A 47,602-nucleotide genomic window follows, 5' to 3' on the forward strand; every position below is an offset into this window, starting at 1 on the left:
GTAGCCTTGTGCGTAGTCGATGCCCAGTTCGCGGATGAGGGCCAGGGTTGCCGCGTTTTCCACGTATTGGGCCACCGTTTTCAAGCCCATCACGTGGCTTACTTCATGGATGGCCTTGACCATGGCGCGGTTGATGGCACTGCCGGCAATGCCGCGCACGAAGATAGCGTCGATTTTCAGGTCATCGACGGGCAGCGCTTTCAGGTAGTCGAACGAGGAAAAACCGCTGCCAAAGTGGTCGAGCGAGAAGCGGCGAAGGAGTGTGTCAGGGCGCGCTCCTCCAGGCCCAGCAGGGCCGCCCGCCCTGGCCGACCAGATGACCGTGCTGTCGATGACCTGGCCAGCGACGATGCGTGTATCGCATATCGCCATGTGCGCCGCTTCCAGCGCCATTTGTCAATGTTTCTGCTGGTCGTTCATCGTCCGCTCCCGCTATGGATAGAGGGATAGACGCACCGCTGGAATTTAAGTTCCCGGCGCGTCAGCTGGCGTGGCGGCCGAGGCGCGGGCCACATCGCGCACATTTTTTTGCACGGCCACGGCAGAAAATAGGCTGAGCAGGAATGCCATGGCATAAAAGCCCTTTTCGCTGTTTTGCAGGCTGGCGTTCCACAAGCCGAGCGTGAGCAGCAGCAAGGCCAGTAGCACGGAAATCCAGCACAGGCCGAAATACAGGCCCGTCACGGCGATGCCCTCGCTACGGTCGCGCACGGATTTTTGCAGCGAGATGGCGGCGAACAGGCCATACATGAGGAGCGTAAAGTAATAGCCCTTTTCATTGAGGGCCATGCTGGCATTCCACAGGCCGGACAGGTAGGTGATGGCGCCGATCAGCAGTGCTGCCCAGGAGGCGCCGATAAAGGCGTTGCTGGGACGTTGGATGGGAGAAATCTGCATAGGGTCTCCTTGGGTAGGCAGGCGCCACCGGCATGGCCGGGGCGGCAGGCACGGATGCGCCTGCCGTTCCATCAGACCAGAAAGCTTATTTGCCTGGTTTGAGCCTGCGCAAGCAAGCCGACACGGCCGTGACGCCGGCCAGCACCAGGGCGCCGGCGATGACGCCGGCGACGGCGTTGATCAGGCTAGGCGTGATGGCGGCCAGCACGGGGCCGATACCGGCCATGGCACCGACCGCTTCTTCCGCGTGGTGCAGCAGGCTGCTGGCCCACGGCCAGCCGTGCGTCAAAATGCCGCCGCCCACCATAAACATGGCCAGCGTACCGACTACGGAGAGTAATTTCATCAGTTTTGGCGCCGCCGACACGAGCATGCTGCCAAAGCCGCGCACGCCGTTCATCAGCACGCCGTTACCCTTGCGCGCCGCCAGATAAAAGCCCGCGTCGTCGAGCTTGACGATGCCAGCCACCAGGCCATACACGCCCACCGTCATGATGATGGCGATGCCGACGACGACGGCGACCTGCTCGGCGAAGGTAGCAGCAGCCACCGTGCCCAGGGCAATGACGATGATTTCCGCCGACAAAATGAAGTCGGTGCGGATGGCACCCTTGATTTTGTCCTTTTCCAGCGCCACCAGGTCGGCTTGCGGGTCGCGCAGCGCCTGTGCCAGCTCGGCCTGGTGGCTGTCGTCCGGATGCAGGTATTTGTGGGCGATTTTTTCGAAACCCTCGAAGCACAGATACGCGCCGCCCAGCATCAACAGCGGCGTGATGGCCCATGGCGCAAACGCGCTGATGGCCAGCGCGGCGGGAACGAGAATGGCCTTGTTCTTCAGCGAACCGACGGCGACGGCCCAGACGACGGGCAGCTCGCGTTCGGCGCGCACGCCGGCCACCTGCTGTGCGTTCAGGGCCAGGTCGTCACCGAGCACGCCGGCCGTCTTCTTGGCCGCCACCTTGGTCATCAGGGAAACGTCGTCGAGGATGCTGGCGATATCGTCGAGCAAGGCCAGCAGGCTGGCGCCGGCCATCTCAGCGCGCTCCCGCAGGGGTGAAAGGAAGCGTTGAAGCGAGGAAAGTGTTGTTTTTCATGATGTTATTCTTGGTTGTACGGTAAGGGAAGGCGTAACGACGGTATAGATAAAGCGTGCCTGCGATCTTAACTCAGGCCGGGCCGGCAGGGCCGCACGGGCCGGGTTAAAATCGTCCTTCTTGAGCATTTTGGATACCGCATGCACTTCGCCACCTGGATCACCTTTGTCATCGCCGCCTCCATCATCGCCGTCTCGCCCGGCTCGGGCGCCGTGCTGTCGATGTCGCATGGCTTGTCGTACGGGGTGAAAAAGGCCAGCGCCACCATCCTTGGCCTGCAACTGGGGCTGCTGGTGGTGCTGGGCATCGCCGGCGCCGGCGTCGGTTCTCTGCTGCTGGCCTCCGAAGTGGCCTTCAACATCGTCAAGACGGTGGGCGCGCTGTACCTGATTTACCTGGGTCTGTCGCAGTGGCGCGCCCGGGTGGCTGTCACGGGCGAGCTGCATGCCGATGCTGTGGTGCCTTCGATGCGCCATCGTGTACTGACGGGTTTTCTGACCAACGTGACGAATCCGAAAGGCATTATCTTCATGGTAGCGGTCTTGCCGCAATTCATTAGCCCCACGGCGCCGCTGTTGCCGCAACTGCTGATCCTGGCCGTCACCATGTGCACGATCGACCTGATCGTCATGCATAGCTACGCCTTCCTGGCCGCGTCGATGCAGCGTTTTTTCCGCGATGCCAGCGCCGTTAAAAAGCAGAACCGCTTCTTTGGCGGCTTGCTGATGGCCGTCGGCGCCGCCTTGTTTTTCGTCAAGCGGGGTAGCCAGGCGGCATCCTGAGCCAAGGCAACATGCAAACCAAGATGCAAACATTTGTAAGCCCGCTTGCGATGCCCGCCTGATGCGGATGTAATCGCAGCATGTCCCCTTTGTAAGTCCTGCCTGGAGCGCTACCATGCGTCCTATCCTGTCTCTCCCCGTCTTGAAAACCGTGTGCGCCATGCTGCTGTCGTCGGCCTGCGCCGGCGCCTTGGCGCAGGACCCGCCTGCCCGCGTCGGCCGCATTTCCACTGTCGAAGGACAAGTGCTGGTGCGCGCCGGCGATGGCGAGGCGCAAAATGCCTTGTTGAACTGGCCTGTCACGACGGATCACCGGCTCAGCACCATGCGCGGCGCGCTGGCGGAATTTCGCGTGGGCGCGGCCGCCGTGCGCATCGATGGCGATTCCGAGCTGGAGGTGGGCGAACTCGATGACGAGCATTTCACATTACACCTCAGCTATGGCACAGTCAGCGTGCGCGTGCGCAATCCCGATGCGCTGCGCGGCTTCGAGCTGACCACTGCCCAGGCGCGCGTGATCCTCACTCAGCCCGGTTGGTTGCGCATCGATGCGGGGCGCCAGCCCGGCACCAGCGTCGTCAGCGTGCTCGAGGGCGCTGCCGATGTGGATGGCGCGTCGGGTAGCGTGACCTTGCGTGCAGGCAAGCGCGCCGAGCTGACGGACGAGCAATTGCGCACGGGCACCTTGCACAGGATAGCCTTCGACAATTGGCCCGAAGCCTTGCCCGCCGCCGTGCCGGCCTTGCGCTATGTCACGGACGATACCACCGGCTATGAAGAGCTGGACCGCTACGGCGCCTGGCAGGACGATGCGCAATACGGCCCCCTGTGGCTGCCCAGCGCGCTGCCGGCTGGCTGGGCGCCATACAGCGACGGGCGCTGGACCTGGATCGCGCCATGGGGCTGGACCTGGGTCGACAACGCGCCCTGGGGTTACGCGCCCTCGCATTACGGGCGCTGGGTGCTGCTGGGCCAGCGCTGGGGCTGGGCGCCGGGGCGCGAGCGCGGTCGCGTACCCTGGGCGCCGGCCCTGGTGGGCTGGGTCGGCGGTGGCCACGGACCGCAGCAAGGCCGGCGTCCTGACGTGGGCTGGTTTCCCCTGTCGCCGCACGAGCGCTATGTGCCCGGCTACCGCGCCAGCGCGGACTATGAACGCCGCATCAACCGCTACGCCGAGGGGCGCCGTTTCGTGGCCGGTGAACGCGAACGCCGTGAAGGCGTGAGCGTGTTGCCCGGTGACCGTTTTGGCCCGCAACGCACGCTCGATGTGCCGCGCCACAACCGCACCAGCATGCCGCCACCCGTGATGCAAAGTTTGCCCTTGGGCACGGCGCCTGCGCCGGCGGGCAACTGGCAGCGTCCTGCCGATGCGCCGCGCGGCGACAACGGATTGCGGCGCGACTTGGTCAACCGTCCAGGCCGCTTGCAGACGGACGATGGCCAGACGCACCTGGCGCCGAATCCCCTGCAGCCGAACCGGCCGCCCGTGCCGACCCAGCCACAACAGCCGCAACAGTCACCCATGCCGGCTCAGCCCATGATGCCGGCGATGCCGGTCTTGCCACCCGTGCAAGATCAGGTGGGTCGCCCCGGATGGCGTGGCGAGGAGCGGCCACAGCCGCGTCCCGACAGCAACCGTTGGGAACGCGGTGAACGCGCCGAGCGCGGCGGGCGCCGCGAAATGCTGCAGACAGCGCCACCGCCGGCCATGCCTGCACCGCCGCCGCTAGCCCAGCCGCGGCCCGCGCCGCCGCCGATGCCGATGCCGGCCCCCGCCGCGCGTCCGGTGCAGGAGGCGGGCGGTGGCGAACGCAGCGGACCGCCACGTGAACGCAGTAATGACAGGGGCAATGCGCACGGCGGTCCCGGCCGCAATGGCCGGATGCAGGAAGCGGAGCGTTGACAGAACTTGCCGCACTGCCTGTCGCGCCGTAGCGACGTTCAGGCCGACAAAGCGGCAGTTCGTCACATGTCCGAGGAAAAGCGGCACTGTTTTGTCTACAGTGAGGTCCTTGCAGCATAGCGCCATGCCTGACTGGCCGACAGCACCGATTTTTCCGACTATTTTGTCCAAACGAAATAGTTTTCGCCAGCTTACAAAGCTGGCTTTTTTTTTCCGCACCCGTGCCGCCATGGCCAGGGGCGCATACGCCCCCAAAGTTGGCTACAATACGCCTTTATGCAGCCGCCGCGTGCTAGGCGTGGCGCCGCCTGTTCTGAACGGCACTGATAGGATTTTCCATGCAAACCACTCCCCCCACCGAAGTTACGATTCCTCCCAGCGAATCGCTGATCGAATACCCGAGCGACTTCCCCATCAAGATCATGGGCCCGACGCATGTCGACTTCGCGCCGACCATGCTGGAATTGGTCATCAGCCACGACCCGACCTTCCACGCGGGTCGCATGGAAGAACGCCCATCGGGCAAGGGCAATTACACGGGCTTGACCGTCACCGTGCGTGCCATCAGTCGCGAGCAGCTCGACGCCCTGTACATGGCGCTGTCGGGCCACCCGATGGTCAAGATCGTCATGTAAGACCAGTGGTTGCCCTGGCGCGCTGGCATTGCGTCAGGCCAGCAACAAGCTGGCAGCCCCCGCCACATGGAGCAGCACCGCCGCGCCCAGCAGGCAATCGGCAGCTTGCTGCGCTTGCCGGCGTGCGCAGCTCAATGAAACGGTAGCCTCGCTTATAATCACGGCTTCGCCGCAGCGTCCGCAGGGCGCCGGCAGCTGATTACAGAATCTGTCATGACCACCACCCGAACCGAAGCGGCGCTGATCCGCGAGCTGGGCCGCGTCGAATACGAGCCGACCTTTGCCGCCATGCGCGCCTTTACCGACGCCCGCACGACGGACACGCGCGATGAACTGTGGATCGTCGAGCATCCGCCCGTGTTCACCCTGGGCCTGGCTGCCGACCGCGGCCATTTGCTGGCGGGCGCCGCGATTGAAGAAAATGCGATACCCGTGGTGCAGACGGACCGGGGCGGTGAAGTGACCTTCCACGGTCCCGGCCAGGTGGTGATTTACCTGCTGATGGACTTGCGCCGCAACAAGCCGGGCGGCAAGTTGTATGCGCGCCAGTTCGTGCATAAAATCGAGCAAGCCATCATCAATGTGCTGGCGGCGTATAATCTCGCAGGCGAGCGCATCGATGGCGCGCCCGGCATCTACATCGCCGGCGGACCAAGCAAGGGTGCGAAGATCGCCGCGCTGGGATTGAAAGTGCGCGGCAACGGCTGCACCTACCATGGCGTATCGCTCAACGTGGCGATGGATCTGGCGCCGTTTTCCTGGATTAACCCCTGCGGCTATTCCGGCCTGAAGACGGTGGACATGCGCAGCATGGGCGTGTTGGCGCCGCTGGCCGAGGTGCAGCGGGCTCTGGCCCATGAATTGACCGTATTACTCGATGTAAGCGAAGTAAACAGCGCCGCAGGCGCGCCTCAGGCAGCGGATGCCTGAGCAAACAAACCAACACGCCCGTCAAGGGCTTGCAGCCATGACTTCTGAGACCATTTCCAGCACCGCCCCCGCCGCGACCGCCGCTGCCGCGTACAACCCGAGCGAAAAGCAAAAAGGCGCCAGCAAGACGTCGCGCATCCCGATCAAGATCATTCCAATCGAGCAAGTCGAGCGCCTGAAAAAGCCGGACTGGATCCGCGTCAAGGCCGCCTCGGCATCGACCCGCTTCTATGAAATCAAGGATATCCTGCGTGAAAACAAACTGGTGACCGTGTGCGAAGAAGCCAGCTGCCCGAACATCGGCGAATGCTTCGGCAAGGGTACGGCTACCTTCATGATCATGGGCGACAAGTGCACGCGCCGCTGCCCGTTCTGCGACGTCGGCCATGGCCGCCCGGACCCGCTGGACAAGGAAGAGCCGGCCAACCTGTCGAAAACCATCGCCAAGCTGCGCCTGAACTACGTCGTCATCACTTCCGTCGACCGCGATGACTTGCGCGACGGCGGCGCTGGCCATTTCGTCGAGTGCATCCAGCAAACGCGCGCCCTGTCGCCAAACACCCGCATCGAAGTGCTGGTGCCCGACTTCCGCGGCCGCCTGGAAAAAGCGTTGAACCTGTTCAAGGATGGCTTGCCTGACGTCATGAACCACAACCTGGAAACGGCGCCGCGCCTGTACAAGGAAGCGCGTCCCGGTTCGGACTACATGCACTCGCTGAAACTGCTGAAGGATTTCAAGGCCATGTACCCGGACGTGAAAACCAAGTCCGGCATCATGGTGGGCCTGGGCGAGACGGACGAGGAAATCTTGCAAGTGATGCGCGACATGCGCGAGCACGATATCGACATGCTGACCATCGGCCAGTACCTGGCACCATCGAACAGCCACCTGCCCGTGCGCCGCTACGTGCACCCGGACGTATTCAAAATGTTCGAAGAAGAAGCCTATAAAATGGGTTTCACGCATGCTGCCGTGGGCGCCATGGTGCGCAGCTCCTACCATGCGGACGAACAGGCGCATAGCGCCGGCGTGGAGTCGGCGCTCAATTTCTAAGTCTCTTGCGCCAGAAAAAGCCGCCCGCTGCAAAGCCGGGCGGCTTTTTCTTGCCTGCTCTTGGCGCAGGCGCCGCATGCGTAGGCGGCGCGACCGCGTTGTCCTGCCGACAAATCCCTTTTCGCGCCTTCAACCTGACTGCGCGCCTATCGCTTAAAAGCTCGTCGACAGGCCGGCGTACAGACTGCGGCGGGCGCCGTATTGTGGCGCCCCCACGCCCACGCCGGAACCGTCGCGCAGCAGGTAGGATTTATCGAACACGTTGACCAGGGCCAGGCGTCCCTCCACCTTGCCGAGCGGCGTATTTTTCCAGGTGTGGGTGAGTGCCGTGTTGACGGTGAAGTAACTCGGCAAATGCCCGGAATTCGGTGCGCCACCGTCTGGGGTCATGCGCAGGCCGCTGCCGTAGAGAAAGTCAGCGCTCACTTGCGAATCACCGAAGTGATAATGGCCACCGCCGGACAGCGTGTATTTCTGGTCATGATCGAGGTAGACATAGTGCTTGCTGATGGCGTTCAACTCAGCGGCACCAAACAGCGCTTGCCCCGAATTGATGTTACGCCCTTGCGCCTTTTGCGTACTGGCGTTGAGGAACAGGCCCCAGTTTTTCTCGCTATAGATGGCGGACAACTCCAGGCCCTTGGCGTAGCCATCCGCATAATTGAATGGCGTCAAGATCAGCGCCTGGCCGAACTGGCCTTCGTCCAGCAGATTGTGGATCTTTTTATAGTACACGTCGGCCGTCACGGTCAGTTTTGAATTGACCTGGTGGCTGATGCCCACATCGTAGTAATGCGTGCGCTCGGCCTTGACGTTGTCCGACTGGCCGATTTCCGGCGCATTCGTCGTGTGCGCGTACAGGTCGATGCTGCCCTGGGCCGCCAATTCCTGCGGCGGTGGCGTGAAGTAGCGCGAATAGCCCGCGTGCAGGGCCGTGCCCGGCGCGATCTGGTAAGCCAGGTTGACGCGCGGGCTCCATTGCTGCTCGCTGGTGTAGGCCGCTACCTTGTCGTAACGGGCGCCGTAGTTCAGGGTCAAGGGCTTGCTGATACGCCATTCATCCTGCAGATAAAAACTCGCCAGGGTGCCGGTCTTGCCGCTGTTGTCGGCAATGGAGATGGGCGTGGTGGCGGTTTGCGCGCCGTCAATGGCGGGGAACACGGCCACCGTGTTGTCGCTCGTCGTCTTCTGCCGCGTGTAGGCCAGGCCCGCGCGCACGGTATGCTCGGGATGCAGTTTGTAGCTGATATCGAACTGGGCACCCGAGGCGCGGTTCGTGCGGCGCGAGTCCGAGGCTACGCCGTTGTAGATCAGGTCGCCGATGGCATCGGGCGTGAAGTGCAGTGCCGAATACTGGTGGAAAGCCGAGACCTGGTAATTGACGTCGCCCAGGCTCTTTTGCAGCGACAGCACGAGGAAGCGGTTAACTTCGTGCTGGTTTTCATGCAATTGCGATGATGGCAAGCTCGACGTGCCCGCCTGCGCATCGCTGTGCCCATCCAACGAGAAGGCGGGCGCCTGGTTGGGGTTATTCGGGATCTGGAAGCGGCCGTTATACGTGCCGAACATGGCGCCCAGGCGCGTGTTGTCATCGAGGAAATACGAGAGGCTACCGAACGATTTGTTTTGCCGCGTTTTGTCGTGCAGGGCGCTGCGTGTGTCTTGCGGGTTTTCCACGCCCAGGGAATTGCCCAGATAGCTGCCGGACAGGTAGTAATTAAACTTGCCTACGCTGCCGAAAAATTCAGCACTCGGTTCTACATGGTCGTAGCTGCCGAGCATGATACCGATGCGCCCGCCTGGCGTCAGGCCGCCCTCCTTCGTTTCAATATCGACGATGCCCGCCGTGCGCAGGCCGAACTGGGCCGGCAAGGCGCCCGTCATGAAATCGGTCTTGTCGATCAGGCGCGTGTCGATCGACTGGCCAAAGCCGCTGATGCTTTCCGGTAACTGTACGCCGTTGATGCGGTATTGCACGTTGGCATGGTCGTCGCGCACGTGCAGGGCGCCCGAGCCCTTCGAATCTTGCGATACGCCCGGCAGGCGCAGCAGCACTTCATTGAATGGCGTATTGTCGCCCTGGCCCAGCATGTCGATCATGTGGCTGTCGATGCTGTAGATGGTGGTGCCGACTTTCGGCGACAGCGCGATGCGCGCATTTTTCAAGTGGGCGGAGGTGACTTCCACCTTTTGCATCTCTTGTGGTGCGCCATCCGTTGCGGCGCTGGAGGTTTCGTTTGCCTCAGCGGCATGCGCGGAAAGGTTAAACAGGCTGGCAAGGGCGAGCGACAGTGCGCTCAGGCGTGGTGTGTGGTGCATGGCATACCTCGAAAATAGTCAACGCCAGGCGGCACGGCGCGCATGGGGACGCGGCGCTGCAGCCTGAAAAGGATAAAAAAGCGTACGAACTACAGTGAGGCGGCAGGCGGACCGCGCACGGGCGGCAGGATGCGTGTGGCGGCGGGGGCCAGGGTGGCTGGCGCGATGGCCAGCAAGCGGTAGGGCAGTAATTGGGCCGGTGGCGCGGTGATGGCCGGCGGCGCGGCGATATCGGCCACTTTGTCGATGGCCGTGGCGCACAGCGCGCACTCTTCCGCGTCGAGGCTCGTCTTGTGCAGGTGCGAGGCTGCCGTCGACAGCATGAACACGAGGGCAAGCGCACTGAACAGGGCCAGGCATAGCTGCCATGGTGCGCGCGCCAGGGCGGCGGCACCGTGATGGGCAGGCTTGCCATAAGGCTTGCGGGTGGGCTGGCGGGAAGGCATGGGGATATAGTAGCAAGAAAATTGCTGCGCTGTTGGCGCTTGTTGCGTGATTTGCGCCAGAGCGACCTGACAGGATGACGCGCAAGTCGCGCTGGGGCAGGCCGTAGTGCTGGCGCAAGCCGGCCGCGAAGCACGATGGCCAGCCCTGGACGCAGCTCTTCCAGGATGCTGCGGAAATGCCGCTATTCCAGCCAGCTGGCGGCGCAATTACCCGTGCTGTCACCTCTGCTGGTGCCGGATGGCTAGCTGTACGCTGGTAGCGTGGTGGCGCTGGCCGATACGGCTTCCGGCTATGGCTGTATCGGCAACCGGCCCGAGGGCGCGAACAATTTCACCACCATCGAGTTCAAATCGAACCACTTGGGCACGGCCTGCGAAGGCACGCTCACCTGCACGGCGAAAGTCGAGCCCAAGGGCCGCAACACGCAAGTGTGGGATGCCGTGGTGAAAAGCAAGGAAATGGGCAAGACCATCGCCCTGTTCCGTTGCACGCAGATGATTCTGTATCCCAAGTAACCGAAGGGCAAAATCCGGGGTCGTACCCTGCAGGGGAAATTTTCCCCAATGGGGGAAATTCCGATCCCGAAGGGAACGACCCCAGCCCTTGCTTGGGTTCGCTAGATTTTCACCCAGTTACCTTTATACAAAACCGGTCCCGTCGGTCCGTTCGGATTGGGCGACCCGCCTTTCGGTTCCAGGGTAACGGCCATCGTGGCTACGTCGTTGCCGATGCCTCGCTGCGGCAAGGCCAGTTTCATGTTGCCCTTATCGGCCAGCAGACCCAGCGAACGCGGGTTGCCGCTCTTCGGCACGGCCCACAGTTCCAGGTCGCGATCAGCAGGTACGGGCGCGTTGCCCAGCATGCGCACCTCGAGCCCGCCTTGGCGGCTGTTGGCCGTCAGCAGCAGGGCTGTTTGCGCTTTCTCGTCCGTCAGGCTGGCCACATAGCTGATCTGTGGTGTGTCCATGACGCGCGTGGCCACGACGATCACCAGCAGCGCGGCGATGGCGCTTGAGGCCATGCCGAGCGAACGCCAGAATGACAGCGAATCGCGCAACAATGACCAGCCGCCCTGGGGCGCCAGGTGCAAGCGCTGCTCGATCTGTTGCCAGACGCGCTTGGGCGGCGCCACGGACGTGGCAAACTCCGCCATCGGTTCCAGGCGCTGGCGCCATTCGGCCGTGATATTGCGCAAATCGGCGTCGTTGTGCAGCCAGCCTTCGAAACGCCGGCGCGCGCCGCCTTTCAGGGTGCCCAGCACGTATTCGGACGCCAGTTTCTGGCGCAAGCTGTCATTGCCGCGAATATTCATGTTGCCTCCCGTTTCGCCAGGCACGTGCGCAGCCGTTCCAGGCTGCGCCGTATCCAGGTCTTGACGGTGCCGATCGGCAGCGACATCTGCTGCGCCACTTCGCTGTGCGACAGGTCATGATAGAACGCCAGGGCGACTACTTGCCGATGCAGCCCGTCCAGGGCCGACATGCAAAACGCCAGCGCCTTGGCATCACTGCTCAGCTGCAGTGCTTCGATGGGCGTGGCCTGGGGGTCTTGGAGTGCATTCATGACTTCGCTATCAAACTGTTCGGCATCGATTTCCACGGTATCGTCGCTGCGCCGCAGCACATCGAACGCCTTGTTGCGCACGATGGTGGCCATCCAGGTCATCGGCGCCGCCAGATGGCTCTGGTAAGTGGCGGCATTGTTCCAGATGGCAACGAAACCCTCTTGCAAGGCTTCTTCGGCGAGCTCTTGCTTATGCAATATACGCAGCGCGAAGCCGAACAGTTTCGATGATGTGGCGTGATATAGTTGACGGAACGCCGTGGCGTCCTTGTTGCCACTGGCGAGTAGCCAGGTTTTCAGTTGTTGCGGGTCGAGCGATTGAGCGGCTAGGGACACGGCTGGCCTTCATAAGGTGAATGGGATCACGCGAGGGAAGGTTATAACATACGTGCAACAGCTGGCAACAAGGTTTTGCGGCCAGTGTCGCCAGTGTCGGATCAGCCGGCGATGGCGCTCTCGATTAATTTGTGCAATTCGGCGAATTCTGGCTTGCCCACGTAGCGCTTGAGGATCTTGCCCTGCTTGTCGAGCACGAAGGTGGTGGGTGTGAGGGCCACGTCGCCGTAAGCCTTGGCCGCCTCACCTGTCACGTCGAGCGCCACCTTGAAGGGCAACTGGCGCGTTTCGGCGAAATTAAGGACGTAGTTGGCCGGATCGTATTTCATGGCCACGGCCACCAATTCCAGTCCCTGCCCCTTGTACTTGTTGTAGGTGTCGACCATTTCCGGCATTTCTGCCACGCATGTGGTGCAGGAGGTAGCCCAGAAATTGACCATCACGACCTTGCCGCGCAGGCTGCTTGACGTAATTTTTTCGCCATGGATGCCGTGGAAGGTCACGTCCGGCGCGCTTTGTTTGTTGTTCAGAAACGCCACCGCAGCGACAGCCATCAATGCAATACAAAATAGCGCGGGCTTGCTCCAGGATTTGGCAGTCGATGTCGACATAGTTTTCACACCAGATAACGTAACGATGGGGCCATTATAGCCCCATCGTTTTGTGTACGGCCTGGCGGGCCTACTGTCCGACGGCGTTGTTGACGCGCCCCGGTATCGGATCGGGCTGCAATTGCTTCAGCTCCGCTTCCGAAATGTAGTCGAACAGCTTGACCACTTTCTGCACGCCACCTACGCCGCGCGTTACGTCGGCCGCGACCATGCCTTCGCGCTGGGTGACTCGGCCCATCAGGAAGACGCTGCCGTTTTCGGTGACGACCTTGAACGAGGCTGCCGAGATGGTTTTCATGTCCACCAGGCTGGCCTTGACCTTGGTGGTGATCAGCGCGTCGTTCGAGCGCGAGGTGTAGCTGGCCGGGCCGGCGATGATCAGTTCATTGGCCACCGATTCCACGCCTTCGATATTGCGCACTTCGCGCTCGACGGCATTTTTCATCGCCTCATCGCGCACTTCGCCTGTCAGCAGGACGCGGCGGTTGAAGCTGGTGACGTTCACATGGCCGGCATCGCCGACGATGGAGGGGATGCGCGATTCGCCTTTCAGGGCGATCGACTTGTCTTCGGTCTGGGCGCCAAGGGTACGGCGGTCTGCCGCAGCAACGCCACTCATCACTGCGCCGCCGACCATCAGTTCGATGCAGCCGGTGAGCGAGGTGAGCATGGCGCCGCACAGCAAAGCGGTAGCCAGTGGGCGTTGTACGCGTTTCCAGCCTGGGCCAGTAGCGAATTTAGTCATTCACGTCTCCTCCGAATAGGGCGACGTCGATGCCGTCGCAGATGCAGTGTATGGTGGTCAGGTGGACTTCCTGGATGCGCGCCGTGCGCTCGGCCGGCACGCAGATATGCACGTCGGCATCCGTCAGCATCTTGCCGATGGCGCCGCCGTCCTTGCCCGTCAGCGCCACGACGCGCATTTCGCGCTCGAGCGCCGCTTCTACTGCTGCCATCACGTTGGCCGAATTGCCCGACGTGGAGATGGCCAGCAAGATATCGCCGGCCTGGCCGAAGGCCTGCACTTGTTTCGAGAAAATCTCGCGGTAGCTGTAGTCATTGGCGATGGCCGTCAGGATCGAGGTATCGGTCGTCAGCGCCAGGGCCGGCAGCGGAAAGCGCTCGCGTTCGAAGCGTCCCACCAGCTCGGCCGCGAAATGCTGGCAGTCGGCGGCGGAACCGCCGTTGCCGCAGGCCAGGATCTTGTTGCCGTTTGACAATGCATAGAACATCAGGTCGATCGCCTGCGCAATGGGTTGCGCCAATACGGTAGCAGCCCGGATCTTGAGTTCGGCACTTTCGTGGAAGTGCGAGAGGATGCGTTGATTATTCATAGTCTGGCGATTATAGTGCAGGCGCGCGGCATGGCGGACAAGCACGGTTAAAAATGCTTACATATCGAGGATGTTCTTCAGCCAGCTGATGCGCCCGCCATCGATGGCGAGTGCGTCGAAGCGGCATGGCGGCACGATATTTTGCGTCAGCAGCCAGCTTTGCGCCGCCAGCACCATGCGCCGCTGCTTGCTTGACGTGATGCTGGCCAACGCGCCGCCAAAGGCGGCACTGCTGCGTAGCCGCACTTCCACGAAGACGACCGACGGGCCATCGCGCATGATCAGGTCCAGTTCGCCACCTTTGCACCGATAGTTGCGTGCAAGCAGCAACAAGCCTTGTCGCCGCAGATAGGCGAGCGCAGCGTCTTCCCCCTGCTGTCCCCGTGCCTGTGTATTTTGGAAAGGCAAGGGCAGCATGGCGTATCCTTATTGTGCCGGTGGCAAGGCGGCCGGCGTTGCCGCTGCGGCCGGTGGCCAGGTGCCCAGTACGCCCTGCTGGTAGCTGGCAGCTTGCTCCGTGCGTTCGAAGACGCTTTGCGCATTCTCGAAGCGTACGGCCAGGCGGCCAGTCACGCCATCGAGCGTGAACGGCGCGTTTGGACGCAGCGCCACTTCGCGCGCCACGCGGAAGGCATCGATGCCCAGCGCGTACAGGCGTTCCATGTCCGCCGTCAGGCGGGCGTCGCCTGGCTGCGGCGGCTGCGGATACTGCATCACTTGCGGATGGTTGCGCTGCACTTGCCATGGCAGGTCCAGCAGGCGCACGCCGTCGAGTTCCGTACCGCTGGCGCCGCGTCCGGTGCCGGGATTCAATGACGACGTGCCATACAGGGGCAAATCGCTGCCGATGGCCACGCGCAATTGGCGCGCCTGGTCAGCGTCGAGCGCGGCAAACAGCAGGCCAGGCGGTGTCGCGGCCAGGCGCGCGCGCAGCTGCACCAGCTCGGCATCGCTCAGGTAGCCATTCGTGGCCGTCAAGTCCATCGTTTCGATCTTGCCGCCCTGGCGCAGCCATTCCTGCTTGAAGGCGGCGCTGGTGCGGCGTTGCGAGGGCGAACCGGCCGACAGGATCAGCGCGCTGGCAGCCGGCTGTTCGCTGGCGGCCCAGGCGGCGACCTGGCGCGCTTCCGCTTCGATCGACAGGCCCATGATGAGCATTTTTTCCGGCAGGCGCGCCTCGCCGCGGTGGTCCGGGTGGTTCAGGGCGATCGTCGGCTTGCGCACCAGGTCGCTATTCGCCACCGCCGTGACGGCCGAGCGTGACAGGGGGCCGACGATGACGTCCTGTTCCTCTTGCGCTTGTGCAAACTTGTTCAGGACATCGCTGCTGCCATCGCCCGTGTCGATCACCGTCACTTCGAAGCCGCTGCGGTCGTGCGCATAGGCGGCCATGAAGCCGGCGCGCAGCAATTCGGCGGCCGGACCCAAGGAAGACGAGCGCAGCGGCAGCAGCAAGCCGATGTGGTGGACATTGCCATCGGCCGGTGCCGGCGCCGTGGCCGTCGGCATGTCGAGCGGCGTGCCGGTCGCCGGCTTGTTTTTGCTCGGCGCCAGCGGCGCAGCGTTGCCGTCATACGCGGTAATATCGGGTACGGCCACGGCAAACGTCACCGGTTCTGGCGCAGGCGGCTTGGGCGGCACGGGTGGTGGCAACGGCTTCGGTGGCGGCAGCGCCCTTGTGTTAGATTCAATAGGCGCGCACAATTGGCCGGGCGCGTCGCAAGGCGTGCTGCAAGCGCTCAGCATGCCGGTCGCGGCACAAACAAGCAGTAACTTCACACTATTAGCAAGCATTCAACCTCCAAAATGACCGTACAAGAAATCAGTTCCATCGCCAGCCTGCCCATCATGACAGAGGCGGCGCACCAGGTCTATCCTATCGCAACATTGTATATAGTGGCCACGCCGATCGGCAATGTGACCGATATCAGCTTGCGCGCGCTGCACTTGCTGAGCCTTGCCGACGCCGTTGCCTGTGAAGATACGCGCAATACGGCGCACCTGCTGACGCGCTTTGGCCTGAACAAGCCATTGATTGCGGCGCATCAACATAATGAGCGTGAAGTGGCGCAGACCCTGATCGCCCGCCTGCACGCCGGCGAGCGCATCGCCCTCGTCTCCGATGCGGGCACGCCCGCCGTTTCCGACCCGGGCGCGCGCATCGTCGACGCCGTGCGCGCAGCGGGTTTGCGCGTGCTGCCGCTGCCGGGCGCATCGGCGGCCATCACGGCCATTTCCGCCAGCGGTTTGTTGAATGATCAGTTTTACTTTGTCGGCTTCCTGCCGGCCAAGGCCAAGCAGCGCGAAAACATGCTGCACAGCTTGCGCGGCGTCACGGCCACGATGGTGTTCTACGAGGCGCCGCACCGCATCCTCGATTGCGCCACAGCCCTGGTAGAAGCGTTCGAGCCTACGCGTCAGGTGGTGTTTGCGCGCGAACTGACGAAAATGTTCGAGGAAATCCACCGCTGCCCGCTGTCCGAAGCGGAAAGCTGGATACGCGCTGATGCGCATCGCGAAAAGGGCGAATTTGTCGTCCTGCTCGAAGGCGCAACCGAGGCGCAAGACGCGGAAGACGTGGAAGCGGAACGCATCCTGAACATCCTGCTGGCTGAATGCAGCGTCAAGCAAGCGGCTAACCTGACGGCGCAAATCACGGGGCGCAAGAAAAACGCCCTGTATGAACGGGCGCTGCAGTTGAAGGGCCAAGAATAAGGGCATGCTGAGCTACCCAATCCCGGTATCTTGTAAGCCTCTGCACTTGTCTCATCATTTGTCTCACCACTCGCCTTACCACTTGCAGCCGCTATCCTTTTTGTCGAGCAACATCAGCACGGGTGCCAGCAAGCCTGCGCCTGCATAGGCGGTGCGGCAATCGCCGCGCTTGCCTTGCGCGATATCGCGCGCGAGTCGGGTTTGCGTTGCCAGCGGCTGGTCGGGGATTTGCCCGACGGCCGTGCCCACCTTGGATGGATCGCGTTCGCCGGCCATCTTGCGCGCCGTCTTCCTGGCCGCTTCCATGTCGAATTTTGCGGTTTCTTGCGGCAAGGTATCCGAGTTGGCTGCCGGCGTTGCCGGTGCCAGCGCGATGGCTGGCGGGCTCGGTGCTGGCGCGGTGGCCGCCGCTGGCGTCGGCACTGCGCGGGTCGCGGCGCGCCTTGGCTCAATGATGGGTCTTGCTTCGCGCTTTGGCTGGACGACTTCGACAGGCGGCGCTGGGGGCTTGGCGGCCAGCGGACGTATCCACACGGCAATCGACTCCACGCGCGGACCCGCATCCGGCGCGACAGGCGGTGGCACATGGCGCCATAGATAGACCAATGCGCCATGCAGCAGCACGGACACGGCAATGCCCAGCACCATGCTGCGGCGGCTTGGCATGGGCCGGCCACCGTCTCTTCTTTCTATACTGAAATCCATTGCCGTCGTCGCCTTCATGCCTGAGCGGGAAAACTTGCCTAGTCAGTGTCGCATACTTCCATAGCTTTGAAAAATACATGGCTTCTTGTGCCCGGCGTAAATAATTTACACAGAGTTTCACCTGACCCTTGACCGAAGTCGATACGGCCTGTATTATCTTGGTCTTCGGAGTGTGGCGCAGCCCGGTAGCGCACCTGGTTTGGGACCAGGGGGTCCAAGGTTCGAATCCTTGTACTCCGACCAAATTTGTAGAAAAAAACCCAAGAGCTTCGGCTCTTGGGTTTTTTTTCGTCTGTACTGCCGGGGTCAGACCCCCGGCTGTGTTGGCGCTGAGCTTGACGTTAGCGGCATTGAGGGTCTGACCCCAGATTTCAGGGCCCCATTCTTTATACGGCGCGTTTTGCCGCGATGGCGTTGCCGGCGCGGCTGGAACCCTTGCGCCCCAGCTGCTGCGAGATGAACTGGCCCGCATCGACCACCAGTTCCAGGTCGATGCCGGTGTCTATCCCCAGTCCCTGCATCATGTAGAGCACGTCCTCGGTCGCCACGTTACCGGTAGCGCCCTTGGCGTAGGGGCAGCCGCCCAGGCCCGAGACGGACGAATGATAAATCGCAATGCCCGTTTCCAGGCTGGCGTAGATATTTGCCAGCGCCTGGCCATAGGTGTCGTGGAAGTGGCCGGACAGGCCGCCCACGTGGAAGGCTTGAATCGCGCGCTGCATGACCGCCTGCGTTTTTCGCGGCGTGGCCACGCCGATGGTGTCGGCGATGTCGATCTCGTCGCAACCGAGGTCGCGCATGCGCCCCACCACGTCGGCCACGGCGTCCAGCGGCACGTCGCCCTGATAGGGGCAGCCGAAGGCGCAGCTGATGCTGCCGCGCAGGCGCAAGCCATGTGCCTTGGCCGCCTTGGCCACGCCTTCGAAGCGGGCGATCGATTCAGCTATCGAGCAGTTGATATTCTTTTGCGAGAACGCCTCGGAGGCGGAGCCGAAGATCACCACTTCATCGGCCTTCGCCGCCAGCGCGGCATCGAAACCTTGCATGTTCGGCGTCAGCGCCGAATACAGGGTACCGGCGCGGCGCGTGATCTTTTCCATCACTTCCGCGCTGGTGGCCATTTGCGGCACCCATTTTGGCGAGACGAAGGACGCCGCCTCGATGTTGCTGAAGCCGGCCAAGGTCAGGCGGTCGACCAGCTCGATCTTGACGGCGGCGCTGATGGTTTCCTTTTCGTTTTGCAGGCCGTCGCGCGGACCCACTTCGACGATCTTCACCTGTTTTGGCAAACTCACTTGATTGCTCATCTCAATATCCTTGCAAACGGTTGACGATGCCGGCGACTACTGCTCCGGCATGCAGGCGGCGCATCTTGGCGGCGATCTGCGCCACGCTTTCGCGGCGCAGGGTGGCCGCCGAAATATGCGGCGTGATGGTGATGCGCGGTTCTTGCCAGAATGGGTGCTGTTGCGGCAGCGGCTCGTTGCGGAACACGTCGAGCGTTGCCCCGGCGATATGTCCGCTGCGAATCAGGGTCAGTAAATCCGGTTCGGCAATATGCGCGCCGCGCGCCACGTTGATGACGTAGGCGCCTGGCAGCAGCATCGACAGACGCGTGCGGTCGAGCAGGTTATGCGTCTCGGGCGTGAGCGGCAGCATGCACACCAGCACGCGCGTGCCGCGCAAAAAGGCTTCCAGCTCCTCTTCGCCCGCAAAACATTGCACGCCATCGCTTGACTTGTGGCTGCGGCTCCATCCCCGCAGGGGAAACTCGAACTGCGCCAGCGCTTGCAGTACGCGGTTGCCCAGCACGCCCATGCCCAGCACGCCGATGGGGAAATCGGCCTTGTCGTAGGCGGGTAGCGCTTGCCAGATGCCGGCGCGGCCCTGCGCCTCGTACGCGTCGAACTGGCGGAAGTGGCGCAGCACGGCGTGGCTCACATATTCGGCCATCTGCACGCCCATGCCCGCGTCGTCCAGGCGTATCAGCGGCACGTGTGCGGGCAGCGCCTCGCCAAATTTCAAGAGTGCGTCGACACCTGCGCCCGTGTTGAAGATGGCTTTAACTTGGCGTAATGCTGGCAGCATGGCCGCTGGCGGCTGCCATACGACGGCGTAGTCGCACGGCGCGAACGTTTCGCCTTCGCGCCAGAAATGGATTTCGGCCTCGGGCAGCAAGTCACGCAAGTCGCTGATCCACGCCGCTTCCTTGCCGTCCGAACGTTGTAAAAGTATGCGCATCGTCACAGCCTTTATGCGGCAGCCTTGAAGGCCAGTAGCGGCGCGCCATCGCTCACCTGGTCGCCGACGCCGTACAGCACGTCTTCCACCAAGCCATCGTGTGGCGCGGCGATGGTGTGCTCCATCTTCATCGCTTCCATGATGACCAAAGGCTCGCCCTTTTTCACGTCCTGGCCTTTGTTTACAAGCACGGCGACGACCTTGCCCGGCATGGGCGCCGTCAGGCGGCCGCCTTCCGCTTCCACTTCGCCCGCATGCGCCATCGGGTCGCTGTAATGCAAGGTGTAGTGCAAGCCGCTGCTAAATACGTGGAACTGCTCGCCGTCGCGCAGCACGGTGCCGTGTACGGCACGCTCGCCGAGCTTGATGTGCAGCTCATTGCCTTGGCGCGCCGTCAAGCTGAGGGGCTGGCCGTTGAACAGCCAGCCATCGGTCTGGTAGGTGATGCGTGCGGCATAGGCCTCGGCCTCGGCGCCGCCAGCGAGCGTGAACTCATCGGCAAACGCCAGGCTGCGTCCCAGAGTGCTGTTCAAGCGCCAGCCCAGGGCATTGCCCCACGGGTCGGCGCGGTGGCTCGACTGCGTTTCGGCGGCCGCTTTCTCTTCCAGCAGCAGGGCCACCGACGCCAGTGCCAGCGCCGTGTCTGGCGTTGCCTGCAGCGCGGGGAATAGCGATTCTTGATTGCGCTCGATTAAACCCGTGTCGAGATCGGCGCTGGCAAATGCCTGGCCTTCGACCAGGCGCTTCAAAAAAGCGATATTGCTGGCCAGGCCCACGATCTGGTACTCACCCAGCGCCTGCGCCATGCGTGCCAGTGCCTCGCGGCGGTCTGCGCCCCAGACGATCAGCTTGGCGATCATGGGGTCGTAGAACGGGGAGATAGCGTCGCCCTCGCGCACGCCCGAATCGATGCGCACGGCGGCCGGAACCACCGTTCCGCCCAGCTCGAACGTCACCGCCGACGGCGACTGCATGTGGCGCAGGGTGCCGATCGATGGCAGGAAGCCCTTTTCCGGGTTTTCCGCATAGATGCGCGCTTCGATGGCGTGGCCGTGGATCGTCAGCTCATGCTGTTTTTTCGGCAGCGGCTCGCCAAAGGCGACGCGCAACTGCCATTCCACCAGGTCGGTGCCGGTGATCATTTCCGTCACCGGGTGTTCCACCTGCAAGCGCGTGTTCATCTCCATGAAGTAGAACGAACCATCCTGGTTGGCGATGAATTCCACCGTGCCCGCGCCCACATAGCCGACAGCCTTGGCAGCGGCGACGGCCGCCTCGCCCATGGCGGCGCGGCGGTCGAACGGCATGCCCGGCGCCGGCGCTTCTTCCAGCACCTTTTGATGACGGCGCTGCACCGAGCAATCGCGCTCGAACAGGTAGATGCAGTTGCCCAGGGTATCGGCAAACACCTGGATTTCAATATGCCGTGGACGCGACAGGTATTTCTCGGCCAGCACCTTGTCGTCGCCGAAAGAGCTGATCGCTTCGCGCTTGCACGAGGCCAGCGCAGCCTTGAAGTCGGCGCAGTGCTCGATGACGCGCATGCCCTTGCCGCCGCCGCCGGCCGAAGCCTTCAGCAGCACGGGGTAGCCGATCTTGTCGGCCTGGCCGTGCAGGAAGTCCGCATCCTGGTTGTCGCCGTGGTAGCCAGGCACCAGCGGCACATTCGCCTTTTCCATCAGCGACTTGGCGGCCGATTTGGAACCCATGGCGCGCATGGCGGACGCCGGCGGGCCGATGAAGACCAGGCCTGCAGCGTGGCAGGCGTCGGCGAAGTTGGCGTTTTCGGACAAAAAGCCGTAGCCGGGGTGGATCGCCTGCGCGCCAGTGGCCAGCGCCACGGCGATGATCTTGTCACCGCACAGATAGCTTTCCTTGGCCGGCGCAGGGCCGATCAGCACCGCTTCGTCGCAGACGGCGACGTGCTTGGCGTTGGCGTCTGCCTCCGAATATACGGCAACGGTCTGGATGCCCATGCGGCGCGCGGTAGCGGCGACACGGCAAGCGATTTCGCCGCGGTTGGCGATCAGGATTTTAGTGAACATGGTCTCTCTCTTTGCAGCTCGTGGCTGGAAGTTTTTTTATTGTGGGGTCAGACCCTTTGGGTCAGACCCCTGCAGTACAGACGTTGGGTCAGGTTGTTGCTTAACCCAAAAGCAATAGCCGGGGTCAGACCCGGCGGGTCTGACCCCGGTTGACTTCGATCAGCAGCCGCACTTCTCTTTCTGTACCGAGTCGAGCATGGCGCCGCGCGTCTGCAAGCCCAGTTTGTTCAACAGGGTGCGGTCGTCTTCCGCTTCCGGATTATCGGTGGTGAGCAGCTTGTCGCCGTAGAAGATGGAATTGGCGCCCGCCAGGAAGCACATGGCTTGCACGGCTTCGCCCATCTGGCGGCGGCCCGCCGACAAACGCACGCGCGCTTTTGGCATGGTGATGCGGGCAACCGCAATCGTGCGCACGAACTCGAACGGATCGAGCGCTTCCAGGCCATACAAAGGCGTGCCTTCCACCTGCACCAGGTGGTTGACGGGCACCGATTCCGGATACGGATTCAAATTGGCCAGCTGGGCGATCAGGCCGGCGCGCTGCAATCGCGTCTCGCCCATGCCGACGATGCCGCCGCAGCACACTTTCAAGCCCGCTTCGCGCACGCGGCCCAGGGTGTCCAGACGGTCCTGATATTCACGCGTGGAGATGACGTTGTCGTAGAACTCGGGCGCCGTGTCCAGGTTATGGTTGTAGAAGTCCAGGCCGGCGTTTTTCAGGCGGTGCGCTTGTCCCTCTTCCAGCATGCCCAAAGTAGCGCATGTTTCCAAGCCCAGCGCCTTTACCTTGGTCACCATCTCTTCGACTTTTTCCATGTCGCGCTCTTTCGGGCTGCGCCAGGCGGCACCCATGCAGAAGCGCGTGGCGCCATTGGCTTTGGCCTGGCGGGCCGCGTCGAGCACCGTGTCGATGTCGAGGATTTTTTTCGCTTCCACGCCCGTGTCGTAGCGCGCTGCCTGCGGGCAGTAGCCGCAATCTTCCTCGCAGCCACCGGTCTTGATCGACAACAAGGTAGCCAGTTCCACGTCGCCATCGGGGAAGTTGATGCGGTGGGTTTGCTGGGCCTTGAACATCAGGTCATTGAATGGCAGGTCGAACAGTGCCAGCACATCGGCGACGGGCCAGGTGGCCGCTTCCGGCACGGTGATGCGCGCCGCAGGGCGGTGCAGTTCGACGGTTTTTGCTGCTTCTTGGACGTGAGACATGTGATTCCTTCGCTTCTATTTTTGGAGACGTTTAATTATTCGGTTTAATGTTTCGACTGCTGCGCCGGCCAGTTGGGCAAGCCGCTGAAATCGAGATACGCCGCCGCCGCTTCTGCGCCGGGTTGCGCCAGGCGCGGCACCCTGCCCAGCAGCGGCGCCGGAATGCGCTCGGTCAGTGCTTCGATATTTTCGTCGAGGAAGCGCATTTCCACTTCCAGGGTGTTGGCGACCCAGCCGATCAGCGTCAGGCCGCGCGCTGCGATGGCTTCCACCGTCAGCAAGGCTTGGCTGATGCAGCCGAGGCGCATGCCGACTACCAAAATTACCGGCAGGTCGAGCTGCTGCGCCAGGTCGGCCGAATCGAAACCGGGCGACAGCGGCACGCGGAAACCACCTACGCCTTCGACCACGACGGCATCCGAAGCGGCGGCGATTTCCAGGTAGGCGGCCAGGATGGGCACCGACTCGATAATGACGCCTTCCAGAGCGGCGGCGATATGCGGCGCCGCCGCTTCCTTCAGCATGTAGGGTGTGGTCAGGTTACGCAGCATGCTGACGTTGCCGGCGGCGATCAGGCTGTCGGCGTCTTCATTATGCAGCTGGCCGTCGCGCATCTCGGCGCCGGCGGCGACGGGCTTCATGCCGCAGGCGCGTACGCCGCGCGCCACCAGCGCGTGCAGCAGGGCCGACGAGGTCAAGGTCTTGCCGATTTCCGTGTCGGTGCCGGTGACGAAACAGGCGAAGCGCGAGGGCAGGCCGGTACTCGCGGGTGCGGGTTGCACCGCCTGCGCCAGGTCTGCCAGCACTTCGGCCACGATGGGGTCATCAAGGCTCATGACGTGTCCTTTCCAGGGTGTTGACTGCGTTGATCAATTGCGCCACTTCCTGCGCCGTGTGGCCGGCCGACAGGGTCACGCGCAAGCGCGCCGTGCCGAGCGGGACAGTAGGCGGGCGGATCGCGCCGACCCACAGGCCTTGCTGGTACAGGGTGGCGGCGATGCCCATCATTTCCGCGTTGTCGCCGATGATGACGGGCTGGATGGCGCTAAATGACGGCAAGGCTTGCCAGCGCTGCAGTTGCAAGCCGTCGTTCCATTGTTCTACCAGCGCGGCCAGGTGGGCGCGGCGCTGCCGGCCTTCCTCGCCGGCGATGATTTCCAGGCTGGCCAGCAGCGCATGCGCGAGCGCGGGCGCGGCGGCCGTGGTAAAGATGTAGGGGCGCGCCTTCTGGATCAGCGTTTCGATTACGGCCTCATGCGCGCAAACAAAAGCGCCGCCCACGCCGGCCGACTTGCCCAGCGTGCCCACATACACCAGGTGCGGCGAATGCAGCTTGAAGTGTTCCAGCGCGCCGCGGCCATGCTCGCCCAGCGCGCCGAAGCCGTGCGCATCGTCGACCACCAGCCAGGCGCCGTGCTGCTCGCACAGGGCTAGCAACGCCGGCAGCGGCGCCAGGTCGCCATCCATGCTGAAGACGCTGTCGGTGACGACGATTTTGCTTGTCGCCGTGCTTGCCGCCAGCAGGGCCGCCAGCGCATCGAGGTCCGCATGCGGATACACGTGCGTTTTCACACGCGCCAGGCGCGTGCCGTCGATCAGCGAGGCGTGGTTCAGCGCTTCCGAGAAGATCTCGGCTTCGGCATCACCGGCGGCCAGCGCCGTCAGCACAGCTAAATTAGCCATGTAGCCGGTGCAAAAATACAGCGCGCGTGGCTGTTCCAGGTTGGCGCCGACGAAAGCGGCCAGTTGCTCTTCCAGCTGGGCATGGGCGCGGCTGTGGCCACTGATCAGGTGCGACGCGCCGCTGCCGGCACCGTACAGGTCGGCACCTTCTTTCAGCGCTGCCACGATGCGCGGATGCGCTGCCAAGCCCAGGTAGTCGTTGCTGCAAAAGGCCAGCAGCTCGCGCCCGTCTACCGTCAGGCGCGGCGCGCATGGCGTCTCGACGGTGCGCCGGCGACGGATCAGGCTGCGCTCTTCCAGCCCGTGCAGTTGCTGTTGCAGTCGCGCGATCAGTTCCATCTCAGGCTCCGATCACATGCTTGAAGACGGCCAGCGTTTGCTGGCCCAGGCCCGCGATTTCTGCGTCGTCAAGGATGTACGGCGGCATCAGGTAAACGGTGGAACCTATGGGGCGCATCAAGAGTTCGTGCTCCAGCGCCGTGCTGAAGAAGCGGCGCGAAAAGTCGGGTGCCGCGTCCACCGCATCGAAGGCCCAGATCATGCCCCGCTGGCGAAAGTGTTTTACTTTTTCATGCTGCGCCAGCGGCGCCAGGGCGCGCGTAATCTTGGCGGCGCGTTCCCGGTTGCTTACCAGCACATCGTCTTGCTCGAAAATCGACAGGGTCGCCAGCGCCGCGCGGCAGGCCAGCGGGTTGCCGGTGTACGAGTGCGAATGCAGGAAGCCGCGCCGCACGTCGGTGCTGTAGAAGGCTTGATAGATATCTTCGCGCGTCATCACCAGCGATAAAGGAAGGTAGCCGCCGCTGATGCCTTTCGACAGGCAGACGAAATCGGGCCAGATGCCGGCCTGTTCGCAGGCGAAGAAAGTGCCCGTGCGCCCGCAGCCGACGGCGATTTCATCGACGATCAGGTGTACCTGGTAGCGGTCGCACAGGGCGCGCACCAGGGACAGGTACAGCGGATCGTGCATGGCCATGCCGGTGGCGCACTGCACCAGCGGCTCAATGATGATAGCGGCGATTTTGTCCGATTTTTCCTGGAATAATCGTTCCACATCGGCGGCGGCGCGGCGTGCCACATCCTCGGCTGACTCGCCTTCGGCGGCCTGGCGGAAGTCGGGTGACATCACCGTCTGCGAGGCGCGTAACAAAGGACCGTAGGCATCCTTGAACAGGGCGACGTCCGTGACGGCCAGCGCACCGATGGTTTCGCCGTGGTAGCTGCCTTGCAAGCAGACGAATTCCTGCTTGTCCGTTTTGCCGCTGTTGCGCCATGCGTGAAAGCTCATTTTCAGGGCGATTTCCACGGCCGAGGCGCCGTCGGATGCGTAAAAACTGTGACCGAGCACGCCGCCGGTCAAGGCGGAGAGTTTTTCCGACAGTTCGACCACCGGTTCATGCGTGAAACCGGCCAGCATCGCGTGTTCCAGGCGGTCCAGCTGGTCCTTCAGCGCGGCATTGATGCGCGGATTCGCGTGGCCGAACAAGTTCACCCACCAGGAACTGATGGCGTCCAGGTAGCGTCGTCCTTCGTGGTCATACAGCCAGGCGCCGCGGCCGTGGCTGACGGGGATGAGCGGTACGGCGTCGTTAGCCGATGCGTGATGCTGCATTTGCGTGCACGGATGCCACACACTACGCAGACTGCGTTCGACCCAGCCCGATTGTTTTTCTGCTTTCAAAACTGCTCCAATGATATTCTTAGTCCATGAGCTTTGGACCATTAACTAGCCCATGAGCCAACTCGGCTTGCGCTTGTCGAGGAACGATTGCACGCCTTCGCGCCCCTGCTCCGAGGCGCGGATCTGCGCGATGCGTTCGGCGGTGTCCAACAGCAGCGCGTCATCGACCGGCTGGCCAACGATTTCGCGCACCAGCGTTTTCGCCTGCGCCACCGCGTGCGGGCTGTTGCTAGTCAGCGCTTTCAGCACCTCGGCCGTTTTTGCTTGCAGCGCGTCGCCAGCGACTACCTCGTGGGCAAAGCCGATGCGCAGCGCTTCCTGTGCAGAGAATCGCTCGGCGCTCAGGAAATAGCGGCGTGCCGCGTTTTCGCCCATGGCCTTGATGACATACGGTGAAATAGTGGCCGGGATCAGTCCCAGCCGCACTTCGCTCAGGCAGAAATGCACGTCTTCCGCAACCAGAATGATATCGCATGCGGCGACCAGGCCCATGCCGCCGGCATAGCAGTCGCCCTGGATCTTTGCCACCACGGGCTTGGGACACAGGTAAATCGTGCGCAGCATCTGCGCCAGCTGCAGCGCGTCGGCCTGGTTTTCGGCATGCGTGTAGCCTGCCATCTTCTTCATCCAGTGCAAGTCCGCACCGGCGCAAAAGGCCGTGCCATTGGCCGCCAGCACGATGGCGCGCACCATCTCGTTGCGTCCTAGCGCCTCGAAGGCGCGCGTCAGTTCGGCGATCGTCGTCTCGTTGAAGGCGTTGCGCACGTCGGGGCGGTTCAGGGTCACGCTGGCGACATTGCCCTCGATGACCAGCGTTAAGGTTTCAAATTCCATGGTTTTCTCCCTTATTGCCGCTTACATGCGAAACACGCCGAACTTGGTGTCCGGGATTTCCGCGTTCAAGGCTGCCGACAGGCCCAGGCCCAGCACCATGCGGGTGTCTGCCGGGTCGATCACGCCATCGTCCCACAGGCGTGCGGTGGCGTAATACGGGTGACCCTGGTGTTCGTATTGATCCTTGATTGGCTGCTTGAAGGCGGCTTCTTCTTGCGCGCTCCACTCGCCACCCTTGCCCTCGATGCCGTCGCGCTTGACGGTTGCCAGCACGGAAGCGGCCTGGTCGCCGCCCATGACGGAAATGCGCGCATTCGGCCACATCCACATGAAGCGGGGAGAAAAGGCGCGGCCGCACATACCGTAATTGCCGGCGCCGAAGCTGCCGCCGATGATGACCGTGAATTTCGGCACACCGGCCGTGGCCACGGCCGTGACCATCTTGGCGCCATTGCGGGCGATGCCCTCGTTTTCATATTTGCGGCCCACCATGAAGCCGGTGATATTTTGCAGGAAGACGAGGGGAATCTTGCGCTGGCAGCACAATTCGATGAAATGCGTGCCTTTCAGAGCCGATTCGGAAAACAAGATGCCGTTATTGGCGATGATGCCTACCTTGACGCCGTAGATATGCGCGAAGCCGCAGATCAGGGTGGTGCCATAGCGGGCCTTGAATTCGTCGAAATCGCTGCCGTCGACGATGCGCGCGATCACTTCCCGCACATCGAACGGTTTGCGCGTGTCGACGGGGATCACGCCGTACAGTTCCTGCGTCGGATATTTTGGCTCGACGGATTCGCGCAAGGCCATCTGCTGTGGCTTGGTGCGGTTCAAGTTCGAGACGATGCTGCGCGCCAGCGACAGTGCATGTAAATCGTTCTGCGCCAGGTGGTCGACCACGCCGGACAAACGCGTGTGCACGTCGCCGCCGCCCAGGTCTTCGGCCGTCACCACTTCGCCTGTCGCCGCTTTCACCAGCGGCGGGCCGCCGAGGAAAATCGTGCCCTGCTCCTTGACGATGATCGATTCATCGCTCATGGCCGGCACATACGCGCCGCCAGCCGTGCAAGAGCCCATCACCACGGCGATTTGTGGAATGCCCTTGGCCGACAGATTTGCCTGGTTGTAAAAGATGCGGCCGAAATGGTCGCGGTCGGGGAAGACGTCGTCCTGGTTTGGCAGGTTGGCGCCGCCCGAGTCGACCAGGTAGATGCAGGGCAGATTGTTCTGGTCGGCGATTTCCTGGGCGCGCAAATGTTTTTTTACCGTCATCGGGTAATAGGTGCCGCCCTTGACGGTGGCGTCGTTGCAGACGATGACGCATTCCTGGCCCGAGACGCGGCCGATGCCGGTGATGATGCCGGCGCTAGGCGCGGCATCGACGCCCTTGGCATCCTGGTACATGGCGTAGGCCGCCATCTGCGAAAACTCGAGGAAGGGCGTGCCGGGATCGAGCAGCATTTGCACGCGCTCGCGCGGCAGCAGTTTTCCGCGCGCCAGGTGCTTGGCGGCTGCCGCTACACCGCCACCGGCGGCGATTTTCTCGACCTTGTCGCGCAAATCGTCGACGATGGCTTGCATGGCCGCGGCATTGGCCTTGAAATCTTCACTGCGCGGATTGAGTTTGCTTTCGATGTGCGGCATTGCGGTTCCTTTTTATGATCGCCCGGTCTCTCGGGTCGCGCTATTCGGGAAAACTGCCGTCGAGATAAAACCAGCGCAGGGCGCCGCCGCTCTTGTCTGCTTCGCGCACGAAGCGGCTCACTTCATGCAGGCGGTGCGCGCGGCCGTTAACCTTGTAGCGGGCCACGAATTCCACGCTGTCGCGGTGTATCTCTTCGGCTTGATCTGCTGATATTGCTTTACGTTGACGTAAACGTAAAGCAGATTTTACCTCAAGTCCCAGCCACTGGACTTTTTCTTCATCGGCAAATAAAGCTTCGCCAGGACAGGTGCTGGCATGCCAGCTGGCGCGCAGATATGCCTCGTCGCGCAAGGTAAACGCCGTGTAGCGTGAGCGCATCAGGGCTTCGGCCGTGGGCGGCAAGGCATCGCCCGCGATATACGGGCCGCAGCAACTGGCGTAGGAGGCACCGCCACAGGGGCAGGCGGCAGAGTTCAAGGGTGTGGGCATGCGCTGGCAATAAGGAATGGAAAAGAGGGAAAGTTCCGCAATTATCCGTCATATGGCAGCGGCGCTGCTGTTCGTCCTGCCGATTGCATCGGCACCGTTGCCGGGGCGGCCACTGTGGTCTGGCCAGTGTGGCCCAGCTTGTGTTGAGTAATAGCAAACCCCGAAATCCCCGCATTTTATTCATCCTCTTTCCCTGTGTTAGGGCCAATGGAGGCCTTGCCAGCATAGGAGGAGATGGTTTGCTGCGCCAATGAAAATTGCTTGTTTATCTATGGTACAAAGCTATACCCACGGTAAAACATTGTTTTTTTAAGCGTATATCCGTTATTTATCGCTATTTTCCATCGATTCATGGGTGGACGGGCTACGCGCAAGCGCCATCGCTATTACACTAGGAGGACAAGGAGAACTGTATGAGCCAGACCAGCGTAGAACTCAAGGTCGATTTAAATGACAATTCGCCTTTATATATGCAGATCGCCCGCAAGCTGAGCGATGACGTACGCAACGGCCGCTATCAGGTAGACCAAGCCCTGCCCTCTGAACGTAGCCTGTCCGAACTGCTTGACGTATCGCGCGTGACTGCCCGCAAGGCCATCGACCAGCTCGTCGAGCAAGGCCTCGTCGTGCGCCGCCGTGGTTCGGGCAACTATATTGCCCCGCGTATCGAGCAGCCGCTATCGAACCTGTCGAGTTTTTCCGAGCAGCTGCAGCAGCGTGGCTACCGCCCCGGTTCGCGTTGGCTCAAGCGCGATGTCGTCATCGCCAGCAGCGATGAACAGCTGAGCCTGGGCCTGGCGCAGAACACGAAAGTGGCGCGCCTGGAGCGCCTGCGCCTGGCCGACGACGTGGTGATGGCGTATGAGGTGAGCGTGCTGCCATTTAGCGTGGTGTCGGACCCCGCCGCCGTGGGCGATTCGCTGTACGAGTACTTGAGCAGCATCAAGAAGGCCCCCGTGCGTGCCTTGCAGCACATCCGCGCCATGAATGCGACGGCCGTGTTGGCCATGCAACTGGGCATCCCCGATGGCCAAGCCGTGCTATTTATTACGCGCATCGCCTACCTGGAATCGGGTGAAGCGGTGGAACTCACGCATTCGTATTGCCGCAGCGATCATTACGATTTCGTCGTAGAAATGCGTCGCGCGCCGTAACAAGGCTGCCTGCGACGATTCTTTTGCCATCCATAAGCTCCCGTTGTGCCGGCACGCCAAGCTTTCATGGCCGATCTTGCACATCGGTACTACACTGGTGTCATCTTCACGCATGTTCTGACATCATGTTGAAAACTGAAACCCCGAGCCGGCGGCATCCGGATCTGGATCTGTACCCGGTGGCGCAACTGGTGGCGGCGCTGGTCGATGACCAGTTCTGGGCTGTCGAAGCCGTGCGGCTGGCGTCACCACAAATCGCGGCAGCCATCACAGCCGCCCTGCCCCGCATCGCCGCTGGCGGACGTCTGCTATATGTGGGCGCGGGCACCTCGGGCCGCCTTGGCGTACTCGACAGCGTTGAACTCAATCCCACGTTTTCCTGGCCACCCGAGCGCGCTGTCGGCATCCTGGCCGGCGGCGCGGGTGCCATGTTTGCGGCCGTCGAAGGAGCGGAAGATGATCTGCAACAAGGCGAGCGGGACTTGCTGGCCCTGCAGCCGCAAGCCAACGATGTCGTGATCCTGCTGGCCGCCTCCGGCGCCACGCCCTACGTGCTGGGTGCGCTACTGGCCGCGCGCAAGGCTGGCGCCTTGAGCATCGGCATTGCCAACAATCAGGGCGCTCCAGTGGCACACGAGGCGCAATGCGGCATCGTGCTCGACACGGGCGCGGAAGTCATTTCCGGCAGTACGCGTTTGAAAGCGGGCACGGCGCAAAAAATCACCCTGAACACGATTTCCAGCGCCCTGATGGTGGGTTTGCATAAAACTTACGGAAACTTGATGGTAGACTTGAAGCCGACCAACGCCAAGCTGATCTGGCGGGCGGTGCGTCTGACCATGCATGCCACCGGCGCTAGCGAGGCGCAGGCCAGGAGCGTGCTGGAGCAATGCCACTATCACGTCAAGGTGGCGATTGTTGCCTTGATCAAAAAAATCAATACAGACCAGGCACAGGCATTGTTGGCCGGCGCGGACGGCAGTGTGCGGGCGGCACTGGCGGCTTGAGCTGAGGGCGCAGCATTCTTCTGTCTGGGAGACAAAGAAGGATGTATGGAGCTAGTGCAACAAACCATTCCGGCGCGCGCAAACAAGCCGTGGCTATGGATCCCCTCCCTGTATTTCGGCCAGGGCATCCCCTATGTGGTGGTCATGACCTTGTCCGTGATCATGTACAAGAATTATGGTTTTTCCAATACGGATATCGCGCTGTATACCAGCTGGCTGTACTTGCCGTGGGTGATCAAGCCCCTGTGGTCGCCCTTCATTGACATGTACCGTAGCAAACGCTTTTGGATCGTCGGCTTGCAGCTGCTGATCGGCGCCGCGCTGGCGCTGGTGGCCCTGACGACCTCGCTGCCGCATTTTTTCCAGATCAGCCTAGCCATCTTCTGGCTGATGGCCTTTAGTTCCGCCACGCATGATATTGCCGCCGACGGCTTTTACATGCTGGGCCTGGAAGAACACCAGCAAGCGGCCTTCGTCGGCGTGCGCAGCACGTTTTATCGATTGGCCATGATCGCTGGCCAGGGCGGCCTGGTGTTTCTGGCCGGCTACCTGACGCATGCGACAGGCAATGTGCAGCTGGCCTGGTCCGTTGTCTTTGCGATTTTGGCGGGCCTCTTCATCGCCCTCTTCCTGTATCACTATTTTGTCTTGCCGAAGCCCAAGGACGACCATGCCAGCATCTTGGACGCCGGTATTTCTCCTTTGCAAGAGTTCCTCGCCACCTTTGCTGCCTTCTTCAAGAAGAAGGATATTTTCGTCATTCTGGGATTTTTACTGCTGTTCCGTCTCGGTGAAGCGCAGCTGTTGAAGCTGGCCGCCCCCTTCCTGCTCGACCCCGTTGCCAAGGGCGGCCTGGGCCTGAGCACGGAACAGGTGGGCCTGGTCTACGGCACCATCGGCGTGATTGCGCTAACCCTGGGTGGATTGCTGGGAGGGTTCATCATTTCCCGCTTTGGCTTGAAACGTTGCCTGTGGATCATGGTGCTGTCCGTCCACTTGCCCGACCTGGTCTTCGTCTACCTGGCCAGCGCCTTGCCCAGCAGCATTTATGTGATCGCCGCTGGCATTGCGCTTGAGCAATTTGGCTATGGCTTCGGTTTTGCTTCGTATATGTTGTACATGATCATGGTTTCCGATGGCGCGCATAAAACGGCCCATTACGCCATCTGCACGGGTTTCATGGCCCTGGGCATGATGCTGCCTGGCATGGCCAGCGGCTGGATTCAGCAAATGCTCGGTTACCAACATTTCTTTATCTGGGTCTGCATCGCCACCATTCCTGCTTTCATCATGGCCGCGCTGGTCAAGATCGATCCCGCATTCGGCAAGAAAGCTGCCGCCTGATTCTTTTGAACGGTGCGCCCGCAAGGATGACGGGCGCACAGTAAAATGCGCCACCGATACACCTGCGCTCCACCATTGCAAGGAATTGTTTTGTTGTCTACTTTCAAAAAACGCCTGAGTGCCACCGCTGGCGTGCTCGCTGCGCTGGCCACCGCCACATTGCTCAGCAGCTGTACCAGCACCAAGATGCCCTCCGCAGTGACGCCGGGCGAAGCGGGTTTGCCGGCCGTGCCGCCGGTGCAGCACATTACGGGCGAAGTGCCGCCGCCGGCGCCGCGCGAGTTTCGCGCCGCCTGGGTGTCGACGGTCGCCAATATCGATTGGCCAAGTCGCAGCAATTTGCCGGTGGCCAAGCAGCAAGCCGAGGCGATCGCCATCCTCGATCGCGCCAAGTCCTTGAATCTGAATGCGATTGTGTTGCAGGTACGGCCCAGCGCCGACACGATTTACCCGTCGCAACTGGAGCCGTGGTCGGAATACCTGACCGGCAAGCAAGGCCAGCCGCCGCTGCCCATGTATGACCCGCTGGCTTTCTGGGTGGCCCAGGCGCATGCACGCGGCCTGGAATTGCACGCCTGGTTCAACCCTTATCGCGCCCGTCACGCGACAGCCAAGTCGCCGCTGGCACGCGACAGTTTCGCTTCCACCAATCCGGCGTCCGTCAAGCAATACGGGCGCTACCTGTGGATGGATCCCGGTGATGCCGCCGCTTCCAAGCACACGACGGACGTGGTGCTGGACGTGGTGCGCCGCTACGATATCGACGGCGTGCACATCGACGATTATTTTTATCCGTATCCGATCGACGCGCCTGGCGCCGGTGCGGGAGCCGAGGCGGCCGTGCTGGATGCGGGCAATGGCGGCGTCAAGCGCGAATTGCCGTTTCCCGATGAGCCTTCCTGGCAGCGATATCTGCTGGCCGGTGGCCAGCTGGACCGCTCTTCCTGGCGCCGCCAGAACGTCAACCAGCTGATCGAAGCCCTGTACACCGGTATCCATCGCGAGAAGAGTTGGGTGCGCTTCGGCATCAGCCCATTTGGCATCGGCCGTCCGGATCGCCGTCCGGCCGGTATTGTCGGCTTCAGCCAGTACGATAAATTGTATGCGGATGCCGAACTGTGGCTGGCCAAGGGCTGGCTCGATTATCTGTCGCCGCAGCTGTATTGGCCCGTGGCGCAGGCGCCACAAGCGTTTGGCGTGCTGCTCGACTACTGGCTGGCGCAAAATCCGTACGGCCGCCACGTGTGGCCCGGTTTATATACTAGCCGCATCGACAATTCCGCCAAGTCCTTTACGCCGCAAGAGATCATCCAGCAGATCGAAGTGACGCGCACGCGCCCCGGCGCGAATGGGCAAGTGCATTTCAGCATGGTGCCCCTGATGCAGAACCGCAAGGGTGTCAGCGAGCAACTCAAGGCGACCGTGTATCAAAGCCCTGCCCTGATTCCCGCCACGCCATGGCTGGGCAAGGAAGCACCGGGTACGCCGGTGCTGGCCTTGCGCCGCGATTCCAGCAGTCTGAACGTCAAACTGACGGCGGGCGGCGGCAAACCCGTGGCCCAGTATGCCGTCTGGGCCCGCTATGGCGAAGACTGGCGCTTCACGGTGGTCACCGGCGTGCAGGGCGAGTTGACCCTGGTTGATGATGCCACCAGTAAAGTCAATGCGGTGGTGGTGAGCGCCGTGGACCGGCTTGGCAATGAAAGCGCACGCGTTACCGTGCGCGGCCCGTTTGCCGGCCCCGCCAAGTCATTCTTGACCGTACAGCCCTAGTCCATAAGCTGCAGGCATGAAAAATGCGCAAGCTTTCATGCCTGCAAGCGCTACTTGGCTTTACACTTATGCCATGATTTCCTTTCCTACTGCCAATGATGCGGCGCCCGTGCTGGGCCTGGGCATCGACGCGGGCGGTACGCAGACGCGCTGGGCTTTGGCTAGCGTGGATGGCGTCATCGTGGCCGACGGTGTCGTGGAAGGCTTGTCTGCCTTAAAAATGAACAGCGATGCTGGCCGTGCAGCCGTGTACGCCACGTTTGCCCGGCTGTGCCAAGCCGTGCTGACGGTCGGCCAGCCGCGTGCCGTGGTGGCGGGTTTGACGGGCTTTGGCGGCGACGATGTTGTGCTGGTGCAAATGCTGGCCACTCTGCTGGCGCTGGACGCCGACAACGTCAGCGTGGGCAACGATATCGAGATTGCCTACCGCGACAGTTTTGAACCGGGCCAAGGTTATCTGGTCTACGCGGGCACCGGTTCGATTGCTGCCTGGATCGATGCCGATGGCGCGTTTCACCGCGCGGGCGGGCGCGGCGTGTTGCTCGACGATGGCGGTGGTGGTTACTGGATCGCGCGTGAAGCCTTGCGCCATATCTGGCGCCGCGAAGACGAGGCGCCCGGCAGCTGGCAAAGTTCGCCCATGGCCGAAGCCGTGTTTGCGCAACTGGGCGGCAGTGAGTGGTCGCTGTCGCGCGCCTTCATGTATGGCCAGGAGCGCGGCGCCATTGGCCGGCTGGCGCTGGCCGTGGCCGCCAGTGCCGATACCGACCCGCTGGCGCTGGACATCTTGCAGCGTGCGGGGCAGGAGTTGGCGCGCTTGGCCCTGGCCCTGACGGCGCGCTACGGCGCCCGTCCTGTGGTGCTGGCGGGGCGTGCGGCACAATTGCACCCAGCCATCGCGGCGGGCATGCGCGCCGCTTTGCCGGTAGCGTTGATGCTGGAGCAAAAAGTTGCCCGTTCTCATGAGGCTGCTGCCAGGCTGGCAGTCAGGACAGCCAGCTTGTATGCCGACAAAGACTGACTATTTTACTAACCCGGACATGGATTTTGCATGAAAAAAATCGCCCTCGCCTTGCTGGTGGCCCTGCTCTCCGCCTGTACCACGCCGGCGCCGCACCTCGACCATAGTCTGACGGCGCGTGGCCAGAGCCCGCGCGTAAAATTCATTGTCATCCATTACACGGTCAGCAACTTGCCGCGTTCGATCAAGATCCTGACGGAACAAGTGGTCAGCAGCCATTATTTGCTGACCGACACGGACAAGCCAAAGTTTTACGTGCTGGTGGACGAATCGCGCCAGGCAAACCACGCGGGTGTGAGTAACTGGAAGACTTATACACAGTTGAATGTTAGCTCGATCGGCATCGAGATCGTCAACCCCGGCTACAAGGACACGCCGGAAGGGCGTGTTTGGTACCCGTTCCCGCAGGCACAGATCGATGAACTGATTCCGTTGCTAAAAGATATACAGGCGCGTTACAACATCGCGCCGGAAAATATCCTGGGCCACAATGAAATCGCCCCGCAGCGCAAGCAAGACCCGGGTCCGCTGTTTCCATGGCGCCAGCTAGCCGATGCAGGCTTGATCGTCTGGCCCGATGCTAACCGTGTTGCCGCGCAGCGCCTTATTTTTGAGCAGCAACTGCCGGACGCCGTCTGGTTCCAGAAAAAGCTGGCCCAGCACGGCTATGCGACGCCGAACACGGGCATCTTCGACGAAGCGACGCGCAATGTGCTGATCGCCTTCCAGATGAAATACCGCAACACATTGTTTGATGGCAGCCCCGATGCCGAAACGGCGGCCCTGCTGGAAGTGCTGACGACACCGGCGCCAGCTGTTGTAGCAAAGTAGCACGGCTGTTCCAGCGGCGGGTACGGGCATTGATGATTTAAATGAACGCTTGTACCCGGGTGCTGTAGTAACTCAAGTAGTTAGAACACTTGTAAGCCTTTCAGCATCACGATCAGGATCAGCACGGGCGAGACAAAGCGCAGCAGGAACAGCAGTCCATGTGCCAGGGCCTTGTTCTGCAACTGGCCGTGATTGCTGATCGCATCGATAAAATGGTGTTGGCCCCAGGCCCAGCCTGTAAACAAGGCAATCCCGATGCCACCAACGGGCAGGAAAATATTCGACGAGACGAAGTCGAACAGATCAAACATAGTCAAGTTAAACAGCTTGAAGTTTGCCAGGATGCTGTTACTCAGGGCGCACACGGAGCCTAGCGCGGCCAGCAACAGCATGGTCACGACCGTGGCTTTGCTGCGCGTCCAGCCGAAGCGTTCATGGAAAATCACCACGGGCACTTCCATCAGCGATAGCATCGCCCCCGTAGCGGCTACGGCGGCCAGGATGAAGAACACCACCATCAGCGCTTGCCCCATTGGAATTTGCGAGAACACGGCTGGGATGGTGATGAACACCAGCGACGGTCCCGCACTGGGTGTGAAGCCAAACGTAAACACGGCGGGGAAGATAGCGATACCGGCCAGCATCGATACACCTAGGTCGGCGGCCATTACGCGCAGGGTTGTGACGGGGATATTCTGGTCATCGCGGAAATAGCTGCCGTAGGTCATCATCGTACCCATGCCGACGGACAATTTGAAGAAGGCCAGGCCCATGGCCGTCAGTACGACGGGGGCCGTCAGCTTGGAAAAATCAGGACGGAACAGAAAGGCCAGGCCCTCACCTGCTTTATCGAGCGACAGGCTGACCGCGCATAGCAGCAGTAGTAACAGGAATAGCAAGGGCATCAGTTTCTTGGCGATCGCCTCGATACCTTTGGTCACACCCAGCATCAATATGCCACCGATAAACAGCAGCACGCCCCATTGCCAGAATAGCGATTGCAGGGGATTGCTAATTAGTGAGGCGAAGGCCGCTTCCGTCACCAGCTTATCGCTGCTGAGGATAGAGCCGTCGATGGCCTTGGCGATATACGCAAACACCCAGCCTACGACTTCTGAGTAAAACGCGACGATCAGAAAGGCGGCCACCATGCCGATCACGCCAAGCAGCCACCAGGGCTTGCCTTTCGGTGCCAGCTGTTCCATGGTGGAGATGGGATTGACCTTGGCCCGGCGCCCCAGAGTGATTTCCGCGATCATCACGGGCAGGCCTACGAATAAGGTGGCGAGTAAATAGATGAGCAGAAAGCCGGCACCGCCATTCGCGCCCGTAAGATAGGGAAACTTCCAGATGTTGCCGAGACCGACTGCCGAGCCGAGGGTGGCGGCGAGTACGCCGAAGCCAGTGGTAAAGCCAGCTCGTTTCAGGGTCAGGCCTGATCCTTGAGCTTGTTGTTTCATGGTGAATCTTCTATGGTTCTATATGTAGGCAAGCGCCGTTTGGCGCGAAGGGGGTGAAATTGTAGCAGTTGAATGCAAAAGTCCCGGAAAACCCTTGCTTCTACAGGGGGGCTTTGCTATAGTTCGCCTCCCCAATGAGACGCACTAGTTTGCGGCACAAAGGGACGGCCTTCAGGGGCTGGGTAGTAAAAAGTTTTTTAGCGCAATGCGCTGAAAAACGGAGTTGACGGATTTAGTAAAATGCTTCATACTCTTCCTTCTTCGCAGCTGACAAACACAACGCTTTGTCGATAGCGCGAGAGTGGTAAATAAGTAGTACCGAATACGTTCTTTAACAATTAACAGTCGATAAGTGTGGGCATTTGATGTAGGTGCAGCAGCGATCTTCGGATCGCTGTAAAACTTAAAATATCAAATGTTCACAAGAAATAATGAAATAGGCGCTACGAAAGTAGTGGCCTGTCAGTTTTTTGAGTGAGCGACCCATCAGCAATGATGGTGCCGGTAAAACGGCAAAGTAACAGAGATTAAACTGAAGAGTTTGATCCTGGCTCAGATTGAACGCTGGCGGCATGCCTTACACATGCAAGTCGAACGGCAGCACGGAGCTTGCTCTGGTGGCGAGTGGCGAACGGGTGAGTAATATATCGGAACGTACCCTAGAGTGGGGGATAACGTAGCGAAAGTTACGCTAATACCGCATACGATCTAAGGATGAAAGTGGGGGATCGCAAGACCTCATGCTCGTGGAGCGGCCGATATCTGATTAGCTAGTTGGTAGGGTAAAAGCCTACCAAGGCATCGATCAGTAGCTGGTCTGAGAGGACGACCAGCCACACTGGAACTGAGACACGGTCCAGACTCCTACGGGAGGCAGCAGTGGGGAATTTTGGACAATGGGCGAAAGCCTGATCCAGCAATGCCGCGTGAGTGAAGAAGGCCTTCGGGTTGTAAAGCTCTTTTGTCAGGGAAGAAACGGTGAGAGCTAATATCTTTTGCTAATGACGGTACCTGAAGAATAAGCACCGGCTAACTACGTGCCAGCAGCCGCGGTAATACGTAGGGTGCAAGCGTTAATCGGAATTACTGGGCGTAAAGCGTGCGCAGGCGGTTTTGTAAGTCTGATGTGAAATCCCCGGGCTCAACCTGGGAATTGCATTGGAGACTGCAAGGCTAGAATCTGGCAGAGGGGGGTAGAATTCCACGTGTAGCAGTGAAATGCGTAGATATGTGGAGGAACACCGATGGCGAAGGCAGCCCCCTGGGTCAAGATTGACGCTCATGCACGAAAGCGTGGGGAGCAAACAGGATTAGATACCCTGGTAGTCCACGCCCTAAACGATGTCTACTAGTTGTCGGGTCTTAATTGACTTGGTAACGCAGCTAACGCGTGAAGTAGACCGCCTGGGGAGTACGGTCGCAAGATTAAAACTCAAAGGAATTGACGGGGACCCGCACAAGCGGTGGATGATGTGGATTAATTCGATGCAACGCGAAAAACCTTACCTACCCTTGACATGGCTGGAATCCCGGAGAGATCTGGGAGTGCTCGAAAGAGAACCAGTACACAGGTGCTGCATGGCTGTCGTCAGCTCGTGTCGTGAGATGTTGGGTTAAGTCCCGCAACGAGCGCAACCCTTGTCATTAGTTGCTACGAAAGGGCACTCTAATGAGACTGCCGGTGACAAACCGGAGGAAGGTGGGGATGACGTCAAGTCCTCATGGCCCTTATGGGTAGGGCTTCACACGTCATACAATGGTACATACAGAGCGCCGCCAACCCGCGAGGGGGAGCTAATCGCAGAAAGTGTATCGTAGTCCGGATTGTAGTCTGCAACTCGACTGCATGAAGTTGGAATCGCTAGTAATCGCGGATCAGCATGTCGCGGTGAATACGTTCCCGGGTCTTGTACACACCGCCCGTCACACCATGGGAGCGGGTTTTACCAGAAGTAGGTAGCTTAACCGCAAGGAGGGCGCTTACCACGGTAGGATTCGTGACTGGGGTGAAGTCGTAACAAGGTAGCCGTATCGGAAGGTGCGGCTGGATCACCTCCTTTCTAGAGTTTGCACGAATCAGTAATGATTCACGCATCAAATGTTCACACTTATCGGCTGTTTAATTAAGAAGAAACAGTAGTCGTAGTAGCACCGCGTTGGGGCTGTAGCTCAGCTGGTTAGAGCACCGTGTTGATAACGCGGGGGTCGTTGGTTCGAGTCCAACCAGCCCTACCAGCTAATTAGTACATAATTCCCGGGGGATTAGCTCAGCTGGGAGAGCACCTGCTTTGCAAGCAGGGGGTCGTCGGTTCGATCCCGTCATCCTCCACCAAGTTTTACTCGAAAGTGCAAACGTAAGCCAGTCAACAAGACTGTGGTTTAGGTTTGATCTTTTAGCGATCAAAGCTGTTTCGTTCTTTAACAATCTGGAAGAAGTAAAGATTATTTATTGATCAAGTCTATGCGTGCAGCAATGCATGAGGCGACTTGATGGGTAATGATTGTATGTATCAACAAACAAGCAACAACGTTGTACTTTCTTATCCCTGTAGCGCTCTTTCATCATGCAAATGATGAGAGGCTAACGTTATAGGGACAAGCGAATAAGTGCACATGGTGGATGCCTTGGCGATTACAGGCGATGAAGGACGTAGTAGCTTGCGATAAGCTGCGGGGAGTGAGCAAACACACTTTGATCCGCAGATTTCCGAATGGGGCAACCCACCCTTTTAGGGTATTGCATACTGAATACATAGGTATGCAAGGCGAACGCGGCGAACTGAAACATCTAAGTAGCTGCAGGAAAAGAAATCAACCGAGATTCCCAAAGTAGCGGCGAGCGAAATGGGAAGAGCCTGTACGTGATAGTCGGACTGATAGAAGAATCCTCTGGAAATAGGAACCGTAGCGGGTGATAGTCCCGTATTCGAAATCAGACCGGTGATACTAAGCGTACGACAAGTAGGGCGGGACACGTGACATCCTGTCTGAATATGGGGGGACCATCCTCCAAGGCTAAATACTCGTAATCGACCGATAGTGAACCAGTACCGTGAGGGAAAGGCGAAAAGAACCCCGGAAGGGGAGTGAAATAGATCCTGAAACCGTGTGCATACAAACAGTAGGAGCGGACTTGTTCCGTGACTGCGTACCTTTTGTATAATGGGTCAGCGACTTACATTCAGTGGCAAGGTTAACCGCATAGGGAAGCCGTAGAGAAATCGAGTCCGAATAGGGCGATCAGTCGCTGGGTGTAGACCCGAAACCAAGTGATCTACTCATGGCCAGGATGAAGGTGCGGTAACACGCCCTGGAGGTCCGAACCCACTAATGTTGAAAAATTAGGGGATGAGCTGTGGGTAGGGGTGAAAGGCTAAACAAACTTGGAAATAGCTGGTTCTCTCCGAAAACTATTTAGGTAGTGCCTCAAGTATCACCATCGGGGGTAGAGCACTGTTATGGCTAGGGGGTCATTGCGACTTACCAAACCATTGCAAACTCCGAATACCGATGAGTGCGAGCTTGGGAGACAGACGTCGGGTGCTAACGTCCGGCGTCAAGAGGGAAACAACCCAGACCGCCAGCTAAGGTCCCAAAGATTGGCTAAGTGGAAAACGAAGTGGGAAGGCTAAAACAGTCAGGATGTTGGCTTAGAAGCAGCCATCATTTAAAGAAAGCGTAATAGCTCACTGATCGAGTCGTCCTGCGCGGAAGATGTAACGGGGCTAAGCCAGTCACCGAAGCTGCGGATATTGTTCTGTGATTTATCACAGATATATATGGTAGGAGAGCGTTCTGTAAGCCTGCGAAGGTGTCTTGTAAAGGATGCTGGAGGTATCAGAAGTGCGAATGCTGACATGAGTAGCGATAATGGGGGTGAAAAGCCTCCACGCCGTAAGCCCAAGGTTTCCTGTTCAACGTTCATCGGAGCAGGGTGAGTCGGCCCCTAAGGCGAGGCAGAGATGCGTAGCTGATGGGAAGCAGGTTAATATTCCTGCACCGTCGTATGATGCGATGGGGGGACGGATCGCGGAAGGTTGTCCAACTGTTGGAATAGTTGGTTTTTGGCTCATAGAAGGCACTTAGGCAAATCCGGGTGCGCAATTCAAGGGGTTGAGACGAGTGAACTTGTTCACGAAGCAATCGGAAGTGGTTCCAAGAAAAGCCTCTAAGCTTCAGTCATACGAGACCGTACCGCAAACCGACACAGGTGGGCGAGATGAGTATTCTAAGGCGCTTGAGAGAACTCGGGAGAAGGAACTCGGCAAATTGGTACCGTAACTTCGGGAAAAGGTACGCCCCGGTAGCTTGATTGGTTTACTCCATGAGGGTGAAAGGGTTGCAATAAACTGGTGGCTGCGACTGTTTAATAAAAACACAGCACTCTGCAAACACGAAAGTGGACGTATAGGGTGTGACGCCTGCCCGGTGCTGGAAGATTAAATGATGGGGTGCAAGCTCTTGATTGAAGTCCCAGTAAACGGCGGCCGTAACTATAACGGTCCTAAGGTAGCGAAATTCCTTGTCGGGTAAGTTCCGACCTGCACGAATGGCGTAACGATGGCCACACTGTCTCCTCCCGAGACTCAGCGAAGTTGAAATGTTTGTGATGATGCAATCTACCCGCGGCTAGACGGAAAGACCCCATGAACCTTTACTGTAGCTTTGCATTGGACTTTGAACCAATCTGTGTAGGATAGGTGGGAGGCTTTGAAGCGGGGACGCTAGTTCTCGTGGAGCCAACCTTGAAATACCACCCTGGTTTGTTTGAGGTTCTAACCTTGGTCCGTTATCCGGATCGGGGACAGTGCATGGTAGGCAGTTTGACTGGGGCGGTCTCCTCCTAAAGTGTAACGGAGGAGTTCGAAGGTACGCTAGATACGGTCGGACATCGTGTTGATAGTGCAATGGCATAAGCGTGCTTAACTGCGAGACTGACAAGTCGAGCAGGTACGAAAGTAGGACATAGTGATCCGGTGGTTCTGTATGGAAGGGCCATCGCTCAACGGATAAAAGGTACTCTGGGGATAACAGGCTGATTCCTCCCAAGAGTTCATATCGACGGGGGAGTTTGGCACCTCGATGTCGGCTCATCACATCCTGGGGCTGTAGCCGGTCCCAAGGGTATGGCTGTTCGCCATTTAAAGTGGTACGTGAGCTGGGTTTAAAACGTCGTGAGACAGTTTGGTCCCTATCTGCCGTGGGCGTTGGAAATTTGAAGGGGGCTGCTCCTAGTACGAGAGGACCGGAGTGGACGAACCTCTGGTGTACCGGTTGTCACGCCAGTGGCATTGCCGGGTAGCTAAGTTCGGAAGAGATAACCGCTGAAAGCATCTAAGCGGGAAACTTGCCTTGAGATGAGATTTCCCAGAGCCTTGAGCTCTTTGAAGGGTCGTTCGAGACCAGGACGTTGATAGGCTGGGTGTGGAAGTGCAGTAATGCATTAAGCTAACCAGTACTAATTGCCCGTACGGCTTGTCCCTATAACCTTAGCAGGTACAGAGGATAAGACGGTACAACGTTGTGAGTTTGTTGATACCATTCATTACCCAAAAATCTTTGCTTCTTCCAGATTCAGGCCTTGTTGCTCTACCGAGAACAAGCGCCAGTACAAGTTATGCCTGATGACCATAGCAAGTTGGTCCCACCCCTTCCCATCCCGAACAGGACCGTGAAACAACTTTGCGCCGATGATAGTGCTGCAACCAGTGTGAAAGTAGGTTATCGTCAGGCTTGTTATTTGGTGCAACAGCTCCCGGCTGTTGCACCTAGAGAAAAACCCCGCCAGTAATGGTGGGGTTTTTTTTCGTCTGCTGGTTTTAGTGAGCCCAAGCGAAGGCTTGGGGGGCCGACCCCGGCTGTTCAGCGCTACAGTGTTGCATAGACCATAAGCACATATACGGATGGATTATCAACAGCTCTGCGCCCAGCGGCCCATCATCGTTGCCTATCTGCTGTCTAATCGCAGCTGAATTGTAAGTGTTAGCGCATATTTTTTCGTAATTAAGGCGAAGTTAGCCGAAGTTGTCGACTAGATTTACTTTTTACGGATGATGTCAGTGGGGTTTAGCGGCAGCCCCCGCTGGTAGCCATGGTTTCAAAGTAAGCAATTTTCATAAACACCTTATGGTCTGCCTGGATTGCTTCTTTTTTGATGTATCTGTTGTAGAACTTGCTTTGGGGCCAGTACGCGTTGGCTTGGAACGCAAAATTACGTCACAATCGCCCTGTTGAGTTGTCGTTTCATATAAAAACAGGAGTTCCATGAACGAGCAGATTGCGAGAGAAGTGGTCTTGGTCCGTGCTATTGAAACGGCCGACCAGAAAAAAGAAGTCCTTAGCGAGGATGACCGCATGTACGCCAGCCGCAGCGCGCGCGAACTTGCTCAGTGGCAGGCTTCGGGTAAGCAGGCCGAAGTCACGGCTGACGACTTCCTGCAGCAGCGCTCCGAGCTGATCATCAAGCGTATCACCGAGCGCACCCCCGCCTTCGCTGCCTTTGCGAAGCGTCGCCCAGGTATGAAGACTCTGGCGCTGACCTTGCCGTTACTGGGCCTGCTGTTGGGGGCCGGACTTGACCGCATCACTGATCCCCACCGCGTCGACCTGCTGTCGGCGCCTTTGCTGCTGATCATCGCCTGGAACGTGCTGGTCTTCCTGAGTTTGTTGATCTGGCTATGTATTTCCTCGCGCTCCCTGAGTTGGCCGAAGGCGGGGCTGGTGCGCCACCTGAGCGTGGGCCGGCTAGCCCTGCCGCGCAAGTTGCCGCACGCCTTGTCCTCGGGCTTGCTCAGTTTCATGGGGGAATGGGCACACTTGAGCGCTAAGCTGACGGAAGCGCGTCTGAGCCGTACCATTCACTTGAGCGCCGCCATGTTTGCTATCGGCGCCGTCGCCTCGCTGTACACACGCGGTTTCCTGTCACAGTACGCGGCTGGCTGGGAAAGTACTTTTCTGAATGCCGGCCAAGTGCATAGCCTGCTTTCGACTCTGTTTGCACCAGCTATTGCCCTGTTCCATTTGCAAGGTTTTTCGCTGGCGGAAATCGAGGCGCTGCGTTTCCCGCAAACGACGACCGTGGAGGGCGGCGCGCGCTGGGTGCATTTGTATGCGGCAACGATTTTCTTGCTGGTTGTTGTTCCCCGCCTGATCCTGGCCCTGCTCAATCATTGGCGTGCCGCCCGTTTGGCCAAGCACTTTCCAATGGATCTGGATCAACCATATTTCCGCAAGCTCAATGAAAGCATCGGCGTGGCCACGGGTGGCATGCTGCGCGTCTTGCCGTACAGCTTCACTGTCGATGAGGCACGCCACAAGGGCTTGGGCCAGCTATCCATCATGCTGTTTGGCGAGCAGGGGCGCATGATGTTGCGTCCATCGACGTCGTATGGCGAAGAGCCGCAGGACGTCCTGCGCGGCACCAACTTGGACGATCCGCAAGTCAATATTACGGCCGTGCTATTCAATCTGACGGCGACGCCGGAAAAGGAAAATCATGGCGTCTTCCTCGATTACCTGGTGCAATCGTCAACACGCGGCATCGCCGTCCTGATTGATGAGTCCAGTTATCTGGAGCGCGCTGGCGAGCAGGTGCAGAATGCCGCCCGCTTGGCGGAAAGAGTCGCGTTGTGGCAACAGTTCTGCCTCTTCCATCAAGCCCCTGCCACCTTGGTCAATTTGCTCAATCCTGGCTTGCACCCGCTTGATGCTGGTGTTGGCTTGAAAGTATCGGCCGTAGCATGAGTGTGAATGTAAATAAAGAGGGACAGGATGATGCGGTGCAAATTCAGTTTGCACTGATTTCACATACGAATAATGGTAAGACCACCCTGGCACGCACCCTGGTGGGTGTCGATATCGGCGAAGTGCGCGACGCCGCCCACGTGACCGTGTTTGCGGAGTCGCATACCTTGCTGGCGACCCCGCAGGGCGATGTCCTGCAACTGTGGGATACGCCCGGCTTTGGCGATTCCGTGCGCCTGCTCAAGCGCTTGGGGCAGGCTGGCAACCCTATCGGCTGGTTCTTGCGCGAAGTATTGGACCGTTATCGCGACCGTCCGTTCTGGCTCAGCCAGCAAGCGTTGCGCACGGCCAAGGATGCTGCCGACGTGGTGCTGTATCTGGTGAATTCCTCGGAACATCCTAAGGATGCGGGTTACTTGCCGGCAGAAATGAAAATCCTCGAATGGCTGGGCAAGCCCGTGGTGGTTTTGCTCAATCAGATGGGGCCGCCACGTCCAGGTAATGAGGAGCACAGCGAGCAGGCGCGCTGGCGCGAACATTTGCAGCAGTATGGCATTGTGCGCGACGTCCTGGCGCTCGATGCCTTTGCCCGCTGCTGGGTACATGAGCGCGTGTTTTACGAAGCCGTGGGTAAATTGTTGCCACAGCCGCAGCAAGCTGGCTATGCGCGTTTGTTTGCTGCCTGGCAAGCGGAGAATATGGCGCGCTTCCAGCAGGCCATGCGCTTGCTGGCTGTGCAGCTGGCCGTCGCAGCCCAGGATCGTGACGCCATCGAGCCCGTCTCCAAGGGCTTGTTGAAATCGGTTTTGCAGGTAGTGGGTATAGGCAAGAATGCAGAGCAGCAACGTCAGGAAAAGGCGATGGCCAGCCTGGTGGCGCGACTCAATACGCACAGCAGTGAAACGACACGCGAGCTGTTGATCTTGCACAAACTCGACCCCACCGATGCGCACAAGATTAATGCGCGGGTACGTGACAATTTTACCGTGCGCGCGCCGATCGACAAGGCGCAAGCGGGGCTATTGGGGGCTATGATTTCCGGTGCGGCAACGGGCTTGTCGGCCGACCTGATTTCTGGCGGCCTGACCCTGGGCACGGGGGCTTTGCTTGGCGGTGTGGTCGGCGCATTGACGTTTGCCGGCGCAGCCTGGGGTTTTAATTCCGGTACAGAGCGTAATGAACCCAGCATGCAATTTACCGATGCTTTCTTGCGTACCCTGGTGGTGGCGGGCGTGCTGCGTTACCTGGCGGTGGCGCACTTTGGCCGTGGCCGCGGCAACTTTGTGGAAGGCGAGGCACCGACATTTTGGCAAGATGAGGTGGAGCAAGCGGTTGCGTGCCACGATGCTGCTTTGCTTGAGTTGTGGAAAGATGTGCGCCGGGACAAATCACCCGAGCAAGCCACCGAGCGCGTCCACGCCGTGATTACCACCATTAGCTCCGATACTCTGGCGCGTCTGTATCCAGATGTGGCGCGCCTGGTGTAACTAGTCAGGCGCGGGCCTGCAGCGACTGCGGCAGAAATTGTGCGCAGGCCCTGACCTTGGCCGAGTTCGACAGCCGCCAGATGGCCATCGCATAGATATAGGTGGTCCGTTGATAGGCGGGCAAAATGCGCAACAGCTAGTCTAGCGACAGGCTGTTTTCCACAGCCTGTGTCGAGCGCAAGAGGATGCCGTGGTGTCCAGCCCCCTTTGATGCACGCTCTTGCCGTGACCACTTATGCTGACCCGGCGTGCTTCGATGCATCAAACGCACTTGCAGCGCCACTTCCAGCATGCTGATGCGCTTGCTGACTGCCTGGTTCTCGCGCCGTGGCGGCGAAACGGGTCTTATGGGTGGCCAGGAAAATCGGCGTAGACCTTTCAGCGGCGGTGTATTTTTCATCGATTAATCACCCAATGCGGATACTGCAATTGTGAACTACCTGCTTGTATTCGGATGTGGCGCCAGTACCATCAACGCATCCATCGACATCCTGTTCGACCTTGGTTCCGCTTGGCTGGGAACATTGTTGAAATAAAGCTTGCCGCCTATGGGCAGCTTTGCTATAGTTCGCCTCCCCAATGAGACGCACTAGTTTGCTGCACAAAAGGGACAGCCTTCAAGGGCTGGGTAGT

General features: G+C 60.2%; 40 protein-coding genes, 3 tRNA genes and 3 rRNA genes (1 of these 46 only partly in view). 21 read left to right on the forward strand and 25 right to left on the reverse strand.

Annotation, left to right across the window (positions count from 1 at the left end):
• The 3 genes from H4V96_RS22095 to H4V96_RS22105 all read right to left on the reverse strand — a co-directional run.
• Positions 1-372, reverse strand: the 5' portion of a protein-coding gene (locus H4V96_RS22095) for an EAL domain-containing protein (RefSeq protein ID WP_280721163.1). 42 nt of this gene lie to the left of the window's left edge; only the first 372 of its 414 coding nucleotides appear in the window; its start codon is at positions 370-372; the stop codon falls past the left edge of the window.
• A 93-nt stretch (positions 373-465) separates the two neighbouring features.
• Complete coding sequence (gene yiaA / locus H4V96_RS22100) at positions 466-897, reverse strand: inner membrane protein YiaA (protein ID WP_010393940.1); 432 nt, start codon at positions 895-897, stop codon at positions 466-468.
• 85 nt (positions 898-982) lie between these two features.
• On the reverse strand, positions 983-1,930 hold the full coding sequence (locus H4V96_RS22105; RefSeq protein WP_196856508.1) for a DUF808 domain-containing protein: 948 nt from the start codon (positions 1,928-1,930) through the stop codon (positions 983-985).
• Between the two features lie 201 nt (positions 1,931-2,131).
• Between H4V96_RS22105 and H4V96_RS22110 the strand changes: the two genes are divergently transcribed.
• The 5 genes from H4V96_RS22110 (at position 2,132) to lipA (ending at position 7,295) form a co-directional block, all read left to right on the forward strand.
• Positions 2,132-2,773 carry a LysE family transporter gene (locus tag H4V96_RS22110; RefSeq protein WP_010393943.1) on the forward strand — a complete coding sequence of 214 codons (642 nt, stop codon included), beginning with the start codon at positions 2,132-2,134 and terminating at the stop codon, positions 2,771-2,773.
• A gap of 115 nt (positions 2,774-2,888) precedes the next feature.
• Positions 2,889-4,676, forward strand: a complete 1,788-nt coding sequence (locus tag H4V96_RS22115; protein ID WP_196856510.1) for a DUF6600 domain-containing protein — start codon at positions 2,889-2,891, stop codon at positions 4,674-4,676.
• A 338-nt stretch (positions 4,677-5,014) separates the two neighbouring features.
• The gene (locus tag H4V96_RS22120) at positions 5,015-5,311 is read left to right on the forward strand and encodes a DUF493 family protein (protein WP_070257888.1); all 297 of its coding nucleotides are present in this window, start codon (positions 5,015-5,017) and stop codon (positions 5,309-5,311) included.
• Between the two features lie 213 nt (positions 5,312-5,524).
• Positions 5,525-6,241 (forward strand): lipoyl(octanoyl) transferase LipB, encoded by a 717-nt coding sequence (gene lipB / locus H4V96_RS22125; protein ID WP_010393949.1) that lies wholly within the window; start codon positions 5,525-5,527, stop codon positions 6,239-6,241.
• Positions 6,242-6,278: 37 nt separating this feature from the next.
• Positions 6,279-7,295 (forward strand): lipoyl synthase, encoded by a 1,017-nt coding sequence (gene lipA / locus H4V96_RS22130; RefSeq protein WP_010393952.1) that lies wholly within the window; start codon positions 6,279-6,281, stop codon positions 7,293-7,295.
• A 153-nt stretch (positions 7,296-7,448) separates the two neighbouring features.
• Here the strand turns inward: lipA and H4V96_RS22135 are convergent, their stop codons facing one another.
• Both H4V96_RS22135 and H4V96_RS22140 read right to left on the reverse strand, forming a co-directional pair.
• A complete protein-coding gene (locus H4V96_RS22135) occupies positions 7,449-9,614 on the reverse strand; it encodes a TonB-dependent receptor (RefSeq protein WP_196856511.1) in 2,166 nt (721 codons plus the stop codon).
• 89 nt (positions 9,615-9,703) lie between these two features.
• On the reverse strand, positions 9,704-10,060 hold the full coding sequence (locus tag H4V96_RS22140) for a hypothetical protein (protein ID WP_196856512.1): 357 nt from the start codon (positions 10,058-10,060) through the stop codon (positions 9,704-9,706).
• 246 nt (positions 10,061-10,306) lie between these two features.
• Between H4V96_RS22140 and H4V96_RS22145 the strand changes: the two genes are divergently transcribed.
• Positions 10,307-10,576: a PaaI family thioesterase gene (locus H4V96_RS22145; protein ID WP_334686043.1), complete on the forward strand. Its 270-nt coding sequence runs from the start codon at positions 10,307-10,309 to the stop codon at positions 10,574-10,576.
• Between the two features lie 101 nt (positions 10,577-10,677).
• On the opposite strand, the gene H4V96_RS22150 is transcribed toward H4V96_RS22145, so the two are convergent.
• The 7 genes from H4V96_RS22150 to H4V96_RS22180 form a co-directional block, all read right to left on the reverse strand.
• Entirely contained in the window at positions 10,678-11,373 is a 696-nt protein-coding gene (locus tag H4V96_RS22150) for an anti-sigma factor (RefSeq protein ID WP_196856513.1), read from the reverse strand.
• On the reverse strand, positions 11,370-11,960 hold the full coding sequence (locus H4V96_RS22155) for a sigma-70 family RNA polymerase sigma factor (RefSeq protein ID WP_010393963.1): 591 nt from the start codon (positions 11,958-11,960) through the stop codon (positions 11,370-11,372). The genes H4V96_RS22150 and H4V96_RS22155 overlap by 4 nt, the downstream gene beginning before the upstream one ends.
• Positions 11,961-12,061: 101 nt before the next feature.
• Positions 12,062-12,571, reverse strand: coding sequence for a TlpA disulfide reductase family protein (locus H4V96_RS22160; RefSeq protein WP_196856514.1), 510 nt, complete (start codon positions 12,569-12,571; stop codon positions 12,062-12,064).
• 70 nt (positions 12,572-12,641) lie between these two features.
• Positions 12,642-13,316, reverse strand: a complete 675-nt coding sequence (locus H4V96_RS22165; RefSeq protein ID WP_010393968.1) for a BON domain-containing protein — start codon at positions 13,314-13,316, stop codon at positions 12,642-12,644.
• Entirely contained in the window at positions 13,309-13,905 is a 597-nt protein-coding gene (locus H4V96_RS22170) for a phosphoheptose isomerase (protein WP_010393971.1), read from the reverse strand. Before H4V96_RS22170 ends, H4V96_RS22165 begins: the two co-directional genes overlap by 8 nt.
• Before the next feature lie 57 nt (positions 13,906-13,962).
• Positions 13,963-14,322 (reverse strand): YraN family protein, encoded by a 360-nt coding sequence (locus H4V96_RS22175; protein ID WP_010393973.1) that lies wholly within the window; start codon positions 14,320-14,322, stop codon positions 13,963-13,965.
• 9 nt (positions 14,323-14,331) lie between these two features.
• Positions 14,332-15,699 (reverse strand): penicillin-binding protein activator, encoded by a 1,368-nt coding sequence (locus H4V96_RS22180; protein ID WP_280721164.1) that lies wholly within the window; start codon positions 15,697-15,699, stop codon positions 14,332-14,334.
• 12 nt (positions 15,700-15,711) lie between these two features.
• On the opposite strand from H4V96_RS22180, the gene rsmI reads away from it, so the two are divergent.
• Complete coding sequence (gene rsmI, locus H4V96_RS22185; RefSeq protein WP_010393976.1) at positions 15,712-16,620, forward strand: 16S rRNA (cytidine(1402)-2'-O)-methyltransferase; 909 nt, start codon at positions 15,712-15,714, stop codon at positions 16,618-16,620.
• A gap of 75 nt (positions 16,621-16,695) precedes the next feature.
• Here the strand turns inward: rsmI and H4V96_RS22190 are convergent, their stop codons facing one another.
• Positions 16,696-17,286 (reverse strand): hypothetical protein, encoded by a 591-nt coding sequence (locus H4V96_RS22190; protein WP_196856516.1) that lies wholly within the window; start codon positions 17,284-17,286, stop codon positions 16,696-16,698.
• A 205-nt stretch (positions 17,287-17,491) separates the two neighbouring features.
• Between H4V96_RS22190 and H4V96_RS22195 the strand changes: the two genes are divergently transcribed.
• A tRNA-Pro gene (locus H4V96_RS22195) sits at positions 17,492-17,568 on the forward strand.
• Positions 17,569-17,711: 143 nt separating this feature from the next.
• On the opposite strand, the gene H4V96_RS22200 is transcribed toward H4V96_RS22195, so the two are convergent.
• The 10 genes from H4V96_RS22200 to H4V96_RS22245 form a co-directional block, all read right to left on the reverse strand.
• Positions 17,712-18,632, reverse strand: a complete 921-nt coding sequence (locus H4V96_RS22200; protein WP_280721165.1) for a hydroxymethylglutaryl-CoA lyase — start codon at positions 18,630-18,632, stop codon at positions 17,712-17,714.
• Position 18,633: 1 nt separating this feature from the next.
• Positions 18,634-19,566, reverse strand: coding sequence for a glyoxylate/hydroxypyruvate reductase A (locus tag H4V96_RS22205; RefSeq protein WP_196856517.1), 933 nt, complete (start codon positions 19,564-19,566; stop codon positions 18,634-18,636).
• Positions 19,567-19,577: 11 nt separating this feature from the next.
• Positions 19,578-21,611 (reverse strand): acetyl/propionyl/methylcrotonyl-CoA carboxylase subunit alpha, encoded by a 2,034-nt coding sequence (locus H4V96_RS22210; protein WP_010393982.1) that lies wholly within the window; start codon positions 21,609-21,611, stop codon positions 19,578-19,580.
• A 159-nt stretch (positions 21,612-21,770) separates the two neighbouring features.
• Positions 21,771-22,817: a biotin synthase BioB gene (gene bioB, locus H4V96_RS22215; RefSeq protein ID WP_010393984.1), complete on the reverse strand. Its 1,047-nt coding sequence runs from the start codon at positions 22,815-22,817 to the stop codon at positions 21,771-21,773.
• 44 nt (positions 22,818-22,861) lie between these two features.
• Positions 22,862-23,653 (reverse strand): dethiobiotin synthase, encoded by a 792-nt coding sequence (bioD, locus tag H4V96_RS22220; RefSeq protein WP_010393987.1) that lies wholly within the window; start codon positions 23,651-23,653, stop codon positions 22,862-22,864.
• Positions 23,643-24,839: an 8-amino-7-oxononanoate synthase gene (gene bioF, locus H4V96_RS22225; protein ID WP_010393990.1), complete on the reverse strand. Its 1,197-nt coding sequence runs from the start codon at positions 24,837-24,839 to the stop codon at positions 23,643-23,645. The genes bioD and bioF overlap by 11 nt, the downstream gene beginning before the upstream one ends.
• Position 24,840: 1 nt before the next feature.
• Positions 24,841-26,181, reverse strand: coding sequence for an adenosylmethionine--8-amino-7-oxononanoate transaminase (gene bioA / locus H4V96_RS22230; RefSeq protein ID WP_261980805.1), 1,341 nt, complete (start codon positions 26,179-26,181; stop codon positions 24,841-24,843).
• A 45-nt stretch (positions 26,182-26,226) separates the two neighbouring features.
• The gene (locus H4V96_RS22235) at positions 26,227-27,015 is read right to left on the reverse strand and encodes an enoyl-CoA hydratase/isomerase family protein (RefSeq protein WP_010393993.1); all 789 of its coding nucleotides are present in this window, start codon (positions 27,013-27,015) and stop codon (positions 26,227-26,229) included.
• A 21-nt stretch (positions 27,016-27,036) separates the two neighbouring features.
• Complete coding sequence (locus H4V96_RS22240) at positions 27,037-28,659, reverse strand: carboxyl transferase domain-containing protein (RefSeq protein ID WP_010393995.1); 1,623 nt, start codon at positions 28,657-28,659, stop codon at positions 27,037-27,039.
• A gap of 40 nt (positions 28,660-28,699) precedes the next feature.
• Positions 28,700-29,149, reverse strand: a complete 450-nt coding sequence (locus tag H4V96_RS22245; RefSeq protein WP_010393997.1) for a YchJ family metal-binding protein — start codon at positions 29,147-29,149, stop codon at positions 28,700-28,702.
• A 413-nt stretch (positions 29,150-29,562) separates the two neighbouring features.
• On the opposite strand from H4V96_RS22245, the gene H4V96_RS22250 reads away from it, so the two are divergent.
• From H4V96_RS22250 to H4V96_RS22275, 6 genes are all read left to right on the forward strand, one after another.
• Positions 29,563-30,303: a GntR family transcriptional regulator gene (locus H4V96_RS22250; RefSeq protein WP_196856518.1), complete on the forward strand. Its 741-nt coding sequence runs from the start codon at positions 29,563-29,565 to the stop codon at positions 30,301-30,303.
• Between the two features lie 125 nt (positions 30,304-30,428).
• Positions 30,429-31,310: an N-acetylmuramic acid 6-phosphate etherase gene (locus H4V96_RS22255; RefSeq protein ID WP_010394001.1), complete on the forward strand. Its 882-nt coding sequence runs from the start codon at positions 30,429-30,431 to the stop codon at positions 31,308-31,310.
• A gap of 45 nt (positions 31,311-31,355) precedes the next feature.
• Entirely contained in the window at positions 31,356-32,654 is a 1,299-nt protein-coding gene (locus tag H4V96_RS22260; protein ID WP_010394003.1) for an MFS transporter, read from the forward strand.
• Positions 32,655-32,744: 90 nt separating this feature from the next.
• Positions 32,745-34,427, forward strand: a complete 1,683-nt coding sequence (locus H4V96_RS22265; protein ID WP_196856519.1) for a family 10 glycosylhydrolase — start codon at positions 32,745-32,747, stop codon at positions 34,425-34,427.
• A 73-nt stretch (positions 34,428-34,500) separates the two neighbouring features.
• Positions 34,501-35,448, forward strand: coding sequence for a BadF/BadG/BcrA/BcrD ATPase family protein (locus tag H4V96_RS22270; protein WP_196856520.1), 948 nt, complete (start codon positions 34,501-34,503; stop codon positions 35,446-35,448).
• A 30-nt stretch (positions 35,449-35,478) separates the two neighbouring features.
• Positions 35,479-36,279 carry an N-acetylmuramoyl-L-alanine amidase gene (locus tag H4V96_RS22275; protein ID WP_196856521.1) on the forward strand — a complete coding sequence of 267 codons (801 nt, stop codon included), beginning with the start codon at positions 35,479-35,481 and terminating at the stop codon, positions 36,277-36,279.
• Positions 36,280-36,359: 80 nt separating this feature from the next.
• On the opposite strand, the gene H4V96_RS22280 is transcribed toward H4V96_RS22275, so the two are convergent.
• Complete coding sequence (locus tag H4V96_RS22280; RefSeq protein ID WP_196856522.1) at positions 36,360-37,739, reverse strand: sodium-dependent transporter; 1,380 nt, start codon at positions 37,737-37,739, stop codon at positions 36,360-36,362.
• A 529-nt stretch (positions 37,740-38,268) separates the two neighbouring features.
• Between H4V96_RS22280 and H4V96_RS22285 the strand changes: the two genes are divergently transcribed.
• The 7 genes from H4V96_RS22285 to H4V96_RS22315 all read left to right on the forward strand — a co-directional run bounded on the left by H4V96_RS22285 (position 38,269) and on the right by H4V96_RS22315 (position 46,969).
• A 16S ribosomal RNA gene (locus H4V96_RS22285) occupies positions 38,269-39,799 on the forward strand.
• A 98-nt stretch (positions 39,800-39,897) separates the two neighbouring features.
• Positions 39,898-39,974, forward strand: a tRNA-Ile gene (locus H4V96_RS22290).
• A gap of 21 nt (positions 39,975-39,995) precedes the next feature.
• Positions 39,996-40,071, forward strand: a tRNA-Ala gene (locus tag H4V96_RS22295).
• Between the two features lie 261 nt (positions 40,072-40,332).
• A 23S ribosomal RNA gene (locus tag H4V96_RS22300) occupies positions 40,333-43,222 on the forward strand.
• A gap of 137 nt (positions 43,223-43,359) precedes the next feature.
• Positions 43,360-43,472, forward strand: a 5S ribosomal RNA gene (rrf, locus tag H4V96_RS22305).
• The 16S, 23S and 5S rRNA genes sit together here with 2 tRNA genes alongside, the layout of an rRNA operon.
• A gap of 531 nt (positions 43,473-44,003) precedes the next feature.
• Positions 44,004-45,482 (forward strand): DUF2868 domain-containing protein, encoded by a 1,479-nt coding sequence (locus H4V96_RS22310; protein ID WP_196857164.1) that lies wholly within the window; start codon positions 44,004-44,006, stop codon positions 45,480-45,482.
• Positions 45,479-46,969 carry a DUF3482 domain-containing protein gene (locus tag H4V96_RS22315; protein ID WP_196857163.1) on the forward strand — a complete coding sequence of 497 codons (1,491 nt, stop codon included), beginning with the start codon at positions 45,479-45,481 and terminating at the stop codon, positions 46,967-46,969. The genes H4V96_RS22310 and H4V96_RS22315 overlap by 4 nt, the downstream gene beginning before the upstream one ends.
• A gap of 4 nt (positions 46,970-46,973) precedes the next feature.
• On the opposite strand, the gene H4V96_RS22320 is transcribed toward H4V96_RS22315, so the two are convergent.
• Positions 46,974-47,102, reverse strand: a complete 129-nt coding sequence (locus tag H4V96_RS22320; RefSeq protein WP_010394037.1) for a hypothetical protein — start codon at positions 47,100-47,102, stop codon at positions 46,974-46,976.
• Positions 47,103-47,602: the final 500 nt, after the last annotated feature.

The organism is Janthinobacterium sp. CG_23.4, from assembly GCF_029892305.1.
Taxonomy (GTDB): domain Bacteria; phylum Pseudomonadota; class Gammaproteobacteria; order Burkholderiales; family Burkholderiaceae_D; genus Janthinobacterium; species Janthinobacterium lividum_D.

Excerpts from the sequence above, each read along its gene's own strand:
- yiaA (WP_010393940.1), bottom strand. The coding sequence starts at position 897 with ATGCAGATTTCTCCCATCCAACGTCCCAGCAACGCCTTTATCGGCGCC.
- H4V96_RS22105 (WP_196856508.1), bottom strand. The coding sequence starts at position 1,930 with ATGGCCGGCGCCAGCCTGCTGGCCTTGCTCGACGATATCGCCAGCATC.
- H4V96_RS22110 (WP_010393943.1), top strand. The coding sequence starts at position 2,132 with ATGCACTTCGCCACCTGGATCACCTTTGTCATCGCCGCCTCCATCATC.
- H4V96_RS22115 (WP_196856510.1), top strand. The coding sequence starts at position 2,889 with ATGCGTCCTATCCTGTCTCTCCCCGTCTTGAAAACCGTGTGCGCCATG.
- H4V96_RS22120 (WP_070257888.1), top strand. The coding sequence starts at position 5,015 with ATGCAAACCACTCCCCCCACCGAAGTTACGATTCCTCCCAGCGAATCG.
- lipB (WP_010393949.1), top strand. The coding sequence starts at position 5,525 with ATGACCACCACCCGAACCGAAGCGGCGCTGATCCGCGAGCTGGGCCGC.
- lipA (WP_010393952.1), top strand. The coding sequence starts at position 6,279 with ATGACTTCTGAGACCATTTCCAGCACCGCCCCCGCCGCGACCGCCGCT.
- H4V96_RS22135 (WP_196856511.1), bottom strand. The coding sequence starts at position 9,614 with ATGCACCACACACCACGCCTGAGCGCACTGTCGCTCGCCCTTGCCAGC.
- H4V96_RS22140 (WP_196856512.1), bottom strand. The coding sequence starts at position 10,060 with ATGCCTTCCCGCCAGCCCACCCGCAAGCCTTATGGCAAGCCTGCCCAT.
- H4V96_RS22150 (WP_196856513.1), bottom strand. The coding sequence starts at position 11,373 with ATGAATATTCGCGGCAATGACAGCTTGCGCCAGAAACTGGCGTCCGAA.
- H4V96_RS22160 (WP_196856514.1), bottom strand. The coding sequence starts at position 12,571 with ATGTCGACATCGACTGCCAAATCCTGGAGCAAGCCCGCGCTATTTTGT.
- H4V96_RS22165 (WP_010393968.1), bottom strand. The coding sequence starts at position 13,316 with ATGACTAAATTCGCTACTGGCCCAGGCTGGAAACGCGTACAACGCCCA.
- H4V96_RS22170 (WP_010393971.1), bottom strand. The coding sequence starts at position 13,905 with ATGAATAATCAACGCATCCTCTCGCACTTCCACGAAAGTGCCGAACTC.
- H4V96_RS22175 (WP_010393973.1), bottom strand. The coding sequence starts at position 14,322 with ATGCTGCCCTTGCCTTTCCAAAATACACAGGCACGGGGACAGCAGGGG.
- H4V96_RS22180 (WP_280721164.1), bottom strand. The coding sequence starts at position 15,699 with ATGCTTGCTAATAGTGTGAAGTTACTGCTTGTTTGTGCCGCGACCGGC.
- rsmI (WP_010393976.1), top strand. The coding sequence starts at position 15,712 with ATGACCGTACAAGAAATCAGTTCCATCGCCAGCCTGCCCATCATGACA.
- H4V96_RS22190 (WP_196856516.1), bottom strand. The coding sequence starts at position 17,286 with ATGCCAAGCCGCCGCAGCATGGTGCTGGGCATTGCCGTGTCCGTGCTG.
- H4V96_RS22200 (WP_280721165.1), bottom strand. The coding sequence starts at position 18,632 with ATGAGCAATCAAGTGAGTTTGCCAAAACAGGTGAAGATCGTCGAAGTG.
- H4V96_RS22205 (WP_196856517.1), bottom strand. The coding sequence starts at position 19,566 with ATGCGCATACTTTTACAACGTTCGGACGGCAAGGAAGCGGCGTGGATC.
- H4V96_RS22210 (WP_010393982.1), bottom strand. The coding sequence starts at position 21,611 with ATGTTCACTAAAATCCTGATCGCCAACCGCGGCGAAATCGCTTGCCGT.
- bioB (WP_010393984.1), bottom strand. The coding sequence starts at position 22,817 with ATGTCTCACGTCCAAGAAGCAGCAAAAACCGTCGAACTGCACCGCCCT.
- bioD (WP_010393987.1), bottom strand. The coding sequence starts at position 23,653 with ATGAGCCTTGATGACCCCATCGTGGCCGAAGTGCTGGCAGACCTGGCG.
- bioF (WP_010393990.1), bottom strand. The coding sequence starts at position 24,839 with ATGGAACTGATCGCGCGACTGCAACAGCAACTGCACGGGCTGGAAGAG.
- H4V96_RS22235 (WP_010393993.1), bottom strand. The coding sequence starts at position 27,015 with ATGGAATTTGAAACCTTAACGCTGGTCATCGAGGGCAATGTCGCCAGC.
- H4V96_RS22240 (WP_010393995.1), bottom strand. The coding sequence starts at position 28,659 with ATGCCGCACATCGAAAGCAAACTCAATCCGCGCAGTGAAGATTTCAAG.
- H4V96_RS22245 (WP_010393997.1), bottom strand. The coding sequence starts at position 29,149 with ATGCCCACACCCTTGAACTCTGCCGCCTGCCCCTGTGGCGGTGCCTCC.
- H4V96_RS22250 (WP_196856518.1), top strand. The coding sequence starts at position 29,563 with ATGAGCCAGACCAGCGTAGAACTCAAGGTCGATTTAAATGACAATTCG.
- H4V96_RS22255 (WP_010394001.1), top strand. The coding sequence starts at position 30,429 with ATGTTGAAAACTGAAACCCCGAGCCGGCGGCATCCGGATCTGGATCTG.
- H4V96_RS22260 (WP_010394003.1), top strand. The coding sequence starts at position 31,356 with ATGGAGCTAGTGCAACAAACCATTCCGGCGCGCGCAAACAAGCCGTGG.
- H4V96_RS22270 (WP_196856520.1), top strand. The coding sequence starts at position 34,501 with ATGATTTCCTTTCCTACTGCCAATGATGCGGCGCCCGTGCTGGGCCTG.
- H4V96_RS22275 (WP_196856521.1), top strand. The coding sequence starts at position 35,479 with ATGAAAAAAATCGCCCTCGCCTTGCTGGTGGCCCTGCTCTCCGCCTGT.
- H4V96_RS22280 (WP_196856522.1), bottom strand. The coding sequence starts at position 37,739 with ATGAAACAACAAGCTCAAGGATCAGGCCTGACCCTGAAACGAGCTGGC.
- H4V96_RS22310 (WP_196857164.1), top strand. The coding sequence starts at position 44,004 with ATGAACGAGCAGATTGCGAGAGAAGTGGTCTTGGTCCGTGCTATTGAA.
- H4V96_RS22315 (WP_196857163.1), top strand. The coding sequence starts at position 45,479 with ATGAGTGTGAATGTAAATAAAGAGGGACAGGATGATGCGGTGCAAATT.